The organism is Bacteroidota bacterium, from assembly GCA_039111535.1.
In the GTDB taxonomy this organism is placed as follows: domain Bacteria; phylum Bacteroidota; class Rhodothermia; order Rhodothermales; family JAHQVL01; genus JBCCIM01.
Map to the genome: position 1 here is coordinate 1 of JBCCIM010000028.1, position 43035 is coordinate 43035.

At 51.4% G+C, this 43035-nt stretch carries 33 protein-coding genes and 1 tRNA gene; 18 read left to right on the forward strand and 16 right to left on the reverse strand.

Annotated elements, in window-relative coordinates:
* Positions 1-100: 100 nt before the first annotated feature.
* Together AAF564_06715 and AAF564_06720 are read left to right on the forward strand one after the other, a co-directional pair.
* On the forward strand, positions 101-1231 hold the full coding sequence (locus tag AAF564_06715; protein MEM8485223.1) for a DNA alkylation repair protein: 1131 nt from the start codon (positions 101-103) through the stop codon (positions 1229-1231).
* A complete protein-coding gene (locus AAF564_06720; protein MEM8485224.1) occupies positions 1232-2047 on the forward strand; it encodes an endonuclease/exonuclease/phosphatase family protein in 816 nt (271 codons plus the stop codon).
* Here the strand turns inward: AAF564_06720 and AAF564_06725 are convergent.
* From AAF564_06725 to AAF564_06740, 4 genes are all read right to left on the reverse strand, one after another.
* Positions 2044-2553 (reverse strand): hypothetical protein, encoded by a 510-nt coding sequence (locus tag AAF564_06725; protein MEM8485225.1) that lies wholly within the window; start codon positions 2551-2553, stop codon positions 2044-2046. The two genes, AAF564_06720 and AAF564_06725, sit on opposite strands and share 4 nt — an antisense overlap.
* A complete protein-coding gene (locus tag AAF564_06730) occupies positions 2550-3026 on the reverse strand; it encodes a hypothetical protein (GenBank protein ID MEM8485226.1) in 477 nt (158 codons plus the stop codon). Before AAF564_06730 ends, AAF564_06725 begins: the two co-directional genes overlap by 4 nt.
* A gap of 13 nt (positions 3027-3039) precedes the next feature.
* Positions 3040-3684, reverse strand: coding sequence for an RNA polymerase sigma factor (locus AAF564_06735; protein ID MEM8485227.1), 645 nt, complete (start codon positions 3682-3684; stop codon positions 3040-3042).
* Positions 3685-3772: 88 nt separating this feature from the next.
* Positions 3773-4810: a hypothetical protein gene (locus tag AAF564_06740; protein ID MEM8485228.1), complete on the reverse strand. Its 1038-nt coding sequence runs from the start codon at positions 4808-4810 to the stop codon at positions 3773-3775.
* Between the two features lie 214 nt (positions 4811-5024).
* Here AAF564_06740 and AAF564_06745 point away from each other — a divergent pair, with 214 nt between their 5' ends.
* From AAF564_06745 to AAF564_06770, 6 genes are all read left to right on the forward strand, one after another.
* Complete coding sequence (locus AAF564_06745; GenBank protein ID MEM8485229.1) at positions 5025-5966, forward strand: sugar phosphate isomerase/epimerase family protein; 942 nt, start codon at positions 5025-5027, stop codon at positions 5964-5966.
* A gap of 13 nt (positions 5967-5979) precedes the next feature.
* Positions 5980-7164, forward strand: a complete 1185-nt coding sequence (locus AAF564_06750) for an FG-GAP and VCBS repeat-containing protein (GenBank protein MEM8485230.1) — start codon at positions 5980-5982, stop codon at positions 7162-7164.
* A 4-nt stretch (positions 7165-7168) separates the two neighbouring features.
* Positions 7169-7669, forward strand: coding sequence for a hypothetical protein (locus AAF564_06755; protein MEM8485231.1), 501 nt, complete (start codon positions 7169-7171; stop codon positions 7667-7669).
* Positions 7670-7690: 21 nt separating this feature from the next.
* On the forward strand, positions 7691-9253 hold the full coding sequence (locus AAF564_06760) for an asparaginase domain-containing protein (protein MEM8485232.1): 1563 nt from the start codon (positions 7691-7693) through the stop codon (positions 9251-9253).
* A gap of 52 nt (positions 9254-9305) precedes the next feature.
* Positions 9306-10505, forward strand: a complete 1200-nt coding sequence (locus AAF564_06765; GenBank protein ID MEM8485233.1) for an AGE family epimerase/isomerase — start codon at positions 9306-9308, stop codon at positions 10503-10505.
* Positions 10506-10592: 87 nt separating this feature from the next.
* Positions 10593-11177, forward strand: coding sequence for a hypothetical protein (locus AAF564_06770; GenBank protein MEM8485234.1), 585 nt, complete (start codon positions 10593-10595; stop codon positions 11175-11177).
* On the opposite strand, the gene AAF564_06775 is transcribed toward AAF564_06770, so the two are convergent.
* Entirely contained in the window at positions 11174-13432 is a 2259-nt protein-coding gene (locus tag AAF564_06775; GenBank protein ID MEM8485235.1) for a hypothetical protein, read from the reverse strand. The genes AAF564_06770 and AAF564_06775 overlap by 4 nt on opposite strands.
* 124 nt (positions 13433-13556) lie before the next feature.
* Here AAF564_06775 and AAF564_06780 point away from each other — a divergent pair, with 124 nt between their 5' ends.
* From AAF564_06780 to AAF564_06805, 6 genes are all read left to right on the forward strand, one after another.
* Positions 13557-13988 carry a cupin domain-containing protein gene (locus AAF564_06780; GenBank protein ID MEM8485236.1) on the forward strand — a complete coding sequence of 144 codons (432 nt, stop codon included), beginning with the start codon at positions 13557-13559 and terminating at the stop codon, positions 13986-13988.
* Between the two features lie 53 nt (positions 13989-14041).
* A complete protein-coding gene (locus AAF564_06785) occupies positions 14042-15745 on the forward strand; it encodes an FAD-dependent oxidoreductase (protein ID MEM8485237.1) in 1704 nt (567 codons plus the stop codon).
* Positions 15746-15989: 244 nt separating this feature from the next.
* Complete coding sequence (locus tag AAF564_06790; protein MEM8485238.1) at positions 15990-16538, forward strand: DUF6368 family protein; 549 nt, start codon at positions 15990-15992, stop codon at positions 16536-16538.
* Between the two features lie 75 nt (positions 16539-16613).
* Positions 16614-17654 carry a mannonate dehydratase gene (gene uxuA / locus AAF564_06795; protein ID MEM8485239.1) on the forward strand — a complete coding sequence of 347 codons (1041 nt, stop codon included), beginning with the start codon at positions 16614-16616 and terminating at the stop codon, positions 17652-17654.
* A gap of 79 nt (positions 17655-17733) precedes the next feature.
* Positions 17734-18861 carry a hypothetical protein gene (locus tag AAF564_06800; protein MEM8485240.1) on the forward strand — a complete coding sequence of 376 codons (1128 nt, stop codon included), beginning with the start codon at positions 17734-17736 and terminating at the stop codon, positions 18859-18861.
* A gap of 256 nt (positions 18862-19117) precedes the next feature.
* The gene (locus AAF564_06805) at positions 19118-19705 is read left to right on the forward strand and encodes a CBS domain-containing protein (GenBank protein ID MEM8485241.1); all 588 of its coding nucleotides are present in this window, start codon (positions 19118-19120) and stop codon (positions 19703-19705) included.
* Between the two features lie 42 nt (positions 19706-19747).
* Here the strand turns inward: AAF564_06805 and AAF564_06810 are convergent, their stop codons facing one another.
* Complete coding sequence (locus AAF564_06810) at positions 19748-21094, reverse strand: gluconate:H+ symporter (GenBank protein ID MEM8485242.1); 1347 nt, start codon at positions 21092-21094, stop codon at positions 19748-19750.
* Positions 21095-21339: 245 nt separating this feature from the next.
* Here AAF564_06810 and pepT point away from each other — a divergent pair, with 245 nt between their 5' ends.
* The 4 genes from pepT (at position 21340) to AAF564_06830 (ending at position 30779) form a co-directional block, all read left to right on the forward strand.
* Entirely contained in the window at positions 21340-22593 is a 1254-nt protein-coding gene (pepT, locus tag AAF564_06815; GenBank protein MEM8485243.1) for a peptidase T, read from the forward strand.
* Positions 22594-23082: 489 nt separating this feature from the next.
* Positions 23083-23343: a hypothetical protein gene (locus AAF564_06820; protein MEM8485244.1), complete on the forward strand. Its 261-nt coding sequence runs from the start codon at positions 23083-23085 to the stop codon at positions 23341-23343.
* A 37-nt stretch (positions 23344-23380) separates the two neighbouring features.
* Positions 23381-25765, forward strand: coding sequence for a serine hydrolase (locus AAF564_06825; protein MEM8485245.1), 2385 nt, complete (start codon positions 23381-23383; stop codon positions 25763-25765).
* A 223-nt stretch (positions 25766-25988) separates the two neighbouring features.
* Positions 25989-30779 carry a lamin tail domain-containing protein gene (locus AAF564_06830; GenBank protein ID MEM8485246.1) on the forward strand — a complete coding sequence of 1597 codons (4791 nt, stop codon included), beginning with the start codon at positions 25989-25991 and terminating at the stop codon, positions 30777-30779.
* 159 nt (positions 30780-30938) lie between these two features.
* Here the strand turns inward: AAF564_06830 and rpoC are convergent, their stop codons facing one another.
* The 10 genes from rpoC to tuf all read right to left on the reverse strand — a co-directional run.
* Complete coding sequence (gene rpoC, locus AAF564_06835; GenBank protein MEM8485247.1) at positions 30939-35210, reverse strand: DNA-directed RNA polymerase subunit beta'; 4272 nt, start codon at positions 35208-35210, stop codon at positions 30939-30941.
* Between the two features lie 100 nt (positions 35211-35310).
* Positions 35311-39150 carry a DNA-directed RNA polymerase subunit beta gene (gene rpoB, locus AAF564_06840; protein ID MEM8485248.1) on the reverse strand — a complete coding sequence of 1280 codons (3840 nt, stop codon included), beginning with the start codon at positions 39148-39150 and terminating at the stop codon, positions 35311-35313.
* A 269-nt stretch (positions 39151-39419) separates the two neighbouring features.
* Positions 39420-39800, reverse strand: a complete 381-nt coding sequence (rplL, locus tag AAF564_06845; protein ID MEM8485249.1) for a 50S ribosomal protein L7/L12 — start codon at positions 39798-39800, stop codon at positions 39420-39422.
* A 111-nt stretch (positions 39801-39911) separates the two neighbouring features.
* Positions 39912-40442 (reverse strand): 50S ribosomal protein L10, encoded by a 531-nt coding sequence (rplJ, locus tag AAF564_06850; GenBank protein MEM8485250.1) that lies wholly within the window; start codon positions 40440-40442, stop codon positions 39912-39914.
* A gap of 47 nt (positions 40443-40489) precedes the next feature.
* Positions 40490-41200, reverse strand: a complete 711-nt coding sequence (rplA, locus tag AAF564_06855) for a 50S ribosomal protein L1 (GenBank protein ID MEM8485251.1) — start codon at positions 41198-41200, stop codon at positions 40490-40492.
* A gap of 116 nt (positions 41201-41316) precedes the next feature.
* Complete coding sequence (gene rplK, locus AAF564_06860) at positions 41317-41754, reverse strand: 50S ribosomal protein L11 (protein ID MEM8485252.1); 438 nt, start codon at positions 41752-41754, stop codon at positions 41317-41319.
* Positions 41755-41918: 164 nt separating this feature from the next.
* On the reverse strand, positions 41919-42473 hold the full coding sequence (gene nusG / locus AAF564_06865; GenBank protein MEM8485253.1) for a transcription termination/antitermination protein NusG: 555 nt from the start codon (positions 42471-42473) through the stop codon (positions 41919-41921).
* A gap of 49 nt (positions 42474-42522) precedes the next feature.
* Complete coding sequence (gene secE / locus AAF564_06870; protein ID MEM8485254.1) at positions 42523-42711, reverse strand: preprotein translocase subunit SecE; 189 nt, start codon at positions 42709-42711, stop codon at positions 42523-42525.
* A gap of 62 nt (positions 42712-42773) precedes the next feature.
* A tRNA-Trp gene (locus tag AAF564_06875) sits at positions 42774-42846 on the reverse strand.
* Between the two features lie 54 nt (positions 42847-42900).
* The coding region (tuf, locus tag AAF564_06880) for an elongation factor Tu (GenBank protein MEM8485255.1) at positions 42901-43035 on the reverse strand (135 nt) is incomplete at its 5' end.

Consider the following 43035-nt stretch of genomic DNA (forward strand, 5'->3'; position numbering starts at 1 on the left):
CCTGCTTCTAGTAATACCACTGTTCAGAAAAACCGCCAGGCGTCTTCTCGTCCGGCGGTTTTTCATGCGTTTCACCCCTTGTCCGCGCCTACAGAAATCCGTGAAAGCTAAATCTACCTTCTCTCTCAAAGACCAGCTGTTCAACCCTGAAAAAGTCGCCTACCTGGCCGGCCTCGTAAAAAAGGCATACCCGGACTTCGAGTCAGACGCCTTTCAGAAATCCGTTGTTGATGCCTTTCCGGAACTGGAGCTCAAAGCGCGTATCTCCCACATCACAACCTGCCTGCACGAATACTTGCCCGATGATTATGAAACGGCGCTCGACATCATCTTGCGGGCCCTCCCCCCTGCGCTCGATCCAACCAAAACAGACGATGACTTTGGCGATTTTATCTTTTCGCCCCATAGCCTGTTTGTAGCAACCTATGGCTGTTCTGCAACATACCTCCAGACTTCGCTACTCGCGCTTCGGGAAATGACAAAACGGTTTTCAGTGGAATATTCCATTCGCTTTTTCATCAACGCCTTTCCCGACGAAACGATGGCCTTCCTTCATGAGGGGGCAACGGACAAAAACTACCACGTGCGCCGGCTCAGCAGCGAAGGCACACGTCCCAAACTGCCATGGGCACAGGGCTTAAAGACAGCATATACCCTCCCCATGCCACTACTCGAACTGCTCTACGCAGATTCCACCCGTTACGTTACCCGATCTGTTGCCAACCACCTCAATGATATCAGTAAACTGGATCCGGAACTGGTCATTGCTACGCTCAAAAAATGGCGCAAGAGCAAGCGCCAGGAAGCGAAAGAAATGGCCTACATTACCAAACACTCCTTACGCACATTGATCAAACAGGGCCATCCGGAAGCGCTGGATCTGATTGGTTTTGGGGGCAAGCCAGACATTACCGTCACAACCTTTCAGACCTCAACCCCTGTTGTCAAGGTTGGGGAAGCTTTTCTGTTCGACCTGTCTTTTGAATCGAACAAGAAGCAAAACCTTGTTGTAGATTACCAAATGACTTTTGCCACGACAGGCAAAAAAGCCGGCACAAAAGTATTCAAAATCAAAACATTAGAACTTTCGAAGGGCGAAGTGGTCAACCTAAACAAGAAACACCCCATGCGGTTGATGACAACGCGACGCCTCTATGCTGGTGAACACAGCATCACCTTACAAGTCAATGGGGAAAATCATGGATCACTGACATTCGAACTGGTTGAATAAATGTATGTATGGACCAGCCTGCTGTTTGGATTGCTTGTTTCTTCCTGCAATGCACAGCCAATAACTGCCCCAACAGAACAGAAGGGTGCGTTGCAGCTGGTTACCATGACCTACAACATCCGCCATGGAGAAGGTGCAGACGGTGTGGTCAACCTGCAACGCATTGCCAACGTCATCCTTGCAGCGCAACCCGACCTCGTTGCCATTCAGGAAGTAGACCAGGGCGTTGCAAGAACCGAGCGTGTGGATCAAGCCGCGATACTTGCAGACCTAACCGGGATGCACATGCGGTTTGGCTTTGCAGATGTATATCAGGGCGGAGACTTTGGCAACGTGATCTTGTCGCGTGTCCCTATCGATACTCTTCAACTCTATCCCCTTCCTGGCCCACCTGGTGAAACGCGGGTCCTCATGGCTACGAAGGTGCGTTTTCCGCTCAAAGATGAAGAAATACCGGTGACGTTTATGTCGACGCATCTCGAAACGATTGAGGCGCCTCGCAAGGAAGCTGCACAAAGAATTGCCGAACTTATGCCAGAAATGCCTGAAGAGCTTTTTGTGCTGGGAGGCGACTTAAACGCAACGCCCAACGCTGCTACTCTGGATACCCTTGCGAGTAAATTTGTTATTCCTACGCTGAAGTCACACGTATTTACCCATCCCGCAAACAATCCTGCCCGGCAAATTGATCATATCCTGTACGCCGGCCCTAATACCTGGACAATCGACGACGTCTATACCCTAAACGCGCCCATCAGCTCAGATCACCTGCCCCTGGTAACGGTGTTTACCTATACGCCGCAATCTACCCCTTAACTGCCTGTAGAATCGGCATACACGCGCATACTGCGCAAGCTATCCTTGTTGAGGCCACGGCGCCCAAACGGTTTTCTGGCTCTCGTAGAATCAAACGGTGGTCCGCCAAATCGGGATGGACCGTCTCCGCGCATAAAACCTTTTCTCCGCTTGCGGTCTTTCTCTACCCGTTGACTCAATGCTGCTTTCTGATCATCATTCAGTATTTGATCGAGTGAGCGCCTCATGTCTACAAATACGTCGCGGTGCTCAAGGGCAACAGAACGGCGAATCTCCATATGCCGGCGCTCCGTTTCCCGCAACACTGCCTGAATTTCTGCCTGCTGGGCTTCGTCGGTAGGCTCAATCATCCGCTCAAGGAAGCGCGACATGCCATTCTCTTTACGCAAAGCCTGTATCTCGGCTACCCGATTCGAAAAAATCGCGCCCGTGGCCAACGAGCCGATGATTACACCAACGAGCAGCGTTCCTAGAATGACAGCGATAGATTTAGTTTTGGCGTTCATGGCAAAGCCTCGGTCTGCTCGGCAAAGTAATCAAGGTCGTATACAGCCATCGTGGACACCGACGGTATGGCAAGGATAGACTCTGTTGTAGTGGAATCAACGGTATAACCATTGGACAGGTTGATGTTGTATACAGCCAGGCATAGCGCAAGAAACAACCCTGCAATGGCTACTGGGCGAAAGAAACCAACCAGCAAGCCGGCCAACTCTTCATCCCATGAAGGCGTCTGCGACTGAGCAGGGTCCAGTTTTTTCATTAGCCGATCCGTAAAAAATGGATCAAGTGCATCAGCTGAATCTGCCGTGGTCACTTCCTTCAGCAGGTCTTGCGTAGCGGACAACTGCGCCAACTCCGAACGTAGTGACGCGGATTGCATCAGCGACGTTGCCAGTTGTGCCGCCTCTTCCGCAGACAATTCCCCTGCAAGGTATCGCAGCAGTGTATCCGTAGTATGTTGATGGTTCTCTTTCATATTCTTGCACGCGTTAACGCATCAGGGGAGCTAGCACATTTTTTAGTTTTTTTTGTGCCCTACTCAATCGCGACAATACTGTGCCGTAGGGTAAATCGAGCAATTGTGCGGTTTCTTCTGTCGAATACCCTTCGATCATCCGCAAGACCACAACTGCACGGTGTTTGGGTGGCAATGCGGCAATTGCTTCGTGTACAAGCCGCGCCCGTTCTTGTTGCTCCAGGCCCTCAGGCGTGGTTGTCTGCTCATCAACAACCTGTTGGGGGTCGTCGCGGCTCAGCAATCTACCAAAAAAACGTTTGCGCCGGCGCAGGACATCAAGCGACTTGTTGATTGCAATTTTCTTGATGTATGTTGCAAAACTCGCCTCTCCCCGAAACCTGTACAGCGTTTGGTAACACCGGATAAACGCTTCCTGTACGACATCATCCACCTCCGCAGATCGCCCCAGCATGGAGACCACCGTAAGGGCTACACTTTCCTGGTATTGATCTACCAGGGTACGAAACGCCTTACGATCCCCCTCTCGTGCCTTCTCAACCAACACCATATCTGCTTGCTTCCGTTCAGCACGCAAAGCCTCCCGAGAAGCCGGCAGGCTTCCTGGCGTTTGCGCTTTAACTGGCACAGATTGACGCTGTGGCGAGGTTGCAGACAAAGTAACGTTTATCAATACTGGTGCAAAGGAGCTCTCATGCTACAATACGATTTTTCAGGTTCGCATTGTAGCATGAGATAGTTTTAGCTTATCTAAAGGTATTAAATCGGCGATTCGCGCGCCGGCCGGCAGCCTCTCCTGTGCGTTCTTTTGCGACAGAAAAGGCAAGCGCACGGTGGATCTTGACAATTTCCTGCTGCTCAGCTGTAAGGATTTCATTGACAGCTTCTGCAGTCTCCTGATGGAAAGCCTTTACTTTTTCCCGCGCTGTTTCTCGGTCGCCGGATTCTTTAATCGAATTCATCAGCGCAGCACCTGCTTCTTTCTGCTCAGCACGCAATGTTTCAATTTGTTCGCGCTGTGCATCCGTTAGGCCCAGTGCTTCGATGCGGGCAGCTTCCGAGGCCTCACGTTGTTCGCCAAAGCGGCCTTTACGGGTTTCGCCTTCATCACGCCGGCTTTTCATTTTCTCTTGCCGCTCCGCACGAGCCGCCTGCATGGCTTCCAGTTGTTCAGCAGTAAGAATGGTAGCGAGCTCAGCTTCTGCCGCCTCCCGCATCGCTTCCAGGGCTGCTTTGAACCCTTCTTCATCGAGTTCGCCTTCTTTGCGCTGTGTACGCAAAGCGGTTAGCTCCTCACGCTGGGTTTCACGCAACGCTTTCATTGAGGCTTTTTGCTCATCTGTAAGGCCTTCGATGTTACCAAAGGCGTCGCCACCACCGCGTCCAAAGCGTTTGCCACGCAACCCACGCTGACGTTGTTCACCATTGTTGTTGGAACGGAGCCCGCTTCGTTTTTCCTGGCGCGATTCACGCGCATCTTCGATTTTCTCAAACAGGGCTGTTTTCTGGTCCGTACTTAGCGTTTGCTGTAGCTCAGCAGCGACATACCAGAGTGTGCCTGGTTCGTCTTCTCCACGCTTTGCCAGCACTTCATTAACCTGTTCGGTTTGGTTACTGGTCAGTTGCAAATTATCAGCGAGTGTAGAAATGCCCGGGGTCACTGCCGCGGTTTCATTTTCCATCAACGCATTACTGGAGTCGCAAGCTGTAAATGCAAAAAGCATGAGGCACAAGCCGGCAATGGTCAACCGATGCAATCCCGGTATTAATTGGTTCGTTTTCATATGTCTATCTATGCTCGTATTTAAAACTGTTCAATGATCTATTTGCTGACAGCTGAACCTTGTACACAGGCTATTCAGCGGACGGTATTGATGCATCTTTCAATTTTATAGACGAGGCATTGTACAATACATTCCATTTAGCACTATTTTCTCTGCACAACGCCTGATATCCACCCACAAGGCCTTTTTCAGTTATTTTACGGACCGCAGATTTATGCTTCGCAGATCTTTTCTAAAACTGTCGACTTCGGCGCTCGCGTCAACCATCCTGCCCGTTCAATTCGGTGCCCTAAAAAACGGCAGCCGTAAGTTTACCATGAGTTTGAACCCCGGCGCAATAGGGGTCGGGGCACCCCTTGACGAATTGATCAGCTATGCTGCTGACTTCAGATTTGAGGCATTGTCTCCCCCTGTTTCAGAAGTACGCAACCTCAGTGATGCACAACGCGAAGCAGTATTGGCACGATTGAAACAACACAATTTGGCGTGGGGATCTGCCGGCCTGCCTGTTGACTTCAGGAAAGATGCAGCCACGTTTAAGTCCGGCGTTGAGGCCCTACCCGGCACAGCCGCCCAGTTAAAAAAAGCCGGCGTCACACGCATGAACACCTGGATCATGCCACGACACGATACCCTTACGTACAGAGAAAACTTCGCGCAACATGCTGCGCGCCTGCGTGAAATCGCGACGATCCTCGGAGACAATGGCATACGCCTGGGACTCGAATACGTGGGCCCGTATACCCTGCGCGCCCGATGGCGCTACAGCTTCGTGCATTCCCTGAAAGAGACACAAGAGTTACTGGCCGCCATAGACCGCCCGAATGCAGGTGTTGTACTTGACAGCTTCCACTGGTTTACCGCACACGAAACTGCCGAAGACCTGCTGAGCCTCAACAATGCCGACATCGTTGCGTGTGACCTAAACGACGCGCGCATTGGCTTTTCAGTGGATGAACAGGTGGATGGAAAACGCATGCTACCAGCCGCAACTGGTGTGATAGACCTAAAAGCATTCCTGGAAGTACTCATTGGAATTGGCTACGACGGTCCAGTTCGCGCAGAGCCTTTTAACAAGACCCTGAACGACTTACCCAACGAACCTGCCGTTGCCGCGACAAGCGCAGCCATGCATGAGGCATTCAATCTTATTTAACCCTGCTGAGGCTATGGCTCTACGCACGTACTCCCCCTTGTTACTTGTATGGCTTGCAGCTTTGCTGGCATGCGCTGGCTGCGCACCAGCAAGCCAGTCACCTCCTGCGATACCCGTCTTCGAAGCCCAGGTTATTGACGACGAGATTTCTATCGGCTATGGCCTGGCCATTGGCCACGTCGATCGTGACAATAAACCAGACATTTTGCTGGCAGATAAAAACCAGTTTGCCTGGTATCGTAACGGCACCTGGGATCGCCACGTACTTATCGAAAACCTGACTGAGCGCGACAATGTGGCGCTTGCTGCGCGCGACATCGACGGGGATGGTCGCGTTGAGATTGCTGTCGGCGCCATGTGGAATCCTGGAGAAACCACAGACAAAAACATGTCGGGCGCTGTGTACTACCTGATCCAGCCGCCAGAACCAACCATGCAGTGGGAGCCCGTTCAGTTGCCACACGACCCTACCACGCACCGCATGCAATGGGTAAAGGTTGGAGAAACTGCTTACGATCTGGTGGTGCTGCCGCTACACGGTATTGGAAACAGCAGCGGCGTCGGTGATGGTGTACATATTCAGGCCTATACGCCGCCGGCAAACCCCAGAGATCCCTGGAAGACACGGGTACTGGACGATAACATGCACCTCACCCACAATTTTGATGTAGTGGAACGTGAGGATGCCGCAGTGCTTTATGTTGCCGGCAAAGAAGGGGTTCGCCAAATCGGGTTTGACGGCCACTGGGCTAATGCAGCCACCCCCCTGGAAGGGGTCAACAGCGCCGCCGGCGAAGTACGGGTAGGCATGCTGGTCGACAAGCCCCTCGTTGCCACCATTGAGCCTATGCATGGCAACAAACTGGTTGCCTACATCGGTGATGGGGAACGTCAGCGCGTCGTACTTGATACCACTTTTGCACAGGGGCATGCACTTGCTGTTGCGGATGTATTGGGCCTCGGGCGCGATCAAATTGTTGCCGGCTGGCGCAATCCCGACGCCAATGACCAGGTAGGCATCAGGCTTTACATCCCCGATGAAACGGGTAGCTCGTGGTCTATTTTTCTTATCGATGAAAACACCATGGCCTGCGAAGACCTCAAAGTGGCAGACCTTAACGCTGACGGCAAACCAGATATCATTGCAGCTGGCCGCGCTACCCGTAACCTCGTCGTTTACTGGAACAAGTCATCCTAAACCATTGAAATTATATCATTTAGCACTCCTTGCACTTACGTTCGCCGGACTTTCCAATGGTGCCTGCAATTCTAAAATTACAAGCGAAGAACTTGAAGAAGAAGCAATGCCAGGCGAAGCAGGTATGACAGCGGATGTGGTGTCTGTCAGTGTCAGTGGAGAAGCCGGCAATTATCAATTTGCGGTTGGCATTGAGAGCCCGGACATCGACTGCTCGCAATATGCCAATTGGTGGGAAGTGGTAGCACCTGATGGTGCCTTGCTCTATCGGCGTATTTTGGGGCACAGCCATCCGGCAGAACAACCCTTTATCCGCTCAGGCGGCCCTGTCGAAATTACAGCAGATGATGACGTGATCATCCGGGCCCACATGCACCCTTCCGGGTATGGCGGCACCGTGTATCGTGGATCAGTTGCAAACGGATTCCAGGCCACATCGCCAACGGCCGACTTTGCAGACGAACTCAGCGAACAAGCCCCCCTGCCCAGCGGATGCACCGGCTAATCAAATAGAATTGCAGACTACGTGAACATAGCTATTCTTTATACGGGAGGCACGATTGGATGTGTGGGTACGCCGCTCACGCCCCTGAAGACACCAGATTTCGAAACGGCTTTTCAATCAATCGTCTACCCCATTGTCCAATCTGAATATCCACACTGCAAACTCACTTTTTTGCCTTTCGAAAAGGTGCTCGACAGCACCAACCTCCAGCCCACGGACTGGTGTGACATGGCTTTGCAAATTCTGCCTCATTACGCCAATTACGATGGCTTTGTGGTGTTGCACGGTACCGATACCATGGCTTTTACTGCATCAGCACTGTCATTCCTCTTCACAGGCATGCAGGCGGATGGTTTCCCTGACGCTGTGCTGAGTAAACCTATCGTATTTACAGGCTCCCAGGTCCCGTTATTTCACAAGGATACTTCAGATAACTACAGCCTGCTGTTTAACACTGATGCCCTTCAAAACGTTTGCGGCGCCATAGCTGCAGCGCAACTTGGCATTCCGGAAGTCAGCCTGTTTTTCAATGACACGTTGTTCCGGGGTAACCGCACGGTGAAAACCAATGCGGACGCGTTCCATGCATTCTCATCTCCCAACTATCCCAATCTGGGTGAGTACGGCATCGAGTTTTCGCTGGAAAACGACCACATGTTGCATTTACCAACCACGCAAGACATTTCGCTGGATGCCCCGCAGGCACAACGCCGGCTCCGTGCGCAACTCGAATACTTACTCGAACACATAACCCACTCAGCCGTCATTCCGTTTAAAGCATTCCCGGCGTTCTATACGCTACATCCCCATAAAAACGTGCTCGGCGAATTGCTTCAAGCCGCCATCGACCATGTAGACGTGCAAGGAATTATTCTGGAAGCTTACGGGGATGGCAACTTTCCATCAGGTGCACCCGACGATCCTACGGCCGGCACCATTTACCAAATCCTCAAAGCTGCCCATGCCCAGGGCATTGTACTAATCGACTGCACGCAAGTGCTCGATGGCGTTGTAGATGCAAATGTATATGCTGCCGGGTCCTGGCTTGCGGAAGTCGGAGTCGCCGGCGCTTACGACATGACGCCCATTGCTGCCCTCACCAAACTCATCTACTTGAACGCCCTGCGCAATTACAACGGATTCAACTGGGATCAGCATACGTTAACGCGGTTGATGCAGACCAACATTACTGGCGAAATCATGGACGTCAACCGGCTTGACACAAGAGGTAAAGGGTACCTGGGTGTGGGAGAATCCATTCAAACCCTCAATGGCAACGCGCAATTTGTAAATGATGCTGTTGCCGGCCCGGTATTAAAAGATGCCGGGGGCAAGGTAATGTGGCAAGCGTTGCAAGAACCCGAAATAGCGATCATGCCAGGCCGGCTATACATGCAGGGTGATGGCAATCTCGTATTTTACGACAACTCCAACACCCCGCTCTGGTCTTCTCAAACCGCTACGCCATCCAATGCAACATCCATGTTGATTCTGGATGATGAGGCAGGAAATAAGATAAGCCTCTCGATCTACAATTACGCCAAAGGTGAAACCAGTCGCATCTTATTTAAAGGGGCGGTATAATAGCGATTCAACCACGATCTTTCCAATACATTTGCAATAGCCGGGCAGACCCTTGACGCACGAACAGGAAAAAGCATACCTTACCACGTATCGCGACGGCCTCCTCAACGACATTTTACCGTTCTGGCTTAACAACGCCGTCGACAAAGCGCACGGCGGATTCATCGTTGCCCTGAACCAGGATGGCTCAATCCTCGACACAGACAAAGGCATGTGGCAGCAGGGGCGATTTACCTGGCTCCTCTCTACCCTGTACAACACTGTTGAGCAGAACGATACGTGGCTTTCGTTAGCCAAAAGCGGCATCAATTTCATGGACCAACACGGCTTCGACGACGATGGCCGCATGTTCTTTCAGGTTACCCGTGAAGGCGCCCCACTCAGAAAACGCCGCTACGTTTTCACCGAGGCATTTGGTGCGATGGCCTATGCCGCTTATGCCAAAGCAGCCAATGACGACGCAGCCGCTGCTAAAGCCGGCGAGTTGCTTCGCCTCGTGATACGCTACAATAGTACGCCCAGCCTCATCCCTCCCAAAGGTGTGCCTGGCACGCGGCCCGCGCAAGGCATCGGTGTCCCCATGATTGCCATTAACCTGGGCCAGGTCCTCCGTGAAACCATAGATGACCCGATGAGCACCGACCTGATCGACCAGTCCATTGAATCCATCGAGCGCTATTTCATGAAACCAGATTTGCGTGCGGTCATGGAAACGGTCGGACCCAACGGCGAATTCATCGACCACTTCGATGGCCGCACGCTCAACCCGGGTCACGCCATTGAAGCTGCCTGGTTCATACTGCACGAAGCGAGCCTGCGCAACAACGATGCACACCTGATCAAAATTGGCACCCAAATCCTCGATTGGATGTGGGAACGGGGCTGGGACAAAGAATACGGTGGCATCCTCTACTTCCGAGACCTCAACAATCTACCCGTGCAAGAGTACTGGCAAGACATGAAGTTCTGGTGGCCACACAATGAAACGATTATAGCCACGCTGCTGGCTTACTGTATGACGGGTGATAAGAAATATGCCACGTGGCACAAAGCTGTGCATGACTGGGCATACAAACATTTCCCAGATCCAGCCCACGGCGAATGGTTTGGTTATCTGCATCGTGATGGACGCATTTCCGTCCCTTTAAAAGGCAATCTGTGGAAAGGCCCCTTCCATCTGCCCCGTATGCAGTGGTATTGCTGGCAGTTGCTTGAAGCGCGGGCAGCATCACGAACCGCGCATAATTCATAACCGGTTAGTACGTCAGCCCTTATATTAGGATAAACCACTGGCTCCCCATCCTTTCAAGCAGTGGAGACCCTACAATCGTACAACAGCGTGGAATACACACAGCATTATATTGAAATTCCGCGGATGTTCTATTCGGATGCTGCTGAGGCACTTTTCGATCGTTGCCTAGGGTGTGATGTGTTTTTACTCGAAGATGGCAGACAATATATCATCGAGAAGGCGTATCGCAGATACACAGGCTATGGCACACAGGATACCGTATTTGAGTACGCCATGTGCTTCGACTGCTTTGTCAGCTTACAAGAGGCCATGTCCGAAGAGTCCATGAATCGAGTGCGATCTTATTTCGACCGGCATGTAGACCTCTTCGACCGGCGCAAGATTCTGCTGGCTAAAGACCAGGTACGTGTGGACGATTGGATGGACCGGTGCCTGGTAAAAGGCACCCCGATTGCTGAATTGGAAGAATATCAGATTTTCGGACATTGTGACGGCAAAGATCTGCTCTTCACCCTCTTCCCTTACGCCATTGGCAGCGAGGCCATAGACGAGATTAGTCTGTTACTATCCAACAAAACCCTGGGCGAAATAGATGGATTTATGGATGACCATTTTGGTTTCCCACCAGAACTGCGCAAACTATTGATTGAAAAGAAAATGTTTGTTGTCTAACCCAGTTCGATCTCGCGTTTACTGCTTGCTGTAGCTCCCGTATTGTTGTCTTTTACAATGACCTGCAACTCATACCTGCCGGCTGGTACAGCAGACATGTCGATCTCTCCATATTCCACACTGGTCCGTTCCGCTCCACTTCGCTGGAATGTGATGGAAAGCAACGGATCTTTGCTCTTGCGCCTGAACACTCCCCGCCGCCGGCCTGTCTCGGGAGGCTGCAAAACGTACGTAATCTCAAAGTCCGTCGCGTCATCTGACGAAAACGTCAGGTTATAAATTTCAAAATACACAAAGAACGGATCTTCAGGTCGATACCCACGGCCGGGGTTCGTGCGAAGATACAATCCCTGCTTGGTATACCGCCCTGGTCGCTCTGCCGGCACAACTTCAAATGCAGGAATCAAATCACTCAGTTGTAACGGTTGTGTAGCTCCTGACCCGGGTTCATAATCCGGCACGGTGTAGTCAAATTGATACGACCCAATCCAGGGAGCGTCTGCAATGCTTGCGTGCAGATTCACGTGGTACGAATCGGGCAATGCGCTGAAGCGAAGAAAATCCACAGCAACAGCATCTTTGGCGCGGCTCGCATCCACCGTGAGTGTTTCAAACGAATGGTAGACTTCGTTCCAATCCATGTCATGAACGGTCAGGCCCACCTCAATCCCCAAAGACGCACGATCCGGTAAAGTATTCGATATTTGCCCGATAGGTACTGAAAAATAGATTTCGACCTCGGTAGTGTCTTGCGCTCCGTTAAATGCAGCGAGGAAATAAGGTACCGGCATATGCTGCACAGGCTCAATCCACTTGTGTCGGTCGGAAGCCAGGCCTTCGTTCACACTCTCCAGATTTTCATCGAAGAACTCATTGCCAAACGCAATGAAGTCCATTTCAGTCTGACGACCCCGACCAAAACTCGAGCCCGTCTCTTTAACCCGCGCAACCGAAGCAAGCCGGGCATAAATGCCCCCCCAAATCTCACGCGCTTCCAGCACTTCCAACACAAGCGGCAGCGTTGGCACCAGTTCTGCGAGCTTACCGTGCCCTTCAAAATGAAAGTCAAGCGCCGGCTCATAGTAGCGCCAGGACTCCAAAAAAGAGCTCCCTTCCCCCACCGACGCTGCAGTAGTCGCCGGCTCCCCATGCCGAAGGAAAATCAGCCCTTTATCGCCAAACTCTCCATTGAGCCAGTACGAAAAAGGAAAATCACCATCTGCCATCCGGTCGGCGCGTGCATTGTTGCCTACCCGGTAGGCTTCGCGGGGTTGATAGAACGCATACGTTTTCTCAGCAGCGTGCAACCTTCTATAATGTTCTACCAGTCGTTTATTGACATTTTGGGCGCGGAGCGGATTTCGCCGGGCGAGCATTTCCCGAAAAAAGGATTGATAGACAGCCGCTGTATCCAGCGTAAAGAAGGTGCGGCCTTCCGCATTTGTCAGGATGTGTTTAAAGTCCTCAAACACCAGCCAGGCCCCCGTCTGGTTTTGAATAATGTCGATTGCCTGGTTAACAAATGAAGTAGCAATAGCCGGCTGATCCAGGGCAAAATACACACGGGCACGCGCAAGCAACACCGGCTGCAATGGTATATGACGTGCTTCTTTGAGCAACGTTGACAACGCTGCATCTGCTTCCGGCAACTGACCATTGCGTCGCAATTGTTCTGCATTCAAATAAGCAGCATATTCCGAGGGATTGGCCTCAATCCAGCGAGACACATCCGCGGGTTTTTCATCAAGAAATTGATGGTAGAGTCTGAAAAGCGCCACATGCACATACGCTGCATCGGGTACCAACTGGAGGTGTGTGTGGTAATGCGCAATTGCCGCTTCGAGGTTGCCTTCATACCGATTGAGCAGACCATACTGGAAATGGATATCCTCATATGAGCTATCGCTAGCGAGCAGCGTTTCAAAGTCGCGCCGGCTGCGTTTCCAGTCGCGCTTGCGCAGCAACAGCGACCGCCGCACGCCATACTCTCTGTAAGCAATTGCTCGCTCGCGTAGCAACGCCATATCATTCTCCGCCTCATCCATTCGGCCGTTCATTTTTCGCAACAACATTTCCCACGTGCGTGCCTGAAAGCCGAAGTCTTCTGGCTTCAGATTCTTTGCTTTGTATTCGAACGGTAACACATCTTGCGCAAGCGAAGGGGCGGCGTTAGCGAAAAGTAGCATCCCGCCAAGAAGACACGCAATAAAAAAGCGGGTGCGTTGACACCAAATGGAAACGCGTGCACGTTGCATTGCAAAAACCATACGTCGTATGTGATCCTGGGGCGAGCGGTTACACATGGCCGCATTGCGTAACTCAGGTTATTTACTTACGTTACGGCGCATCCTCCCTAGTGTTCGTCTTATTGCCAATATAATGACCGACAAACGCGAAAAACTGCTTCGATTTATTCGACAAAACGACATCGAAGTCGAAGAATTCCCATGGGGCCCGCACGACTGGATGAGCCGGCCCGGACTCACAGAAGCGGACCACCTGTTGCTCGTACGTGTCCACATGCCGCCGGGCAAAGCCCATCAGTTTCATCGGCACCCGGAAATGGAAGAAATCATCTACGTGATATCTGGCAAAGCAGAGCAATGGGTTGAAGAAGAATCCCGGATACTGAAGGCTGGTGAAATGGCGCATATTCCCAAAGATGTTGTCCACGGCACCTACAACCCATTTGAAGAGCCGCTTGTATTCCTTGCTATTCTTGCGCCGGCGAAGTTTGAAGGCCCCGCACTGGTTGATGTATTCGAAGAAGAGCCATGGGCCTCCCTCAAGACACCCATGTTTTTTGAATAACACCCTGTCCGACTAACATGTCCGGTTGTTAACTGACCATAGTACCGCAACGGATGAATCGACGACAACTCCTAAAACGAGCGGGTATACTGGCTGGTAGCCTGCCGTTTGCCGCGCCCCTATTCGGGGCCACTGCCCCCAGGTGGACCACAGTCGATGTGGTGATTGCCGGCGCCGGCGTCGGCGGTTGCGCTGCAGCATTGGCTGCTGCACGCGTCGGATTGCGCGTAATTCTAACCGAAGAAACTGACTGGATCGGGGGCCAACTCACCCAGCAAGCGGTACCGCCAGACGAACATCCCTGGATTGAGCGTTTTGGTGCACCGGCAAGTTATCGCGCTTTTCGGGAGGGGGTAAGGGATTATTACCGACGCTGGTATCCACTCAAGGGTGCGCTGCATCAGGCAACAGATTTTAATCCCGGCGGCTGCACCGTGTCTTACATGTGCCACGAACCGCGTGTAGCCAAAGCGGTCTTGGAAAGCATGATGGCGCCTTACGTTAGCGATGGCCGGCTTCAAATCATGTTAAACACTGTTGCAACGGCGGCGCAAGTGAGCGAAGACAGGGTACAGGCCCTTGAGGTGCATCATCGGCCAAGCGGCCAGCGCTATACATTACAAGGAGCATACTTCATTGACGGCACCGAGTTGGGCGACTTGTTGCCCATGACGGGTACAGCCTACGTGACCGGCGCTGAAGCACAAGCTGACACGGGCGAATTGCACGCCCCTGAAGAGGCGCAACCGCATAACATGCAAGCCATGACGTGGTGTTTTGCAATAGACCATGTAGCCGGTGAGAACCACACGATTGAAAAGCCGGCGGCTTATGAAAAATGGCGAGACTTCATCCCTGACATGCAGCCCGCCTGGCCAGGAAAACTGTTGAGTCTCACGTATTCCAATCCTGTTACCCTTGCGCCCCGAACGCTCGACTTCGACCCCCGTCCCGGCGCTGTAACCGAACGGTTCAACCTCTGGTCTTATCGCCGGCTTCTTGATCCTGCGCAATTTGAACCTGGAGCAATTCAAGGAGACATTAGCCTGATCAACTGGCCACAAAATGACTACTTGCTGGGTAACATCCTCGAAGTCTCAGCGGAGGAAGCAGCACTACATAGCCAGGCTGCTATGGACGTAAGTTTTGCGTTGCTCTACTGGTTGCAAACAGAGGCACCGCGCCCCGATGGCAAAACAGGATGGCCCGGGCTTCGGTTGCGTAAAGATGTTGTCGGTACAACCCATGGCCTCGCCAAACGACCTTATATCCGGGAAGCCCGACGGATACGCGCGGCATTTACCGTTACAGAACAACACGTAGGACTCGAAGCACGCATGCAGGAAACAGGCCTCCCACAAGAAACCGTCACGGCGGCCTCCTTTGATGATTCCGTGGGCATTGGCAGTTACCGAATTGACTTGCATCCCTCAACTGGCGGCGATAATTATATTGACATCAGTTCATTGCCTTTTGAAATCCCCCTCGGTGCATTGATTCCGCAACGGATGGAGAACCTCTTGCCTGCGTGTAAGAACCTCGGCGTTACCCACATCACCAATGGCTGCTATCGGTTACATCCGGTAGAATGGAATATTGGTGAGGCAGCCGGCATTACGGCCGCGCATTGCGTACAAACGGGCCATCCTCCCAGGCATATCCGCGATACACCGGCACTTTTTGCAGACCTGGCACGCAAAATGGACCGCCTTGGCGTTGAGCGTAAATGGCCTACGCCTATGCAAACGGCCCGATAGCCGTAATTTGGCGGCTTCTTCAGCCTGAGCCGGCAAAAAGAGAATCAGGTATGATTTCTGAAAGCCCTGTATGAGGCAACGAATAAAATACGTCCGGAAGTAACATTTTTACTCAGTAATAAATGACAAGTATTCAGGTATCCGGACGCATGCCACAACAGACGCCATACGTCTCCTGACCAGGTATGTGGTACACACTTACCCTCTATGAATTAACTCCAGAACGCTGTTGGGAATTACAGCCATGGGACTTCGCACACGAATCCTACTGCCTCACCCGCTGAATGAAAAAGAACATTATGCGATAGGGTATGGACTCCGCAAGTTCTGCGCGCGGGTCGAAGAAGGCTACTTTGAAGAAGAAGGCTGGGACTTCTGGATTGAAAATGGTAGCGCAATACGCATCAAATTCAGTGGCCCCATGCGACGCATGTACATTAGTTTTTACCCCAACGAGGTTGAAATAGAACCCGTTGAGGCCGCTACCATTAAAGCACATTTTGGTTGGACGCCCCAGTATGCCTTTAACGTAGGGGCTTATGAAGATGAGCCGGCTGACCACCTCCTGCTTGGCGGCCTCATTCTGAATCTGGCAGAACAATTCAGCGGGCTGGTAGACTATTGCGGATACCTAACCCCTGGCCACATGTCAGATAGTAAAAAGCAGCTCCTTGCAAAAATCAAAACCCTGAAAGGTAAAGTCTGCCTGGTCAACGGCGCCTACCAACACCACGTGTCAGATACAAAATTTCTACATTCCTGGTTACAACACCCTAACTTCATGATGATCTAACACAGATCCCCTATCTGTACTGCTATAAAGGCCATAGATTGAGAGGCCTTTATCCAAGACATCCATCCCTGATCCATGAAGCTTACCTTTAGATGGTACGGCCCGGACGACCCGGTTTCGCTGGCCTACATCAAACAGATCCCCCACATGTCGGGTATTGTTTCTGCACTACACGATTTGCAGCCCGGAGAAATATGGCCGCTGGATCGATTGCTTGAACACAAAGCAACCATAACGGACGCCGGCTTGTCCTTTGCCGTTGTGGAAAGTATTCCGGTTCACGAAGACATTAAACTCGGCCGGCCAACGCGCGATAAGTTGATCGAAAATTACTGCCAGAGCATCGCCAACATGGGCGCGGCGGGTATCCCTGTGCTGTGTTATAATTTCATGGCTGTTTTCGACTGGTTTCGCACAGATCTGGCAATGGTGAATCCGGATGCGTCAACCGCACTCAGTTTTAGTCAGCACGCCCTCGACCAGATAGACCTGTCGCGTGGCACAGGCTTTCTGCCAGGCTGGGGTACAGCCTTTACTGCAGAAGCCCTGCAAAGCTTACTTGCAGCCTATGCAACAGTTGACGAATCACAGTTATGGGACAATCTGGGGTACTTCCTCGAACGCGTCGTACCTGTTGCTGCCGCAGCCGGCGTGCGCATGGCAATCCATCCGGATGATCCCCCCTGGTCGGTATTTGGCCTGCCCCGCATTATAACATCGGGCGAGGCACTCAAGCGCCTGACACAATTGGTTGACGATCCGGCAAACGGCGTAACCTTGTGCTCTGGCTCCCTCGGCGCGGATCCAAACAATGATGTCCCACAAATCATCCGTACACTTGGGAAACGTGGACGCATCCATTTTTCGCATTGCCGCAATGTCAAAGTCACGGGCCCACGAACGTTTCATGAGAGCCCGCACCCGGCCGCATTGGGCAGCGTAGACATGCGCGAAGTTATGCAGGCATACAAGGACATTCAGTTTGACGGCCCGTTGCGCCCTGATCATGGCCGAATGATTTGGGGAGAAACAGGCAAAGCAGGGTACGGCCTCTATGACAGAGCCCTTGGCGCAATGTATTTGCAGGGGCTCTGGGAAGGACTCCAAAACCCTTGAACCGTAAAAAGCTTGAAACGCAAACACTTCCCTTGAATAGAAAGACCCGATTCAGTCAACGATAATCCACTTCTGATTAATGTATACAGAGATCCATTCTCTAGAAGAGCTCCGGGCCCACATAGCCGAACACGCGTGCCTGGATTGTGTTGTGTGCCAGGACCTTGATTTGCGCGAAGACTCCGAACTGCTGCTCAAGTATGCAGCAACAGGCGGCGCATTTCTGGGTTGTGAATTTGAAGACCGGGCGCTTACGCATATCATAAAAACAGGCGGACTCGTTTTTCCCAAATTACCGAACCTGCCCTACCGCCCCTATCGGGCTTCGCTTTATTCGATAAGCGAATTAATGACAGGCTACAAACGCGGTGATCAGGAGAGCTACAACAAGCTTGCTGTAGACTCAACCATCTACAACCACTTCGAGCAATTCAAGAAGACAGATGAACCCCTGCCCTTGCTTGAAGCGCTCTCCCAACGGCTGCATGACCTGGCCATTGATGACGCCCTCTACGATTTGCTCAAACACCATCCGAAGGTGGTGGCAATTATGGGCGGGCACCGCATGAAACGCAACGAGGCTTCTTACCGGGATGTAGCCTTGATTGCCCGAGGCCTGACGCGCGCCGGCTATTTTGTTGCGACAGGCGGCGGACCAGGTGCCATGGAAGCAGGTAATCTGGGAGCATGGATGGCAAAACGTAGACTGGATGAACTCGACGATGCCATTGCAACCCTCTCGAAAGAGACAGATTTCCATACAATCGCGTACCTCGACCTCGGGTTTGAGGTACTGGAGAAATACAGCAACGGCGAAGAAAGCCTGGCCATTCCAACCTGGTTTTACGGCCACGAACCTACCAACCAGTTCTCAACGCACATTGCCAAATACTTTGCTAACAGCATTCGCGAAGATATTCTTTTAGCGGTTGCAACCTCCGGGGTCATTTTCTCACCCGGAAGTGCCGGCACCATACAGGAAGTGTTTATGGATGCTGCCCAAAACCATTACGGCAGCTTCAAAGTGGTCAGTCCCATGGTCTTCTTTGGTGAGCAATTCTGGACCAAGGAAAACCCGGTTTATCCCTTGCTGCAACAGTTGGCGGAATCGAGACAATACGGCGAAATGTTGAGCATCAGCGACTCACCGGATGAGATTGTTGCTTTTATCAAAACCCATGCACCCGTGCCGTACAAACAAGGATAGGCAGTCCTGTCAATGCTAGGACGATGTGGCAAATCTGATGGACGAAAGGACCTGCATGAACCTGCCGGCTCCTGTTATCAAACAACTTTTTTTCGAGGCTACAGAACCATTTAGAAGCTTCTGATGTAGGAGTCTTTATCTGGCTAAACCGTGTGTAGCGCACATTTTCAATTCGCATGACGCCATTCATCCTTCGCGCTTCAACCGGTAAAGATACATTAGCAAATCTGTTACCTTCTTGCCTTGAGGGTTTAATATGCCAATTGAATGGGTCGGTGAAAGTCTTTCATCCGCGTATACTTCGGGGGATACACGTCCTGTAGACCCCTCAGATCGTAGTCAAGCGAATCGAGATCGACAGAAAAGAGGGCAGGATCAGCAGGGGTCGTTCAGAAATCCGTACAGACAATCGATTGCTCGTGCACCACAGCGAATCGAAAAAGCTGTGTATGCAAAAGAAATTATGCAAACGCGGGTTCAAACCGTCAAGCAAGGGGATCCGCTTGCTGTAATCCTGTCACTGATAGCCACCCATGGCATCAACCACATCCCTGTACTTGATCCGGGAAACAAGCTGGCAGGCCTTGTCTCATACCGAAGCATCCTGGAAGCCATATCAGAGAAACGTACGGTAGACATGGTAACGGTCCCGGAAGTGATGACGACCAAATTTCTCACGGCTACCGGCAACACCACACTCCATGAGCTCTCCCGCGTGATGGTCGTGGAAAACATAGAATGCGTACCTATTGTTGACAATGCCCAGAAGCTCATCGGTCTCATAACAACAGCCGAAATGATGCAATGCATTGTCAACCACTCCAAACTCAATGTTTGGATTTAGTCCGGGTAGATGCAGTTCGTGTTGATGCGAATTGGCGGCGCGCTACAGAAACGCGCTTACAATCAGCATGACAATGAGCCCGATGACGCCAACGATGGTTGTAACAACGGTCCAGGAGCGAATGGTCTCTTTCTCCGTCATCCCGAAATAGCGGTTAACCAGCCAGAACCCCGAGTCATTAACATGGGATACCACACTGGCGCCAGAGGCAATAGCAATCGTAACGGCTGCAATCATTGGTGCTGAGAAGCCGCCCATTTCGATGACCGGCGCAATCAGGCCGGCAGCTGTAACCATCGAAACTGTTGCGGAGCCCTGCGACAGGCGAACAACGAGGGCAATCAAGAATGCCAGCAGCACCAACGGCAAACTCGATGCAGCCATCGCATTTGCAAGCGCCTCTCCTACGCCAGTTGCAATCAATACTTTACCAAACACACCACCTGCACCTGTAACCAGAATGATCAACCCAACCGGCTCCATCGAGCGCGTTGCAATGCGCTGGATCTCATCTCGCGAATACCCGCGCAGCGTGCCCAGGCCATAAAATGCAATCAGCGTAGCAATGATCAACGCAATGAATGGATGCCCAATAAAGCCCAGCCACTCCCGCACCATCGAGGTTTCAGCCAATTGCACCGTTGCAATGGTGTTGGCAAGAATCAAGGCAAGTGGCGTTATGATAATGGTCATTACCAGGGCAAACGACGGAAGCTCTTTATCGTTTGTTGAATCTGGCAGACTCTGCTCCATGTATTCGGGTACATCCAGTACAATTTTCTTGGCGATATACCTGCCGTAATAGACACCCCCAATGGCTGTCGCCGGCGCACCAGCCAGCACACCAAAAAGGATGACCCAGCCCAGATCCGCATTCAAAATGCTCGCGACCGCAACAGGCCCAGGCGTTGGGGGAATAAATGCATGGGCCACCGCCATGCCAGCAATCAGGGGTACACCATAATAGAGGAGCGATGTCTTTGTTCTTCGCGCCAAGCTATAAACAAGCGGGATAAACAGAATTAGCGCAACGTCAAAAAACACAGGAGTCGATACAATGAGTCCGGTTATACCCAGCCCCCACTGCGCTTTATTCTCTCCAAACCGCTTCAGCATCGTTTGCGCAACACGCTCTGCACCACCCGACACCTGCAACAATTCGCCAAACATGGCACCAATACCAACTACAATGGCAATGTAGCCGAGGGTGCTTCCCATCCCGTTCTGGATTGTTGTCGTGATTTCAGAGATGGGTATCCCCCCAACAATCGCAACAAAAATACTGGACAGCAAAAGTGCCACAAAGGCCTGCAATCGAACAACAATTACAAGGACGAGCAACAGCGCTACGCCGGCAACCGCCAGCGAAATGAGGGCTAAAGTAGACATACAGGTGATAGGTGGGTGAATTAAAGCCTGCTAGTGGGAAAGAAGAATACCGTCTACATAATCACAAATCAAGCATAAAGTTAATGGGAAGGACTTAACTCAACAGTGCAGCAACAAAAAAGGAACATGTAAGCGGCACACAATTTTCAGCGTATCGTGCTTTTGTGGAACGATGAGTGGATGATAGTCACATCCCAATGCTCCACTTCTTGTGTTTTATGACCGTATGAACAACCGTTAACCTCATGAGCCAACTCCCGTCCGTTGTGGAGCGCTTTATGCGCTATGTGCAGATAGATACACAGTCAAATCCAGCGTCAGATACTGTTCCGTCTACAGAGAAGCAGAAAGATTTGGGCAGATTGCTCGTAGCTGAACTCGAGGCACTCGGCGTTCCTGATGCAATCATGAACGCACAGGGATACGTATTTGGCACCTTACCAGCAGTTGGCGAAGACAACCCGCACGGACCAACACTTGGCCTGTTGGCGCATATGGATACATCACCCGACGAATCTGGCAAAGACGTAAAGCCGGTCATTCATCAGAATTATGATGGCGGCGTTATTGCGCTACCGGGTGATCCAACGGTTGTATTGAATCCGGAAACACAGCCGGCGTTGCTGTCACACATCGGGCACGACATCATTACAAGCGATGGTACCACCCTGCTTGGCAGCGATGACAAAGCCGGCGTTGCCATTCTGATGCAACTTGCAGAAGACCTGATTGCAGATACAGAAACAACACGCCCAAGAATCCGCCTGTGTTTTACAATCGACGAAGAAATTGGCCGGGGCGTTGACCACCTCAGTCTCGACGAACTCGACGTAGACGTAGCATATACCATCGATGGCAGCGGCGTAGGCAACTTCTTTGCAGAGACCTTCAACGCCGTTATGGCCACGTTAGCTGTCAAAGGCGTGATGGTTCATCCGGGTTATGCAAAAGGCGTAATGGTCAATGCCCTTCGCATTATGTGTGAAATTATCGCCGCATTGCCGGCAGATCAGGCGCCTGAGTCGACTGGAGAAAGAGAAGGCTACATTCACCCGCATCATATTGGTGCTGGAGATGCCAGTGCCGTTGAGGCCACCTTTATCCTGCGCGACTTTACAACTGAGGGAATGGCCCGCAAGCGCGACTTCCTGCAATCTCTCGTTGCACTCTATCGGGTTAAATACCCCAGGGCTGCGATTGAGTTGACGCTCGTGGACCAGTACAAAAATATGCGTTCATATATCGAAAATACGGACCCACGTGTAGTGTCGCTGGCACACGTAGCGGCATCACAAATGGGTATCACGTTGGAAGAACATGTTGTGCGTGGCGGCACCGACGGCGCACGTTTGTCTGAACTCGGCATTCCAACACCCAACGTATTCAACGGGGGGTATGACTACCACAGCAAGTTTGAATGGAACACGGTACAAAATCTGGAAACCTCACTGGTCTACCTGAAACACCTTGTGACGGTCTGGGGAACTGAAGCCCGCTAACACCGGCTGCCAACGCAAAGCATCATGCACTTCTATCGATCATCAAAGAAAAAAAACGCATTGAGCGGGGGATCTCTTTTCCGGTCGGGGTGTTTTTTTTCTGCACTAATTTTATATATCGTGGCATTATTTTCCTTAATTTACTACTTCAAGTAAATTCGATGGACAGCCACTCAAATTTAATTTGAAGCATGCGGCAATAAAGTGTGCACGGTAAGGTGCTCGATTTACCTTTTTTTGACCGATTGCGATTCCCCCGAAAACATGCTCATTTACGGCCACCCCTCAGGACGTCAGGCGCGAGAACAGCAGCGCCAACGAAGACGTAGACGCCGAATCAATGAATTCAAGGCATTCATGGCCGCAGTTGGACTCGTATTGACCACGGCCCTCATGTATGGCGGTGTGTTTGCCCTTCTCTTCCTAGTTGCCAAGTGGTTAGCCTGACACCAGCTTCCGCGCTGATACCACCTCAACCATTTTCGACCAATGCAGGATAAACGCAAACCCTTGAGCAAAACCGCCAGTCGCCGCGTGCTATTTGGCCTGATTGTGGTAACTATCTTCCTTGCTTATCTGGCTGCGCTTGGGATCCAGAGCGCCTCGCAAAACCAGGCATTGCAGGAAGAAATTATTGAAATGCGCCGGCAATTCGACCCCAACTTTAAAGAGCCTGACAGCTCAAAAAGCGCCGGACCTGCTGCCAATGCTGTTGCAGCACCTGCACCTGATTCTACTGTTTCTAACTAAGTCTTAACAAGACCCGGATTGCTAACCCGGTTAGTACATGCGATCTGCTGTTCTCATTTGCTCTCTTGCCATTCTTGTCCTATTGGTCAACTCAGGTGACTGGTTGGCTGATCAACTCGTGCTGCGAAGCAACGATACCTTCCTGAAGAACAGCCTCAACATCCTGGTAAACCGCGAACTGGCGGATAAAAAAATACCCGGACTCGCCATTACGGTCATCGACGACCAGAATGTGTTGTTCGAAGATGGGTTTGGTCTTGCAGATCCCACAGGCAATGTGCCGGCATCTCCATACACGGTATTCCAGGCCGGCGCCGTTGCACAACTGTTTACCACGATAGCCGTCTTGCAGCGCGTCGAACACAACAAGCTCGACCTCGACGCCCCAATTGCTACCTACCTCCCCTCTTTTGCACCACGCAACCCATACGGACTCGATCTGACGCTCCGCCAAATCTTGTCGCATCAATCTGGCCTCGTCGCTGAACCACCAGTTGGGCACTACTTTGATACGTCGCGGCCCACACTAACACAAGTTGTTGAGAGTATTAACCAGACAACCGTTGTATTTCCGCCAGAAACCTTTACCAAGTATTCCAATGCCGGCTTTGCCGTTGCCGGCAATGTGCTGGAGGCATCACTCGAAAAACCGTTTGAGCAACACATGCGGGCCATTCTCGATCGTATGCACCTCAAACGCACAAGCTTCACAGACCGGCTCGATCTGAAGAGTAAACTTGCTGTAGGCCACATTTCCTCGCTGGATGACCGTATTGTACCCCTGGACCCGCTTGAGATTGCCAATGGGCCGGCCAACAACCTGTACACAACGGTAAACGACCTGGGCGCTTTTATGAAGGTCCTTTTTGCAGACGGACTGAGCCCCAACGGCAGCATACTGGATGGTGATGCCTTTGAACAAATGTGGACCATCCAGCTGTCTACAGCGCGTAAACAGATTCCGTTTGGTCTCGGCTTTGCCGTTTCCATTTTTGAAGACCAGCGGCGGGCTACCCTGACCAGCAATACCCACGGCTTTACAACGCGCATAGACTTGCTACCCGATCAAGACCTGGGCGTTGCGATTATTGCCAACCTCGCATACAGCGAAGCCACGCTGGAAAAACTGGCTGGTTATGCGCTCAAACTGGCGCTGGCGCAAAAGAAAGAGGAGGCAACCCCTGCGTTCCCCAACTCGCGGCAACCGGACTCGTCCATGGTCAGCCAGGCCATCGGTTATTACATCAATGCAGATCCGCTCTACATTTCCAAGTCTGACCACAACCTGTATCTGTATCAGGACTTCAACAGGTATCGTCTCAGACAGCAAGGAGACTCCTTAATTATAGACGATAAACATGCTTACGGCCCGATATTACTCTCTGACGGGCTAACGCTACAATACAATAACACCCTGTATTCCAAGCGGAATGCAGCGGTCCCTCGCGCTGGCGCGCCGAGGTATGCTAACCTTACAGGCGACTATGGTTTACCCGATCGCCCAATTACCATCGTCGAACAAAACAACAACTTGTATGCGCTCGACGGCTGGAACACTGCCTACACCCTCACACCAGACGCTGAAGACCGATTTCTTTTTCCTGTAGACGGTTTGTACGGCGGTGAGTCTATTACCTTCACCAGAAATGAAACGGGCGAAATAGCATCAGCTTACTTTGCCAATATGCCACTGCCCCGGTTAACCGATGGCGCGTATGCAGATCTGGTACGGACAGTACCGCTGGAAAAACCAATCAGTGGTACAGCACAGCCGCTGGTTGCACCTCCGGAGTCAATGCTAACAGCGTACGGCAATAAAGAGAGCGAAATGGTAGATCTCACACATGTGGATCCCCTTTTCAACCTCGACATCCGCTATGCGACGAGGGAGAACCTGCTCGGCACGCAGATTTACAGCGAAGCCCGTGCGTTACTGCAACGGCCCGTTGCGGAGGCTGTGTTTAGCATCCAGCGCCAGATTCGCCGGCTTGGCTACGAACTGGTTGTCTACGACACCTACCAACCCTGGTATATCTCAAATGCCATCTGGGAAAGCGTGCCCGATAGCATGAAGTATTTCTTCAATGATCCGCAACAGAGTATCTGCCAAAACAACGGCACAGCGCTCAGTGTGGGTATTTTTGAATTAAACGCCGGCGCAGCTATGCCCATGCCGTCAGAATACGACGAAATGACGGCACTCAGCTACGCAGACTCTCCCCTTCCGGAGGAGCGACTCCGGTGGAACCGGGACTTCCTTCGCCGGCTGATGGAATCTGAAGGGTTTACCGTTGCAGCTGACAAGTGGTGGCACTTTACGCACAATTCCTGCCCTCAATACCCCGTGATGAACACACCGTTCGCAGAGGTAGAGTATATCAATACGAACAACCTCCAGCGCATCTTCACGGTAGATCGTTAAGCAAGCCGCCCTTGCTAACCCTCAATACATAAGCCGGTTAAGGAGGGAAGAACCCTCTTCCAAAGCCTGGCGCCTCACCTACTCAAGACAGCATGTAAAATTCCATGCGGCCCGAATATCGCGGTATGTCATTTTTTTTGCCTGCTGCTAAATTGCCATTTGCAGAGCAATTGATTTTCTTTCACCACCGCTCCCTTCCCATGAAGCCCTTAAACCTTACGTGATGCGATCTTACGTGCTGGTTTTGCTCATGTTACTGCTTGTGCAAGTAGCCGCTGGTCAACAACCTTCAGAAATACTTCAGCTCAACGAATTTATGGCGTCAAATGCCAGTACGCTGGCAGATGAAGATGGTGCGTTCAGCGACTGGATTGAAATACTGAACTTAAGCAGTGCACCGGTTGACTTATCAGGATGGTCGCTCACTGATGATATTGACGAGCCGGCAAAGTGGGTATTCTCTGGCGGCACACTTTCACCAGGTGATTTTGCCCTTGTTTTTGCCTCAGGAAAGGATCGCGGCAATGCAAATATTGCATGGGAGACATTCATTGATAAAGGAGATCAATGGCAATACTTTGTCGGTGAAACGGCCCCTCCGGACAACTGGCTGGACCCCGACTTTGACGATACGTCGTGGGAAGCCGGAGCCAGTGGTTTCGGATATGGTGATGACGATGACGCCACGCTTGTAGATGTAGTAATTTCTGTGTTTGTCCGGAAAACGTTCACGATCCAGCAGGTAGAACAGGTTACGCGGGTCTTGTTGGACATAGACTATGACGATGGATTTGTAGCTTACCTTAACGGTATCGAAGTTGCCCGCGCAAACGTAGGCGTCGAAGGCGTGCGGCCGGCTTTTGACGAGGGCGCGGGAAGTGCTGGTGAGCCCTTTGGTGTTAGAGGTTTGCCGCCGGCGCGCTTTGAACTAGAGGACCTGGAAAACGTCCTGCAAGAAGGCGAAAACGTACTCGCCATCGAAGTGCATAATGCGTCTTTAAATTCATCAGATTTGACCCTCATCCCCTTTCTAACCCTCGGATTCGATGCGCCGCAAAATCCCGATGCACCAATAGCCGATGACATTGCCCCGTTGCCGGGTGAAGAATACCATACCAATTTCAAACTTGGCGCTGAGGGTGAATACCTGGCACTGGTCAATCCTGAAGGCATTGTAGCTTCAGCCTTCGATCCAGCGTTTCCCCCGCAATCAGAAGACCTGTCGTATGGTTTTCAAAATGGTGTAGCGGGCTACCTGGCCTCCCCCACACCAGGAGAGCCAAACAGTGCCGTCATTTCAGGGTTTGCAGAAGCCCCTGTTTTCAGCGTTGAACACGGTTTTTTTGACACACCTTTTAGCGTAACGCTGCGTTCATCAACGCCTGATGCGATGATCAGGTATACTCTGGATGGCAGTCCGCCGACCTCGACAACGGGCACGCGTTACGAAGCCCCGATCACCATAGAGAAAACCGCTGTATTACGGACTGTAGCATACAAAGCCGGTTACCTCGATTCTCCAGTAGCCACACAAACGTATCTCTTCCTCGACAATGTCGCTGGCCAGATTGGAAGACCTGAAGGATGGCCAACCACCTGGGGTGGCAATGTTGTAGACTATGGTATGAATCTGCAAATTGCAGGACTCCCCGACACCGGTAACCGTGCACAAACCATCAAAGCCCTGCAGTCAATTCCCAGTGTATCGTTGGCCATCGACCTCGACGAACTCTTCGATGCAGACACGGGCATTTATGCCAACGCATTTCAACGTGGACGGGATTGGGAAAGGCCGGCTTCTGTTGAATTCATGTTTCCCGATGGTACAGAAGGCGTCCAGATCAACGCCGGCGTCCGCATTCGCGGTGGGTTCAGCAGGAGCGAAAACAATCCCAAACATGCATTCAGGTTGTTCTTTAGGGATGAAATGCTCAAATTCCCCGCCTTTGAAGATGAAGGTGTCGCTGAGTTTGAAAACCTGGACTTACGAACCAGCCAAAACTACTCGTGGTCATTTAATGGCGATACGCGAAATACCATGAATCGCGACGTGTTCTCGCGGGATACCCAACGCGACATGGGAGATCCTTACACAAGGAGCCGTTATTACCATTTATATATCAATGGCCTGTATTGGGGGCTATTTCAAAGCCAGGAACGGTCGGAAGCGTCGTTTGCAGCTTCTTATTTTGATGGTGACAAAGACGATTTCGACGTACTTAAATCAACCGGCCCCACCGATGGGTTTTATGATCTTGAAGTCACAGATGGTAACGCTACAGCCTGGGTCGATTTATGGACTGCTGTAAATAACATGGCGGATGCTACTGACGAAACTGAGCGGCAAGCAATTTATCAGCAAATTCAGGGGAGAAACCCGGATGGATCGAGAAACACAGATTTCTCAATTTTGCTTGATGTAGACAACCTGATCAACTATACCCTGATCAATTTTTACACTGGCAACTTTGATGCTCCCATTTCCTGGTTTCTGGGGAATGAGCAAATCAACAACTTTTACGCAATCATAAACCGTGTCGGCGAAGCAGGATTCAAGTTCTTCACCCACGACAACGAACATTCCTTGCTGCCTGATGCTCCCCAGGCCAGAGATCGAACGGGCCCGTATCCTGCCGGAAACCAGCTTAAAGAGAGCAATCCGATGTGGATTCATCAGCAATTGATGTCATCTCCTGCGTATCGCATCCGTTTTGCAGACCTTGCGCACAAGCACCTGCGCAACGGTGGCATCCTAACCGAGGAAGCCGGCCGCGATAGATTTCTTGCGCGCGCTGCAGAAATAGAAGAAGCAATATGGGCTGAATCTGCCCGATGGGGAGACTCCAAACGTCAACCATCCTTAACGAAAGATGACTGGCAAAACGCCATAGACAACATTTCGAATAACTTTTTCCCGGGCCGCTCTGAAGAAATTATTCAGCTACTGAGAATATCTCGGCGCTACTCGGATTGGCGTTTCCCATCACTGGGCTTCGTAGTCGATCCTCTTTTCCCCGCGATCGACCCGCCGGCCTTTAATCAACACGGCGGCAATGTGTCAGCTAACTTCCTACTGTCGCTCGCCAGTGAGGCTGATTCAGTGTATTTTACAATGAATGGCCCTGACCCTCGCCTCAGCGATGGCGCAATTTCGCCAGATGCCGTGCTGTACAGCGGGGGCGCCGTTGCACTTGCTGGAGCAGTAGACGTGCAGGCACGCGCCATTGTAGACGGGCAGTGGTCAGCCTTAAATCAAGCTACTTTCTTTGTAGATGCGGTTGCCCCCACCCCGGCATCGCTTGTCATTTCAGAAATCCATTACAACCCTTCAGCACCCGACCAGCCTGAAATTAACGCGGGATTTGAAGACAACGACGATTTTGAATTCATCGAACTGTTCAACACAGGCAACGAAGCCTTACACCTCAGCGGGTTGCGCTTCGCTGATGGCATATCTTTCACGTTTGACGCAGCTGTATTGCCACCTGCATCTTATGCGTTGCTTGTAAAAGATGCAGCAGCCTTTGCGTTTAGGTATGGCGCTGATATCTTGGTTGCTGGCGAATATGATGGCAAGCTCAGCAACAGTGGAGAAAACCTGGTACTTCAAGGGTTCGACGGAACGGTTCTTCACGAGCTAGCCTACGGTACGGGTGGCAACTGGCCGAGCCGTGCTGATGGTAGCGGGAGCTCACTCGAACTCCTTGCTGATGCACAAGACCTTGCTTTATCAGAGCATTGGCAAGCCAGCCCTGGCGTTGACGGATCGCCCGGTGCACCTACCGCAACAGACGCCCTACCCATACGCATCAACGAGGTGTTAACACATACCGACTTGCCACTGGTAGATGCAATCGAACTCTTCAATCAATCAAATGATGACGTTGATATTAGTGGCTGGTACCTGAGCGACTCCGATCAATATAGGAAGTTTGCCATTCCCACAGGCACTGTCTTGCCAGCAGGCGGGTTTATCGTCTTCGATGAATCCGATTTTAATGCGGATGGCAGCCCAACAGCCTTTGCGCTCAACAGTGCATCCGGAGATGAGGTCTCCCTCGTCTCAACAGGCAATAATGACAAGCTATTGAGGTTTGAGGACCATGTCTCATTTGGTGCAACAGCCAATGGAGAAACGCTGGGCAGATGGCCTGATGGCACGGGAGCTTTATATCCTATGTTACAACCCTCTCTGGGCAGCACAAACGCCGGCCCCAAAATAGGCGACCTGGTCTTCCGGGAAATCATGTACCACCCACCAAACAACGACCGGTATTTAGAATATGTGGAGGTTATAAACCGAAGCAGTTCATCACTGAATGCCGAAAACTGGCAAATCGAAGGGGGTGTTTCCTACACCTTCCCAGACGGACTTACTTTGGGAGCCGGGGAAATTGCGCGTATCGTGCCTTTTGATCCATCCGTAGAGTCTGATAAAATTGCTGCCATGCAGCAAGCGTTCAGCGATCCGGCGGTACAGGTACTGGGGCCCTGGGACGGCCGGCTTAACAATGCAGGTGAGACGCTGCTACTCACCCGTCCTGACATGCCCCCCATCGAACAGCCCGACCTGATTCCTCGAATTGAGGTTGATCGGGTTGGATATAGCAATGCAGCGCCATGGCCAACCGAAGCCAATGGCGCCGGCGCAGCACTGGTCAAAATTGAATTGGATGACTTTTCTGATGACCCCAGCAATTGGACTGCTGAATCGCGTGTCGTTGAAACGGAGCCGCCACTGGACCCCGTAGACGTATTTGAATTGGTAGCCCCCTTTCCGAACCCAGCATTTGAATCTGCAACCTTCTCGCTGGTATTGGAAGAGGTCGACTATGTGCGTATTGCGCTTTACGATGTGCTGGGCCGGCAAGTGCAGGTGATAAATGAATCTTCACTTCGGCCCAATGAGCGCCATCAGTTCACGCTGAATACCTCAGGGTTGGCAAGCGGAGTCTACTTCATCCACATTATAGCAGATCGCTTCGGTGTAACAGAAAGCATTGTAGTATTTTAATCCCGGAAACGGATACTCCTTTATCTAACAAGGAGATGAGGTTGCTACTTTATTCCACGAAGTGATCCCTGTAAGCTGTTCAACTTGGTAAAAAAAGAAAAGCCGGCTGATCTTATCGATCAGCCGGCTTTTGCAATTTGTTGTTGGCCTTGTACCCGGTTATGGGGTGACAGATTCAACTTTGCTAGGCAGGTCGCTTCCAAGTGCTGCCTGCAGTTCTGCAAGCTCTTTCTTGGACCCAACCACGATGTCGCGGAATCGGCGCTGGCCGGTACCTGCAGGAATGAGGTGACCTACGATCACGTTTTCCTTCAAGCCATACAGCGGATCCACTTTCGCGCGGATGGCAGCTTCGGTGAGTACCTTTGTTGTTTCCTGGAAGGAAGCAGCAGATACAAACGAATCTGTTGACAGCGATGCCTGCGTGATACCGAGCAGGATGGGCTCAGCAACTGCCGGCTGCGTTTCACGCACCGTAACCTGTTTGAGGTCTTTACGCTTCATGTCAGAGTTAATCTCACGAAGCTTACGGCGGTCTACAATTTCACCAACCTTGAGTACAGAGTCACCTGCATTCGTCACTACAAAGCGATCATACAAGTAATCATTGAGCTCTTCGAGGATGAAACGGTCTACCTTGCTGCGCTCCAGCAGGTTTGTATCGCCAGGATCGGTGATGCTAACTTTCTGCATCATCTGGCGCACAATAACTTCAATGTGCTTGTCATTGATCGTTACACCCTGGAGGCGGTAAACTTCCTGCACCTCGTTTACGAGATACTCCTGTACTGATTTAGGTCCGAGAATACCGAGGATATCCTGCGGTGAAATCTGCCCATCAGAAAGCGGCTCGCCAGCACGGACAAAGTCGTTCTCATGAACAATCAGGTACTTCGAAAGCGACACAAGGTATGTTTTCGAGATTTCGCCATCGCGGCTAGTCACAATCACTTCCTGAGAACCACGTTTACGACCACCGAAGGAAACAACCCCATCGATCTCACTAACAACAGCAGGATCAGAAGGACGACGCGCTTCGAACAGTTCGGTTACACGTGGCAGACCACCCGTAATATCGCGCGTCTTCGCAGACTGACGCGGCATTTTTGCGAGGATTTCACCAGCCTGTACCTTGTCGCCGGCATCGATCTGCAAGCGCGCACGGATTGGCAGTGGATACTCTCGAACTTCACCGTCTTTGGTTGTCACGAGGATAGCCGGCGTAAGGGTACGCTCCCTACTCTCTGTAATAACCTTCTCTTTATAGCCGGTCTGTTCGTCAGACTCTTCGCGGTACGTGGTACCTTCGACGATATCCTGGAAAGAAACCGTACCGGCAACTTCAGAGAGACGCACACTATTGTAAGGGTCCCAGCTGGCGAGTACTTCACCTTTCTCGAGCACCTGTCCGTCAGAGACGAGCAGCTCAGCACCATAAGGAATGATGTAGGAGATAAGCTGCCGGCCTTTTTCTTCCGGATCCATAATCCGAACGCCACCCTGACGGGCAAGGACAACTTCTCTCGTTTCTTCCCCTGTATCCAGCGTTACCGTGCGCAGGTTTTCAAATTCAACAACACCACCAAATTTGGTCTGCAAGGTGCTCTCAGCAGAAATACGCGAAGCAGTACCACCAATATGGAAGGTACGAAGCGTAAGCTGTGTACCAGGCTCACCAATCGACTGTGCTGCAACTACCCCAACAGCCTCTCCGGTCTCAACCAGGCGGTTCATCGCAAGGTTACGGCCATAACACAGGGCACATACGCCACGACGCGATTCACAAGTAAGCACGGAGCGAATCTCAACTTCCTCAATGGAAGTCTCCGAAATTTTACGCGCTTTAGCTTCGTCAATCAGCTCATTGGCTGCAACGATGGTTTCGCCAGTAAGCGGATCTTCAACATCGTGCACCGATACGCGACCGAGAATACGGTCTGCCAGCGGTTCTACGATGTCCTCATTGTCTTTCAACGCTGTTGTGCGAATACCACGCAACGTGCCACAGTCCGTAATCGTAACCGTAACATCCTGTGCAACGTCAACAAGACGGCGCGTCAGGTAGCCGGCATCAGCCGTTTTCAGGGCAGTATCAGCCAAGCCTTTACGGGCACCGTGCGTTGAGATAAAGTACTCAAGTACCGACAGGCCTTCTTTAAAGTTGGAGATAATCGGATTCTCGATAATCTCTCCAGCTGAACCAACCAGGCTTTTTTGCGGCTTGGCCATCAGACCACGCATTCCACCAAGCTGACGAATCTGCTCTTTAGAACCACGAGCACCAGAGTCAGCCATCATGTAAATGGCGTTGAAACCCTGCTTGTCTTCTTTCAGTGCATCGAAGAGCACTTCAGAGATCATGCCGTTGGTACGGGTCCAGATATCGATAACTTTATTGTAGCGCTCGTTCTCCGTAATGTGGCCCATTTCGTAGAACTCAAGCGCCTGCTCTACTTCGCCAGAAGCGTCGGAGATCAGGTCTTCTTTTTCCTGCGGTACAACGATATCGGCCAGCGAGAAGGTCAGACCAGCTGTTGTAGCCTGCTCAAACCCACGGTTCTTCATGCTATCGAGAAACTTCGTGGTTTCAGCAAAACCTGTAGCAGCCAGGATTCTGGAAATAATGCTGCGGAGGTTCTTTTTGGTAAGGACCTCATTGATATAGCCGGCGCCTTCCGGTACAACTTCGTTGAACAGGACGCGGCCTACTGTGGTCTCCAGCGCTTCACCTTCATGCATCAGCGTGATTTTGGCGTGGAGGTCTACAATTTTCTGATCGTATGCCTGGCGAACTTCTTGAGAGGAGCTAAAGCGTTTGCCTTCTCCCCGCATGCCGTTCCGGGCTTTGGTCATGTAATAGAGGCCCAAAACCATGTCCTGCGTTGGTACCGTCACCGGTCCACCATGTGCAGGGCTCAAGATGTTATGGCTGGCAAGCATGAGGATCATGGCTTCCAGACAAGCATCATGGCTCAGTGGCACGTGTACAGCCATCTGGTCACCGTCAAAGTCGGCGTTGAAAGCGGTACATACCAGCGGATGCAGCCGGATTGCCTTGCCTTCAATCAGTACCGGCTGGAAAGCCTGGATACCGAGACGGTGCAGCGTAGGTGCACGGTTAAGCATAACCGGCCGGCCATCGATGACTTTTTCAAGGATGTCCCATACATCGGATGTCCTGCGGTCAACAACCTTCTTGGCGCTTTTAACCGTCTTAACGATGCCACGCTCAATCAGCTTGCGGATTACAAATGGCTTGAAGAGCTCCACAGCCATTTCTTTTGGCAAACCACATTGGTGCAGCCCCAGTTCAGGACCTACAACAATTACAGAACGGCCAGAATAATCAACACGCTTACCAAGCAAGTTCTGACGGAAACGACCCTGCTTCCCTTTCAGCATATCTGAAAGCGACTTGAGGGCGCGGTTTGAGTCGGAACGCACTGCGTTGGCTTTACGGCTGTTATCAAACAGCGAGTCAACAGCCTCCTGGAGCATCCGCTTCTCGTTACGCAGAATTACTTCAGGAGCCTTGATATCAATCAGGCGCTTGAGGCGGTTGTTGCGGATAATTACGCGACGATACAAGTCGTTGAGGTCACTTGTCGCAAACCGACCGCCTTCGAGCGGTACAAGCGGGCGCAATTCCGGTGGGATCACAGGAATAACGCGCATGACCATCCACTCCGGGCGGTTCTCCATGCGCTTGTTGGCATCACGGAAGGACTCAACAACGCTCAATCGTTTCAGCGCTTCAGCTTTACGCTGCTGGCTAGACTCTGTGCGAACCTGGAAACGCAGTTCCTGCGCCAGTTCATCGAGTTCAGCACGACTCAACATCATTTCGACCGCTTCACCACCAATTTTGGCGATGAATTTTTCCGGGTCTTCGTCGTCCAGGCGATTGTTATCTTCGCGGATCTGATACAGAACGTTGAAATACTCGTCTTCAGAGAGCAGCTGCTTCGGCTCGACACCTAGTTTTTCTGCAGCACCAGGCTGAATAACGATATAGTTTTCATAATAGATTACCTTCTCGAGGTCTTTCGACTTGAGTCCGAGGAGGTGACCAATTTTGTTTGGTAGTGTTTTGAAATACCAAATGTGAACAACGGGCACACTAAGCGTGATGTGTCCCATACGCTCACGACGCACTGCTTTCTGGGTTACTTCAACCCCACAGCGGTCACAAATAATGCCTTTGTAGCGAATACGCTTGTATTTGCCGCAATGACATTCCCAATCTTTTACTGGACCAAAGATCTTTTCACAGAAGAGGCCATCTTTTTCAGGCTTAAACGAGCGATAGTTGATCGTCTCAGGTTTAAGCACCTCGCCATAAGACCGCTCAAGAATGGTCTCGGGAGAAGAAAGACTGACGGTGATCTGTGTAAAGTTCTTTCTTATTTTCTGCGTTTTTCCGTACGGCATATCAAATTCCGAATGTCGAATGTCAGGTGTCGATTCCTAAAGCGCCGAATGATCGCTGCCACGCGGGGTTAACCGCGCAGCAGGTGTCAATCGACATTCATTAATCCAGTTTGATTTCTAGTCCCAGGCCCTGAAGCTCGCGAACAAGAACGTTAAAGCTTTCCGGGGTGCCGGCTTCCGGCATGTTCTCCCCTTTTACGATTGACTCGTACGCTTTAGAGCGGCCTTGAACGTCGTCAGACTTGTAGGTTAGCATCTCCTGCAGTGTGCTTGCAGCACCGTATGCATAGAGTGCCCATACCTCCATCTCACCCAGGCGCTGACCACCAAACTGTGCTTTACCACCAAGCGGCTGCTGGGTAATAAGGCTGTATGGCCCGATGCTACGTGCGTGCATCTTGTCCTGAACAAGGTGGCTGAGTTTCAGCATGTAGATCTGACCTACCGTAGTACGCTGGTCAAATGCTTCACCTGAGCGGCCGTCGTACAACTGTGCACGTCCGTCCGTTGGCAATCCTGCGTTTTCGAGCTCTTGCATGACGTCTTCCATCTTTGCACCGTCGAAAATCGGGGTTGCATACTTTTTGCCCAGCTTGGAGCCGGCCCATCCGAGGAGGGTCTCAAAAATCTGACCCAGGTTCATACGTGATGGTACACCCAGCGGGTTGAGCACAATGTCAACTGGCTGACCATCAGCGAGGAACGGCATATCCTCTTCCGGTACAATCTTGGCGATCACACCTTTGTTACCATGGCGGCCGGCCATTTTGTCGCCCACCTGGATTTTGCGCTTCTTGGCGACGTACACTTTTGCAAGTTGTACGATACCCGGTGGCAACTCATCCCCCATCTGCACCTGGTGTCGGCGACGTTTAGCGTCTCCCTGTACCCGGTTGTAGATGGTCTGGTAGTTCCGAATGAGTTTCTGCACCTTACGGTTCGCTTCCTCGTTGTCGAGGTAGGTATGCCGTGTACGCATTGTATGCGGCGGTACATCTACAAACGGCTCTTTGGTGTACTTGGCACCTTCTGAGATAATTACGCGACCATCACGATCTTCGATACCCGGGCATTTCTTGCCGTCGACCATCGAGAAGAACTTGGTATAAAACTTCTCGTTCAGCTCGTTGATCTGGTATTCGAGGTTGGTGTCGATCTCCGTAATGCGCTGTTGCTCTACCTTCTTGGAAGCAGGATCAAGCTTGCGCCGGCTGAAGAGTTTGGTATCAATCACGATACCCTTCATGCCCGGAGGCGCCTTCAGCGATGCGTCTTTTACATCACCTGCTTTGTCACCAAAAATGGCGCGAAGCAGTTTCTCTTCTGGCGTCGGATCGGTCTCACCTTTCGGGGTAATTTTACCCACAATGATGTCGCCGGCTTTCACTTCCGCACCAATACGGATGATACCGCGCTCGTCGAGGTCTTTGGTTGCTTCTTCAGAAACGTTCGGGATTTCACGGGTAAGTTCTTCTTCCCCACGTTTGGTATCGCGAACCTGCAACTCAAACTCTTCGATGTGCACCGAGGTGTACACGTCGTCTGCCACGAGGCGCTCAGAAAGCACGATGGCATCCTCGAAATTGTACCCACGCCATGGCATAAAGGCCACAAGCACGTTTTTACCAAGCGCCAACTCACCGTTGTCCGTTGAGAACCCGTCGGTAAGTACGGTGCCTTTTTTAACCCGCATGCCAGGTTGCACAATTGGCTTCTGGTTGATGCAGGTATCCTGGTTGGTACGGCGGAATTTGGTCAACATGTATGTTTTGACCGGATCCTCAAATGCTACATCAGCATCGTTCTCGTCGAGGTCGTAGCGGACAACCACGCGGGTTGCATCGGCAAACTCAACAATGCCTGGCCCTTCAGCTACTATGTTGGCGCGTGAGTCTTTTGCTACGCGTCCTTCGAGACCCGTACCTACAATCGGAGAATCAGCACGCAACAGCGGCACGGCCTGGCGCTGCATGTTTGATCCCATGAGGGCACGGTTGGCGTCATCATGCTCGAGGAACGGAATCAGGCTGGCCGCAGGCGACACAATCTGGTTCGGCGCAACATCCATGTATTCGATGTTCTCGGGCGTGATGATCGGGAAATCACCGCGATGCCGGCACTTCACATAATCGTTTTCGAAGTTACCTTTTGCATCCACCGGCGCATTGGCCTGGGCGATGATGGACTCATCTTCCTCTTCTGCTGTCAGGAAGCGAATCTCATTGGTAACTTTGCCTTTTTTCACAACGCGGTACGGCGTTTCGATAAACCCGAACGGGTTGATCTGCGCATGCACGCACAGAGAAGAAATCAAACCAATGTTTGGACCCTCAGGCGTTTCAATCGGGCAGAGGCGGCCGTAATGCGTGTAGTGTACGTCGCGAACCTCAAAACCTGCACGTTCACGTGTCAGACCACCAGGCCCCAGGGCAGACATACGCCGCTTGTGCGTCAGCTCCGCCAGCGGGTTCGTCTGATCCATAAACTGGCTCAGCTGGTTGGTACCGAAGAAACTGTTAATCACACTCGATACCGTACGGGCGTTGACCAGGTCCTGCGGCGTGAAGTTTTCTGCGTCACGCAGGTTCATCCGCTCTTTGATCGTACGCGCCATACGCGCCAGACCAAGAGAGAACTGGGCTGCCAGCTGTTCACCGACGGTGCGTACACGCCGGTTGCTGAGGTGATCAATATCATCAACTGAGCTTTTACCGTTTTTCAGGTTGATCAGTTCGCGGATGATGGCTAGAATGTCGTTGCGTGTAAGCGTTGATGTATCTGGTGCTTCATCCAGTCGGAGCCGGCGATTCACACGGTAACGCCCTACTTCACCGAGGTCGTAGCGTTTTTCGCTGAAGAACAACCGTTCGAGTACACCACGTGCTGTCTCTAGGTCAGGAGACTCCGCACCACGAAGCTGCAAGTAGAGATGCGCAAGCGCCTCTTCTTCTGACTTCGTCGGGTCCTTCTTGATTGTATTCAGCAGCGTGCTTTTGTCGGTCGCATCCTCGCCCTGGTCTTCCTGTAAAAGGAAAATCTTGTCGATCTCAGCTTCCTTGAGTACGTCGTAGTCCTCTTCGGTAAGCGGATGATCGATAGGGAAGAGTACTTTCTTTTCCGTCTTCGTCTCGATGACTTCGCCAGTGTCTTCGTCGATTACCTCTTTAACGAGATTCACGATAACATTGGCTGCCAACTTGCGATCGATGCTGCCTTTGAAAGACTTTTTGGTTGTGATCTCAACCGTATCCGCAAGGTCGAACATTGCAACAAGATCAGCGTCTGTTGAATATCCAAGCGCACGAAGCAACGCCGTTACGGGTAGCTTCTTCTTGCGGTCGATGTAGGCCCACATCACGTTGTGTACATCCGTAGAAAACTCAATCCATGAACCACGGAAAGGAATCACACGGGCAGAATACAGCTGCGTACCGTTGGGGTGGACACTCTGGCTAAAGAATACGCCAGGGCTACGGTGGAGCTGAGACACAACAACGCGCTCAGCACCATTGATGACAAATGTACCTCTTTCTGTCATCGCCGGCAGATTGCCCAGGTATACTTCCTGCTCTACAGCTTCATTTGCTTCGTCGTCATCGTCGTCTTGCTTGCGAGAAAGACGAAGCTTGGCTTTGAGTGGAATGGAGAAAGTTAGGCCCTGCGCAATACACTCGGAAACAGAATGTTTTGGCGCATCAAGCGTATAGTGCTGGAACTCCAGCATGTAGCGCTCGCGGCTATCCTGAATTGGGAAGTGTTCTTGGAACACAGTTTGCAAACCTAAATCGTCCCGATCTTCCGGGGGATTTTCAGCTTGCACAAAATCTTCCCACGACTTAAGTTGTACATTCAAGAAGTCAGGATATTCACGAACTGTTGGAATACGGGCGAAAGAAACACGCAATTCCTCCCCGCTTTTCCGAATGTTATCGTTGGGCATAAGCTGATCTTTTTGCGTAATAGTTGACGCGGTTACAAAGAGGTACTCATATTCATGCGTCTTAAAGACTTAGCGCATAGAGGTGCAACGTATGGTCAACGCCATGCCCCCCTTCTTGTTTCGCTACTTTAAGGCACATCAAAGGTGTAGCGCTCCCAATTATTTGGCATTAGAAGCGCCGAAAGCCGACACCTCCTGAGAGGGCCGGCTTTGGCCATGTAAAGCAATGCTATGTTGGTGTAGAAAACTGCTTTACCAATGGTATGAACTTACTTGAGTTCTACGTTTCCGCCAGCTTCTTCGATCTTGCCTTTAATCTGCTCAGCTTCGTCTTTGCTGGCACCTTCTTTGATCGGGCTAGGCGCGCCATCAACGAGTTCTTTCGCTTCTTTGAGGCCAAGGCCTGTGATAGCGCGAACTTCTTTGATCACAGCGATTTTCTTTGGACCAGCGCTGGTCAGGATAACGTCAAATTCCGTTTTCTCTTCAGCGCCGCCACCGTCGCCGCCACCTGCTGCAGGACCTGCAACTGCTACTGCAGCTGCTGCCGGCTTAATGCCATACTCTTCTTCGAGTACTGTTGCCAGGTCGCTGGCTTCTTTGATCGTAAGGTTTACTAACTGTTCTGCGAGTTCTTTAACGTCTGCCATTTTTTCTCTCTGTTCCTGCAGCTGTCAACATCCGGGACAGGCCCAAATTCGGCTGCATATTAAGGTGATTGATATTGTCTGTTATTTCCTGTGCGGACAGGACAACCAAATCTAGCCTTCTTCTCTTTCCGCAATAGTCTTGATTGCACCAACCAGGTTGCTTCCCTGTGCCTGCAGTGCCCCAACAACGTTGGTCATCGGAGAGGTCAACAAGCCGAGGATATCGCCAAGGATCTCGTCTTTCGACTTGAGTGCGGCCAACATATCCAGCGCATCGGAGCCATAAACGTCGCCGTCTATAAATGCACCTTTAAGCGCCGGAAGACCAGCACCAGGGCCTTTGGCAAAATCTTTCATAACCCGTGCTGGAGCAGCGGGCTCTGTGCTAAAAGCAACAGCTGTTGGGCCGGCGAGGTGGTCGTACAGGTCCTCGTATCCACCCACTTTGTCCATCGCAATCTTCAGTAGCGTGTTTTTAACAACACGGTACTGCACTTCTGACTTGCGAAAGTTTGCACGCAATTCGTTGGCGTGTTCTACAGTAAGCCCGGAAGCATTGGTCAGGTAAACAGCTGAAGCTTCTTCCAACTGGCCAGTTACTTCTTCCAGGATGGCTGTTTTTTGTTCTTTTGTCAGTGCCATATCAGTTCAAATATCTGCTGTGGAGACAGAATGTTCTGTCCAAATTGCTAGCGAATAACGTTGAGGAGCTCTTGCTTATCCAAAGGAATACCAGGCCCCATTGTCGTAGACATGGTTACTGACTTCACATAGGTGCCTTTGGCAGCTGAAGGACGAAGCCGGATGACTTCTTTCAGGAATGCTTCTGCATTGTCCCTAATCTGCTCCGCAGTGAACGATATTTTACCAACCGCTGTATGCAGGATGCCTGTTTTGTCAACGCGAAAATCGATTTTACCCGCTTTCACCTGTTGAACAGCATCGCTGATATTCATGGTTACGGTGCCGCTTTTGGGGTTTGGCATCAGGCCACGGGGCCCGAGTACGCGACCCAGTTTACCAACTGCGCCCATTACATCGGGCGTGGCGATCAACACGTCAAAATCGAACCAGCCATCTTTCTGGATTTTCTCGACATAGTCATCAAGGCCTACGTGGTCAGCGCCGGCTTCAGTAGCTTCGGCCTGTTTCCCAGGGCTTGCCAGTACAAGTACACGTACTTCTTTACCGGTGCCATGTGGAAGGGTTACTGTACCACGAACCATCTGATCAGCGTGCCGGGGATCTACACCCAGGCGCACGTCGATGTCGACTGATTCATCAAATTTTGCTGTTGATAATTTCTTAATCAGCTCGGAGGCACCTTCAAGAGAAAAAGCAGTGCCTGCTTCTTCAATTGTTTTTTGCGCCTGCGCATAGCGTTTCCCTCGCTTTGCCATATGCTTTTTGTTTTTGCGGTACAATCGCCCGGGAGGCAAATCCCCCAAAGCTCCCGCTGTGATAATCCAAAAATGATATCCAAACGTGCCAATACTGGCACCTACTCATGCATACATTAGGCAGCCGGCGCACCGTCTACCTTGATTCCCATAGAGCGAGCTGTGCCAGCAATCATACGGGCTGCATTTTCAATATCGTGGGCGTTTAGATCCTCCATTTTCTGGGAGGCAATATCTTTGCACTGATCCCAGGTAACGGTACCAACCTTCATGCGCAGCGGGTCAGCCGCCCCACTGTCGATTTTTGCCGCTTTCTTAAGGAGGATAGCTGCCGGCGGGCTTTTTACGATAAACGTAAAAGACTTGTCGGCAAACACCGTGATAACTACGGGCAAAACGAGGCCCATTCTATCCTGCGTAGCTGCATTAAAAGCTTTACAGAATTCCATGATGTTTACCCCTTTCTGGCCCAGTGCCGGCCCAATTGGAGGTGCAGGACTCGCCTGTCCCGCTTTGATTTGCAGCTTTATAAAGCCGTCTATTTTTTTAGCCATAATCGAAACCGCGGTGCAGACGCCCAGGGCCTTACCCTAAAGCTCCCGCCTTTTTCTTGCCAAAAATATTTAGCGTACTTGGTAAATGTGGCCGCGTAATATGCTTACCGGCCCTGGAGGTTCCTGCAAAACAATCCCAGCTAGAGATTTACCGCAGGATTCTTTTACTCTTCGTGTTCGACCTGTAAATAGTCGAGCTCGAGTGGTGTTTTTCGTCCGAAGATGGATACCATGACCTTCACCTTCATTTTGTCAGGATAAACCTCCTCAACAAACCCGGTGAAGTTGTTAAATGGCCCATCAACAACTTTGATGGCATCGCCAGCCTTGAAAGGAATTTCCGGCTGCTCGCCCATTTCCCGTGCCTCGTCGACCTTGCCAAGAATCCGGTTCATTTCGTCCGGACGCAACGGCGTTGGCTGGTCTCCTGTCGTCAGAAAACCAACAACAGACGGCACACCTGCGATCACATGCTGAAGTTCATTGTCTAGAATTGCCTGAATCAGAATGTAACCAGGGAAAAACGTTTTCTCACGCGTACGTTTCTTGCCCTGCCGCATTTCAAATACGGTCTCAGTGGGAATCATAATCTCTGAAAGCTTACCTGTCAGGCCAATACGCTCTATCTCTTTCTCCAGGTAGGCTTTCACCTTTTTCTCGTGCCCGGAAAAAGTCCGTAACACGTACCACTTGGGAATTTTATTTTTCAGAGTGGCCATTGCTCACCCCCCAGCTTGATCACTGAATTATTGAATCGATAGTGATGTACTATGCACGCCCGTAAACCCACTCCAGAATGATGCTAATCACGCGGTCGGCACCAAAAATAAACAGGGATATGATGATGGTAGCGATAACAGTAATCGTCGTAAAAGCAATCAGTTCGGACCGTTTGGGCCAACTGACCTTCTGCATTTCCTTCAGAACCTCTTTCAGGTATCCTGTAATCTTACTCATAACTCAGTGCAAATTTTGTGGCTCCTTTCTGACTTTCATCAGCGAGGTTCTAGGATTACTTGCACGGGCGGCAGGACTCGAACCTGCAGCCTGCGGTTTTGGAGACCGCTGCTCTGCCAATTGAGCTACGCCCGTGTAAAAGCAGCCGGCAAGATTCGCAGGAATCCAGTCGCCGGCTGCTCAAATCAATTACTTGATAATTTTGGAAACAACACCTGCACCAACTGTGCGGCCACCTTCACGGATTGCAAAGCGCAAGCCTTCTTCCATCGCCACTGGCTGGATCAGGGTTACTTTAAACTGCGTGTTGTCACCTGGCATTAC

Excerpts from the sequence above, each read along its gene's own strand:
- nusG (MEM8485253.1), bottom strand. The coding sequence starts at position 42,473 with ATGGCCACTCTGAAAAATAAAATTCCCAAGTGGTACGTGTTACGGACT.
- AAF564_06740 (MEM8485228.1), bottom strand. The coding sequence starts at position 4,810 with ATGAAAACGAACCAATTAATACCGGGATTGCATCGGTTGACCATTGCC.
- AAF564_06785 (MEM8485237.1), top strand. The coding sequence starts at position 14,042 with ATGAATCGACGACAACTCCTAAAACGAGCGGGTATACTGGCTGGTAGC.
- rpoB (MEM8485248.1), bottom strand. The coding sequence starts at position 39,150 with ATGCCCAACGATAACATTCGGAAAAGCGGGGAGGAATTGCGTGTTTCT.
- AAF564_06820 (MEM8485244.1), top strand. The coding sequence starts at position 23,083 with ATGCAGGATAAACGCAAACCCTTGAGCAAAACCGCCAGTCGCCGCGTG.
- AAF564_06805 (MEM8485241.1), top strand. The coding sequence starts at position 19,118 with ATGCCAATTGAATGGGTCGGTGAAAGTCTTTCATCCGCGTATACTTCG.
- AAF564_06790 (MEM8485238.1), top strand. The coding sequence starts at position 15,990 with ATGGGACTTCGCACACGAATCCTACTGCCTCACCCGCTGAATGAAAAA.
- pepT (MEM8485243.1), top strand. The coding sequence starts at position 21,340 with ATGAGCCAACTCCCGTCCGTTGTGGAGCGCTTTATGCGCTATGTGCAG.
- rplJ (MEM8485250.1), bottom strand. The coding sequence starts at position 40,442 with ATGGCACTGACAAAAGAACAAAAAACAGCCATCCTGGAAGAAGTAACT.
- uxuA (MEM8485239.1), top strand. The coding sequence starts at position 16,614 with ATGAAGCTTACCTTTAGATGGTACGGCCCGGACGACCCGGTTTCGCTG.
- rplL (MEM8485249.1), bottom strand. The coding sequence starts at position 39,800 with ATGGCAGACGTTAAAGAACTCGCAGAACAGTTAGTAAACCTTACGATC.
- AAF564_06775 (MEM8485235.1), bottom strand. The coding sequence starts at position 13,432 with ATGCAACGTGCACGCGTTTCCATTTGGTGTCAACGCACCCGCTTTTTT.
- AAF564_06800 (MEM8485240.1), top strand. The coding sequence starts at position 17,734 with ATGTATACAGAGATCCATTCTCTAGAAGAGCTCCGGGCCCACATAGCC.
- AAF564_06725 (MEM8485225.1), bottom strand. The coding sequence starts at position 2,553 with ATGAACGCCAAAACTAAATCTATCGCTGTCATTCTAGGAACGCTGCTC.
- rplK (MEM8485252.1), bottom strand. The coding sequence starts at position 41,754 with ATGGCTAAAAAAATAGACGGCTTTATAAAGCTGCAAATCAAAGCGGGA.
- AAF564_06825 (MEM8485245.1), top strand. The coding sequence starts at position 23,381 with ATGCGATCTGCTGTTCTCATTTGCTCTCTTGCCATTCTTGTCCTATTG.
- AAF564_06830 (MEM8485246.1), top strand. The coding sequence starts at position 25,989 with ATGCGATCTTACGTGCTGGTTTTGCTCATGTTACTGCTTGTGCAAGTA.
- AAF564_06810 (MEM8485242.1), bottom strand. The coding sequence starts at position 21,094 with ATGTCTACTTTAGCCCTCATTTCGCTGGCGGTTGCCGGCGTAGCGCTG.
- rpoC (MEM8485247.1), bottom strand. The coding sequence starts at position 35,210 with ATGCCGTACGGAAAAACGCAGAAAATAAGAAAGAACTTTACACAGATC.
- rplA (MEM8485251.1), bottom strand. The coding sequence starts at position 41,200 with ATGGCAAAGCGAGGGAAACGCTATGCGCAGGCGCAAAAAACAATTGAA.
- AAF564_06780 (MEM8485236.1), top strand. The coding sequence starts at position 13,557 with ATGACCGACAAACGCGAAAAACTGCTTCGATTTATTCGACAAAACGAC.
- secE (MEM8485254.1), bottom strand. The coding sequence starts at position 42,711 with ATGAGTAAGATTACAGGATACCTGAAAGAGGTTCTGAAGGAAATGCAG.
- AAF564_06750 (MEM8485230.1), top strand. The coding sequence starts at position 5,980 with ATGGCTCTACGCACGTACTCCCCCTTGTTACTTGTATGGCTTGCAGCT.
- AAF564_06720 (MEM8485224.1), top strand. The coding sequence starts at position 1,232 with ATGTATGTATGGACCAGCCTGCTGTTTGGATTGCTTGTTTCTTCCTGC.
- AAF564_06730 (MEM8485226.1), bottom strand. The coding sequence starts at position 3,026 with ATGAAAGAGAACCATCAACATACTACGGATACACTGCTGCGATACCTT.
- AAF564_06745 (MEM8485229.1), top strand. The coding sequence starts at position 5,025 with ATGCTTCGCAGATCTTTTCTAAAACTGTCGACTTCGGCGCTCGCGTCA.